We start from the raw sequence: 57,671 nt of genomic DNA, 5'->3' as shown, positions 1-57,671 counted from the left end.
TTCCATTAATGAATGGTGGTGGTTTATTTGAAACAGGTGCCGGAGGTTCTGCTCCAAAACACATTGAGCAGTTCCTTGAAGAAGGATACTTAAGATGGGATTCTCTAGGTGAATTCTTAGCACTACAAGCTTCTTTAGAGCATTTAGCACAAACTCAGGGGAATACAAAATCTCAGGTGTTGGCAGATGCACTGGATGAAGCTAACGCTAAATTCTTAGCTACAGATAAGTCTCCTGCAAGAAAAGTAGGTCAGATTGACAACAGAGGTTCTCACTTCTATTTAGCAATGTATTGGGCTGAAGCTTTAGCTAACCAAACTGTTGATGCTGAATTGGCGGCAAAGTTTGCTCCAATTGCTGATGCAATGAAAGAAAATGAAGAAGTAATTAATGCTGAATTAATCGGTGCTCAAGGTAAGCCTCAAAACATTGACGGTTATTACAAAACGGATACGTATAAAACTTACGCAGCCATGAGACCTAGCACTGTTTTAAATGAAATTATTGACGCAATCTAATTTTTAAAGATTCAGTTAATTATACAAAAACCTCGCAAATTGCGAGGTTTTTGATTTCAGCAGCATACCATTCCCTTTTTGTGATTTTTCCTATATTTACTAAAATCAAACTTAATTATTATGAAAAGCTCACTCCTTCTTTTATTAACTGCCCTATTCATTGTATCCTGTAAACAAAATACAAACAGGGACCATGGAATAACAGAAACCACCCCAGAAAAAGAAAATACTGCCAATTTTGATTGGTTAACCGGAAAGTGGAAAAGATCAAACGAAAAAGCCGGAAAAGAAACTTTTGAAAACTGGAACAAAATAAGTCCGACAGAATATTCGGGAATTGGATTTACCCTACAAAAAGGAGACACCATCAGCAAGGAAAACATGAAGCTTGTTAATACCAGTGGACAATGGAGTCTATTGGTTAAAACCCCGAAAGAAAAACAGTTCATTAAATTCAAAGTAACTGAATTAAAAAATAATGAATTTGTATGTGTCAATGATTCTTTGGATTTTCCAAAACGAATTCAATATTCATCAGAAGGTAAAAAATTAAAAGCTATGATTTCTAATGAAAAAATGAAGATTCCTTTTGAATTCGAAAAAGCTGAATAATATTAATAAAAGCTCCTTTTAAGGGGCTTTTTTGTTGAATAAAACTTCAGCTAACAGGTTATTTAAATACAACTCATCAATACACAGATCACATTATCAATACTCTATATAAATATTGAAAATAAAACAATATTCATTTCAATTTTCCTGTTTTTTCAATATGTTTGTAAAAAACATACTGTCTTAATGAAAAAAATCTACATCCTTGTCCTTTCTCTATCAACCATCGCTTTTGCCAATGCTCAGGAAAATGAAAATCATATTGATGAAGTGAATATCCATGCAAGATCAAAAGTTATTAAAGAGCGGGAAGAGTTTAAAAAACACGCACAATCCACAGAAATTGTTTCCGAATATGAAATCAACCGTAATAATCCTTCCTTTATAGAACAAAGCCTTAATACCATGGCTGGTGTTCAGGTAGAAAAAAGAACACAGCTGGGCGGTCAGAGAATTATTGTACGAGGCTATGGCAATGATCAAAAATTCAATAACTGGGGTATCAAAATGTACCTCAATAATATTCCGCTTACCGGTGCCGATGGTGTTACCGTTCTGGATGATGTCAATTTCGGACTAGTGAACCGTATAGAAGTGATAAAAGGCCCAGCAGCAACCTTATATGGCGGAGGTTCCGGAGGGGCAGTAAGATTGTATATACAGCCGGAAAGCAAAAAAGGGAATTCTGTTTCGGAACAGTTTATGACCGGTTCTTTCGGATTATTTCAAAGTTCCACTTCTGCTACAAGCGTGGGAGATAATCATTCCATTACAGCCAATTATGGACATATAGGAAGTGATGGCTATCGTCCTCATGGGAAAAGTATTAAAAATTTTTATAATATTAATGGTGAGTTCAAGCTTAATGCCAATCAGAAAATAACGATGTTGGCTTCTCATAGCAATTCACTGGAGCAGGTTTCCGGCCAGATTTCCTACGACGACTATTATAATGGAATTGATAACGGAAATTTTGCCTACATCAGACGTGGTGCAAAAACAAAATTCGTTACTTCAAGGGTGGGAATCGGTCATATATGGAAGATTACACCCAATTTCAAGAATAATACAACCGTTTTCTATACCGGTACAACAGGTGAAAGAATTGCTGCCGGAGCGAATGAGACGTCCTCATTTTCTAATTATGGATTAAGATCCGTATTTGAATTGAATAAAGATTGGGAACATTTTAAAAGCCAGACAGAATTTGGTATTGAAGTTCAGCAATCTCAGTCTACTATTACCAATTATCGTTATAAAAGTGTGAAAATTACAGAAGAGCCTGTATTGAGGCCTCTTTACGATGGTTCATACTTTAACAATACAAACAATCAGTCCAACTATTTTGCCGTTGAAAAAATCACTTATAAGCCTTGGGATTTAATGTTTCTTGCAGGAGTCAGTATCAACCAGCTCAGTTATAAAAGGAAGGATCTCTTAGCATTTCCGGGCTTGTTTGTTGTTAATGGTAAAGATCTTTACAATAAAGATTTGTCGTTTGATAAAAAATTCAATGCAGTGGCAAGTCCTCATTTTGCTTTACAGAAAACATGGAACAACCAGATTTTCAATCTTAGTTATAGCGAAGGCTACAACGCTCTTACTTCTGTTACAGCTTTTATCACCGGTCTGAATGTGACGAACGATAATCTTGTTGCAGAAAAAGCCAGAATGTGGGATTTCAGTATCCAGGGATTGATAGATGATACTTCCATAGATTATCAATTCTCATTATTCAGCATCAATATTAAAGATAAGCTTACTCAGCTAGGCGGAAGAATGTCTAATGCAGAACAAACTCCTTATACCTACTGGGCGAATACCGGGGAGCAAAAAAACAAAGGACTGGAAATGAGTGTAGGCTATTCTTACAAACCGGAAAATTTATTTATTTCAAGAATTCAACCATTTGTAAGTTATACTTATAATGACTTTAAATACTCTACTTATTTTAAAGAAAATGGGGATAAATCCAATGTAGTGGGGATTCCTAAAACCAAAGTATCGGTAGGACTGGATTTTGATACTAAAATCGGGTTGTACTGGCAGAATACCTATAATTATATGGGAAGTGTTTATACTGATTTCGCCAATACTAATAAGGTGAAAAGTTTTGGGCTTTTAAATTCCAAAATTGGGTATAAACACAGCTTCAACCATTGGGATCTGGATGTATTTGTGGCAGGGAATAATCTTACCAGCCAGATCAATTATACTTTCCTTTTTTACGGAAACAGTGTTAATGATTCTGATAAGGATAACCAATATAATAATGCAGCTGTTTATACTGATGTGAATCCGGGAGCCAATAAAGCTTATTTCTTTACAGGATTTAATCTGAAGTATAATTTTTAGTGATTCTATAGGTTCAGAGTAACTTTTCAGCCTTTATGCAACCTATCTTTAGGTTCTGTAGAAATAGGTTTTGGCTAAAGCCAAATGAATAGGAATTTATAATGAGAGCGGACTAAAGTCCGCTCCTATTGAATTTTTTAAACACCTGCTGTCAGATTGTTAATCTACTGTCTCAATTCATAAAACTCTCCGGGAACCATTCGAATCCGGAAGCTTTTTTCTTAGTAAAACCCAATCCGGGCCATGGCAAATGAGAAGCAAATGCTCTTATTCCTGTATCTGCCAACTGCCTAAGAAATTTCTTTCTTGAAGCGGTTGCAATATCCAGATCTGTATCTCCTGAAAAGCCCCAATCAGGATGGGGGAAAAGAATTATATCTGAGTGAATAAGATCAGCCACATACATCAGTTTTTCATTCCCTGATGATATTGTAGTAACAGTTAAACCGGGCGTATGTCCGGGAGCTATTTGAAAATTGAAATGATTATACAACGTCTTGTTTAAATCATAAAATTTCAACTTTGGCTGAATCACTTTCAATATATTCTGAAGAGCCGGAATGATCTGGTTTAGCATTTCCGGATGTTCTTTCAAAGCACTGTTATTAAAATCTTTAATGGAGGCATTCATCCAAAAATCGTGTTCTATTTTTGAAATAAAAATGGCAGCATTGGGGAAAACAAGCTTATTCTGTTTATCTACTACTCCACCCATATGATCGGGATGAGCATGAGAAAGGAAAATATCAGTAATATCGTTAGCTGAGAATCCTGCTTTCTGAAGACTTTTTAATAAAAACCCAGTTCTTTCATCAGCAAATATTCCCATCCCTGTATCCATCAGGATCAGTTTTTCTTTTGTTTTAACAAGCAGGATATTAACTGCCATATCAATATAGTTATCAGCCCTGAAGTTGTCTTTAAGGATTGTTTTCAATTCAGAAATATTTCCTCTTGGCGAAAATGAATTCAGGTTTTCTTCATGGATGTATCCGTCTGTCAGGATAAACAGCTCTAATTCTCCAAGTTTAATCTTTTTGAAACCGGAAAGATCATCTCCTGCTTTTTCCGGGATGATCTTTGTCCCTGCCCATACACTTGAAAAAGGAACAAGACTTAATGTTCCTGCCAGCAATCCGCTTTTCAATAATTCTCTTCTATTCATAATTTATGATGGTGTTTCTGCATGTATTATAACTAAAATAACATCTCCTGAGATGGAAATGTTTTAGACTCATAATTGCAATATATTTTATAGAAAAAACTGAGCTTCTGAAATTCAGAAACCCAGTTTAAGATAGTGTTTAGTTGTTAACAAGCTTCATTGAGCCTTCATTATATCTTTCTCCTACATTCGGATATTTTTTCAGAATAGCATCAATGGTATCCAGATCTGATTGAGACAACTCAATATTGGCTGCAGCCACATTTTCTTCCAGATATTTAATACGTTTGGTTCCCGGAATTGGGATGATATCGTCACCTTGGTTCAAAACCCATGCTAAGGCCAATTGAGTTCCTTTTACTCCTTTGGAAGCAGCAAACTCATTGATTTCATTGGCTAATTTCGTATTATTTTCAAGGTATTCCTGCTGATAACGCGGCAATGATTTTCTGAAATCGTCATCCCCCAGATTCTGAACCTCATTAATGTTAGCAAAAAGACCTCTTGCCAGAGGTGAATAAGGAACTAAAGAAATCCCTAATTCTCTGATCGTAGGCAGGATCTCATTTTCAACATCTTTGGTCAGGATAGAGTATTCTGACTGTAAAGCAGCTATCGGATGGATTTTATTCGCTTTTCTGATAGATTCTGCCGAAGCTTCAGACAATCCGATATATTTTACTTTACCGGCTTTAACCAACTCTGCCATAGCCCCCACGGTTTCTTCTACAGGAACGTTGGGGTCTACCCTGTGTGCATAATACAAATCTATGGTATCAATTTTTAACCTTTGAAGACTTAAATCTACAGCCTTTCTGATCCATTCTGGAGAACCATCGAAATAAGTTCCGGGAGCCCCACTATGACTTGCTTTTCCACCTTCAAATCTGAAACCGAACTTAGTGGCAATGAAAATTTTATCCCTGTTGGGTACTAAAACTTTAGAGATTAGTTTCTCATTTGCTCCGTCAGCATACATATCTGCTGTATCCCAGAAGTTAACGCCTAAATCTAATGCTTTGTGCAAAGTATTGATGCTTTCCTGCTCATCTGACGGCCCATAAGCAAAACTCATTCCCATGCAGCCTAATCCAATAGCAGAAAGCTGTTCACCGGTGTTTCCTAATTTTTTAAATTTCATGATGGTATTTATTTTAATTTTCTACAGGACAAAATTAGAGAATGAAACAGCCACCGTTGATATAGAATTCAAACTAAGAATTATAAAAATCAAACAAGGCTCAATCTTAAGGCATTGGGGGTTATTCCAGTCTGTTTTTTAAAATAGTTGGTAAAATAAGCAGGTTCTTCAAAACCCAATCCATAGGCAATTTCAGAAACATTCCAATCTGTATGGGTCAGCAAAGCATTCGCTTCCTGTATCACTCTTGCTGTAATCTGCTGGCTCGTAGTTTTACCTGTAATCTCTTTTACGGAACGGTTTAAAGAATTAACATGAATGGAAAGACTCTGTGCATAGTCATTAGGAGTTTTTAGCTTCAAAAAAGCTTCAGGGCTATCGATCGGAAATTGTCTTTCCAGCAGCTCCATAAATAAGGATGCTATTTTTTGGGATGCATTCTGATAAGGTTCAAAGGTTTCTGCCGGATGCATTCTCATAGTTTCATGGATCATCAGATGGAGATAAGCTCTCAGTATATCATATTTGTGAACATAATCTGATTCAATTTCATTCATCATTTTGATATACAAATCAGAAAGTACCTCCTGTTGCTTCTCTTCCACAAAGAAAACCGGGGTTCCGCCAATTTTAAACAATGGTGAATCCTGAAGATTCCCCAAACGGCTTCCATTCTGTAAAAATGATTCTGTAAAGAGACAAAACCAGCCTTTTTGATCATCATCTTCCGTTTCCCAGGAATACGGAACAATAGGATTGGAAAACAGCAATGCAGGCCGATCTACATAAATCCATTTATCAGCATAATGAAGCTTGCCTTTTCCTATAATCAGAGAAATTTTGTAATAATCTCTCCTGCTGTAAGGGGTTAAGGGAGAGCAGTATTCCCGTGAAAACACATTGAAATGTCCCAGATTATTAGGTCCAAGACATTGAGGTCCCAGATTGGGAGCATTTCGTTCATAAAAGCATTTTATTGATTCATTGGATTCCATAGATCAAAGTTATAAAATTCAAACAGATTAATGGATATAATTTGGATGGTAATTAATAAGCTGGAGGTGGGAAGTACTTTTCTCCCGCTGATGCTATTGAAGTTTTATATAACCTTGTTCGATTCTTAGCAGAATGGTAAATGAATGTAGAGTCTTTTGAGTAGGCTAAAGCTCACTCCTATTGATGTTGATATGCCTGTGAATGGATAGATGTTTAATAACTATATTATTCATAATAAAAAATGGCCAGCAATAATGCCAGCCATTTCAATAGTGAATATGTATAATAGTTGATAATGGTTAATCCCAGTCATCATTTCCATGGTGTCCATGGCGGTGTTTATTTTGTTTTTTGTAATATTTTGATCTCTCTTTATAGTATTTTTCCTGCTCTTTACGGTATTTTTTATAATCATTTTTTCTTCCGTAAATAATGACAGGATTTTGCCCTCTGTAATATCTCTTTTTAAAAACAATATATTTTTCTCTTCCAAGAATTCTTTCCAGTTCTGAATAACGGTCTCCATTCCATCTTCCCGGCTCTACCACATATACTCTATTCCATGAATCGTAATCACGATATCTGTCATTCAATGCATATACCTGATTGGCCTGTGTAGTAGAAAGCAATAGATCTGCAACTACCGACTGCCAGTTAATGTCCGAAATACTTCTTCTGTAATCATTATAATAATCTGATTGGGCATAGCTTAGACTAAATGTCCCAACCAACAATGCTGTTAACAATAACTTTTTCATTTCACTCCTCTTTTAAATTAAACATCAAGACATAGTCAATTAAAGTGCCAATTATTAACTCTAATTCCCAATGTTTGTTAACATAAATCATAAATAACTGATTATCTTTTAAATAATTTCATGATTTTAATAAATTTCGTGATTTCATATTCTTGAAACATTAGGTTTTTATAGTTGTATATAGTATTAAACAGAGATACTATTTAGCACTCCGGAATTTGGGTTTGAAGTTTGTGGTCGTGATATTATTTCAGCTTCAAACCATGAATAAGATGGGAGATTTAGGTTTTGGCTAAAGCCATTGGAATTGGGTTATTTTATGTAATGAGAGGGATAAGCGCGGCCCTATTGACATGGAAATTACGGGGATACCTGACGTTTATAAAAAGGCTGGGCTAAAGCCCACCCCTATTGATATTGATTTCCGTGTGGAAATACATATGGGGATTTGTTGGTTAACGGCAAGATCTTTTATCTTTTATCTAATCTTCTTATAAAATTCGTTAAGATTCTCAGAAACTATTTTTTTTTGTTAATTAATTTTGTAATTTTAAGGAAGAGAATGCTTTCGGGAGTTCTCAGTATTATTATTTTATCAACCAAATCTCAATAATTATGGAAAATATAAAATTTAGGGTATCTCCATATCAGGATGAACTGCAGTTGTTTATTGATGAGGAAAAAGCAGGCTATATGTCTATAGAGGTTGACGGAAGACTTCTTATTGTATATTATACCAAGCTTGATGAGGAACGTGAAGGTAAAGGCTATGCTAAACTATTGCTGGATGAATTGGTTCGCTATGCAGAAGAAAAAGACTTGCTTGTAGACCCGGAATGTGATTTTGTACGTCAACAGTTTGAAAATCATCCCAGAAGATATAAAGATATCTGGCATGCTTAATCATTCTTCCCACCAGTTTGTAAACTGCTGATCATTACGGTTCAGATCTACCACCTCTCCGATCATCGGAGTAAGGATATTCAATCCATTTTCTTCCCCTAAACTTGTTATTTTTTGTAAAGGTTCATTCCAGGGGTGAAGGGCCAGCGCAAACTTTGCAGCATGCACCGGGATAATATGTCTTGCATCTATATCTATCGCTGCCTGAATAACATCTTCAGGTAAGGTATGGATATATCGCCATGCATCACCGTATTGACCATTCTCAAGAACGGCATAATCAAAAGGTCCATATTTTTCTCCTATCATTTTAAAATGGGAATCATACCCACTATCACCGCCAAGGAATATTTTTTTGGTAGGAGTTTCTAATACATATGAAGTCCAAAGAGTATCGTTCTGCTTTATTCTTCTGCCCGAAAAATGCCTTGCCGGTGTAAAAGCCAGTTTTATGTTGTTTTTTAATTCAACTTCACTTCCCCATTCTTCTTCAATAAGCTGTGATTCTGCATATCCCCATCGCTCCAGATGTGCTCCTGCCCCTAATGGAACTACAGCCGTCCCGGTACGGTCCTTAATTGATTTAACTGTAGGGTAATCCAGATGATCAAAATGATCGTGGGTAATCACAAGGTAATCCAAATCCGGAATATCTTCGGGTTTGAAAATATCAGAACCTTTGAAGGCTTTGTTAAAATATTTGAAAGGTGAGCCATATAAGCTTAGTACAGGATCAATCAAAAATGAAACACCATCGGTCTGTATATAATAAGATGAGTGTCCCAACCAGACGAAAACATCCATATTTTTATCCAGGTTCTTCAGATTTGTATGCATGGAACGAATTTCTTTTAAAGGTTTCAGCAAAGGATGCTTTTTTCCTAAAAGGAAATCATAGGTTACTGCAGTCATTTTGTACCCTTCAGCAATGGAAGGTGTATGGCTGATATTCTGAAATTGTTTATTTCTGTAGAATTTGGACTGCCTGATCCGGTCTAAGCGTTTTCCTTTCGGCACAGCTCCAAATGCGGCTCCATTAATTACTATAAAATAGGTTGCAGTCAAAAGAATCACAACCGCAAGAATCCAATATATCATTTGTAAAAAATAAACATCAAAGGTACCTACTTTTGTTCTTACATGAAAACAAGATGCATTTGAGTGCAATTTTTTAACTAAATTTATCATGTATTTCAGAAAATTTATTATTCATTTAAGTGATGGTTAATTTTAAACTTTCTATTTTAGCGGCTTAAAAAAACTCAAAGATCTATTGAAAAATTACTCGGTAATATTTATTTTGGCCATGCTTTCCTCATGTGCATCTATTAAAAGGCACAACGAACAGCGGGCTTCATGTATTCCCCCGGAGCAGCTGAAGGAAGATGTAGACTTTGCCTACTCAAAACTTCAGCAGATGCACCCACAATTGTATTGGTATATTCCCAAGCAGGAATTGGACCATAAGATTGACAGTCTTAAGCAAACCCTTAATGAACCCCTCACTCCCCTTCAGTTTTATTTTAAACTTCAGCCTGTGATTGCAGGAATCCGGGAGGGACATCTTTCATTAAGAATCCCAAGAAAAAAATTCACTAAAAAGGAAATCAAAAAGCTGGACCAAAAAAAAGGATTATTCAGCAGATTCGGGTATTATATTTCCGGTGATCAGATGTATATTACAGAAAACAGAGATACTATTGACAATATTCAGCCGGGAACTGAAATTCTTTCTATCAACAATATTCCGGTTTCAGACTATATCAAAAAATACAGAAGCCTGATTAGCAGTGATGGATATAACACTACTTTTCAACCTTATTTTTTAAAAGATTTATTCTTCGGTTATTATACAGCAGAAAATGGACTTTCAGATAAAGCAACCATTGAAACCCTTTATAAAGGTGAAAAACATACTTATACTTTAAGCAGAGAATCAAAATCAGATCATGATCTCGAAAAGGATAAGGAAATGAATAAACGTACCCAGGACAAAAAGCTGAACGATTATGTAGCAGCCAGCAATTCTTATAACCGCAGTTTTAAATTTCTTGATAAAGACAGCAGCATTGCTTATATAAAAGTAAAAAGCTTTTCCCGTGAATATTCGGAGGAATTTTACAAAAAGACATTTTCCAAGATTAAAAATGCAAAGTCAGATTACCTCATCATAGATGTACGCAATAACTATGGCGGTTCACTTTATGAGATTAATAATCTGTATTCTTATCTTACAGACAAGCCTTTCACTCTGATAAAGCCTTCACAGGTCACTTCAAGAGACATTCCGCTAAGAACCAATTATTTCAGAAAAAGTACTCCGTTAGAGTATGCAATTAAGAGTATTTCTTATCCGAGTTACTTTTTCGCCCAGGCTTTCAGTACTTATAAAAAAGATGGAAAGATTTTCTATAAAATGAAAGCAGACAAACCTACAAAGCCTAATAAGGGAGCTTTTCATGGTAAAGTCTTCGTTCTGATTAACGGAGGAAGCTTCTCTGCCTCTTCTATTATTACAGCAAAGCTTAAGAATGATAAAAGAGCAACTCTTGTAGGTGAAGAAACCGGTGGTGCCAATGACGGAACTGTAGCCGGCTTTTATTCTTATCAGAAACTCCCGAATTCTGAAATCAGACTTCCTATCGGATTGCTTCTGGTACAGCCGAATATTGATTTTTCAGATACAAAAAAAGGAGTTATTCCAGATGTGGAGATCAAAGAAAGTATGCAGGATATTATTGATAAAAAGGATCCGCAGCTGGATTGGATAAGAAGCGAAATCGGAAAAGAAAAGACGGGTAAAGACTAACTATTAATTTGAAAGGAGGCTGGGAAACAGAAGCAGGAAGATTCAATATTTGTTTCAAAATATAATAGATACATATAAAAAACTGTTTCGGCGGGCTTTCAGCCCGCCGAAACAGTTTTACTTTTTGAATTCCTGTAAAAGAGACTCAATGTGATTTATATATCTTCCGTAATATCGGTGAAACCAAAATTTCCCGCATAGAAAGAGTAAGAACATTCCAATGATCAGCGAACCGATAAGGATAACGGCGATCTTAACTTCTCCCATAGGTTGTGGCCAGGGGATGAATTCCAGTACAATCAGAATTTCACAGACTATAAAAGGAGCAAAACTTATGTAATAAGACAGATAATACTGCTTATTCAGATTCAACTGCGTTACAAGTTCTCTCAGGGAGTCACTGGTCTTCAGTTCTGTATTGCTGATATCATGGTATAATTTAAAAAACTTACTGTAAAAGAAAACAGTCACCAGAAGCATTGAGGCAATCAAAACTGTAATATACAATTGGAGTTTAAAGGGTTTACAGACTGAGCAAACCATGAATGCAAAAATGAAAATTCCTACGATCCACCAGAATTCCATGCGCATATTTTTGCGTACTTTTTCGATAGGAAGATTTATTTTATTGCGTTGTTCTATATTAATTTCCGGAGTTTCGTTTTCAATATCTTCATTCCAGGTATTTTTCAATTCATCTATATTCATCGGATTCAGGTTTAAAGTTGGTTAGTGGTATGTTGGTTCAAGATATCTTTTAATTTATTTTTAGCCCGGTTCATTTTCACTCTTACATTGCCTTCAGATATTCCCATCTGCTCGGCAATCTGTTTTCCTGAAAAATCTTCCAGATAATAGAAAATAAAGGCCTTGTCAATAGGATTGAGCAGATGAATGGCTTTATACATTTCTGCCATCCGTTCTTCTTTGCCATCATCATACTCTTCCTGAGCAATGGCATGGATAGAGAAATCTTCATTTCCTATGAAGCTTCTTCTTTTTTGATTTTTGAGGAAGATGATGGCTGTATTTAAAGCAATTCTATACAACCAGGTTGAAAATTCGCTTTCCCCCCTGAAGTTTGGATATGCCTTCCATAGCTGAAAGGTAATTTCCTGAAAAAGATCATCACAGTCATCTTTTTCAGACATATACATTTTGGAAATCTTAAAAATGATTCCCTTATGCTTTTCAATCTTATGGATAAACTCTTGCTCTACTGAGGTCATAGCTTGTTACTCTATAGAGTTAGTTACTATTAAAAAAAATTGTTACAGAAAATTAATTAAAAAAAATAAAAAACCCGACAGAAAATACTGCCAGGCCCCTCATCGTGTGTTTTTTGATTTCTACTATTTTTAGGATAGTACTTTATTCGAAATAATTGTAGGTGTTTCTAATTCTAATGAATGATTTGCACAGTTAGTAGAGAAAAAACGAAAATGTTACATAAAATAATACCCTGATATTTTTTCATATCAAGGTATTTATATCAATATTTAGTTACGTTTTATTTGAAATCTAAAAAGTCGTCTTTTTCAAGATAGTGATTCAGGGCAGTGATAAGCTGAAAAGAAGTAATATCAGCATACTGCCGGAAAGCAAGATCCACTACATCCTGAATATTTTCATCAGAACACATATAGCTAAGTTTATTATGGTATACAAAATCAGGTAAGATTTCGTTATCATTCTCTCCGATATCTAAGGGATCACCGATGAAAACTTTCATTTCCGGTTCAAATTCATCTTTTGATGAATAGACTGCGTAATTGTATTCCGGATCATAAGATTCTTTTCTGTCTTGTTTATTCTTCACAAGTTCCAGAAATTCTTCTATACAATACATCTGATTTTTAATCTCATTCATCTGATATTCTTTTAACCGCTCAATTTTTTAAAGGTAGAAATTTTATGGAATAAAAACAGGTTCTAGTTCAGTTTATTTAAAGCTCTTTGTAATGATACGATATCAAGGATATTAAGTTTTGCACCTGCTAGGATGATGATCAGCAGAACAAGTGTCAGAAATAAAATAATAAAGATATAAACCGATACATACCATATAACAGTATTCAGTATATTACCTTGGATCCCGAATTTATTCATAAAATACTTCTGAGACCTTTCAAACCATGTTTTCTTTTTCTCTGTTCGTGGTTTTACGTCCACTCCATTAAGTTCATCTACCAAATACACCACATCATCAATATATCTTCCATACATATAATAGATCCAATATTTAATGATAAAGCATACTAAGAGTAAAGTAATGAGGAAGCTTATTCCGAAAATAGCCAGATTATATTCCATATCAAAATGGAAATTGATCTTAATTAGAGATAAAAGAAAGGCAAGCGGGATATAAGAAATATAATATGAAATGTAGATTTCCTTCGATATTAAAAGCTGGGCTTTAAGATTAAACAGGTCATAATTGGTATTAATGCTGTTCTTTTGAAGAAGTTTATACAGTGTAAGAAAACGGGAATAAAAATAGCTCATAAAAGCAATCGTCAGGATGGTGACAAATGTTGATATGATTCTTACATTGGGATCTGTGGAAGCAAATGGAAAACTGGTTAAAAGCAATGGTAACGTAACAACCATCAGCCAAAATTCAGTTTTCATATTGATTTTCAGCATCTGGAGCGGAGAATGAATCTCGCGTTGCTTTTCCAGGGAAATTTCAGGGGGTTCCTGTCCTGTATCTTTATTCCAAAGTTCTCTAAAATTTTCTAAGTCCATTCATTTATGTTTTAATTTGAACCTGTTCTCTGCCTGGCAATGATCTCCTTTAATTTTTCTTTTGCTCTTTTAAGCTTCACCCTTGCATTCACTTCTGTAATCCCTAATTGATAAGCAATTTCCCTACCGGGGTAATCTTCCAGAAAGAAAAATATCAGTGCTTTATCAATAGGACTCAGCTTATGGATTGCTTCATACATCAATTTCATATTCTGATCATCGGTATCATTATAAGGCTCCTGTTGGGCACTCAGACCGCCAATATCCTGATTGTGTATAAAACTACGTTTTTTTTCACTCCGCAGAAAAACTATTGCTGTGTTAAGCGCAGTTCTGTATAGCCATGTTGAGAAATCACTCCGCCGCTGAAAATCACCATATGATTTCCACGCCTGATAAATGATCTCCTGATAGAGGTCATTCTGATCGTCCTTGTTATCCATATACATTTTAGAGATCTTGAAAATAACACCTTTGTGCTTTTCAATTTTCTCTAAAAATTCTTGTTCCGATGAAGACATGATTTACACACTAATCCTAGAGGCAATATTTTATAAAAACATCACCCAATTACAACACAAACATTAAAAACTCAGCCATTAAGTTAAAAAATCCTTAATAAATTTCATTATTTATTAAGGATTTTTATTTTATGTTAAATACAATTGGGATTAAAACTAGAAAATATAGTCTGTACTTAAAAAGTTGGAATCATGTTCCCTTACAATCGTATTCAGTAATGTTTTATTGGAATCTGTAAGCTTTGCAGCCACCAGCGAACGTATCGAAAATGAACGCAGGGCATCAAAAACGGAAAGCGTACCTTCTGCACTGTCTTTTCTTCCGGTAAAAGGAAATACATCCGGACCACGCTGTGCCTGACAATTGATATTGACACGGCTTACAAGATTTACAAAAGGATCAATCAGCTTTGCAACTTCCTGTGGGTCTTCACTGAAAATACTAACCTGCATTCCATGAGAAGCATTCACCTGATAGTCTATCGGCTCTTCAATATCTTCAAACGGAACAACAGGAATTACCGGACCGAACTGTTCTTCATGATAAAGCTTCATCTCACTGTTTACAGGATAAACGACTGCCGGAAAGACGAAAGACTCTTCTGTATAGCCACCACCTTTATTTAAAACGGCTGCACCTTTCAATACAGCATCTTCAATACATTCCTTCAGATAAGGTGGCTTATTAACTTCCGGAAGAGGAGTTACTTTCACCTCTTTTTCCCATGGTAAACCGGCTTTCAAGGCTGAAACGGCTTCACTTAGCTTCATGATAAATTCTGCTGCAATTTCTTTCTGAACAAAAATCAGTTTTAAGGCTGTACAGCGTTGTCCGTTAAATGAAAGTGCTCCCAGAATACATTCACTTACTGCTACATCAAGGTTGGCATTTTTGGTAACAATCGCTGCATTTTTAGCATCAAGACTCAGAATGGCTCTTAAACGATTCACCTTCGGATGTAATTTCTTCAATCCATTGGCAACTTTACTTGAACCGATAAAAGCAAGTACATTTACTTTACCACTTTCCATGATTGGAGTTATGATTTCAGAACCTTTTCCATATAAAGTATTCACTGTTCCTTTCGGGAAAGCTTCTTTAAAGGCATTCAATAAAGGATAATGAGCCAGTACTCCATGTTTAGGTAGCTTGAATAAGATTGTATTTCCCATAATCAATGCAGGAATCAGTGTAGTAAAGATCTCGTTCAAAGGATAATTGAATGGCCCCATACTTAAAACTACTCCCAATGGTGCTCTTCTGATCTGCGCAATTGTACCTTCTGCTTCCTGAAAGCGGGAAGACTCTCTATCCAGGTCTTTTAAAGCATCAATAGTCTGATTAATATAATCTACCGTACGGTCAAATTCTTTGGTAGAATCGGCCAGTGTTTTCCCGATTTCCCACATTAACAGCTTAATGATCAAATCACGCTGCTGGATCATGAGATAGACAAATTTCTGCATACACTTGATACGTCCTTCCACGGACATTGTAGGCCACTCTCCCAGCCCGTTATCATATGCCTTTACACAGGTATCCAGCACTTCCATGGCTTCTTCAGGACCAATATTCGGGATGCTTCCCAAAAGTTTTCTCTCTAATCCGTTTTCAGTAGGAATACAAACCGGGGAATAAATATTCTGGGTTTCACCTTTCCATTCTACCAGTTCACCATTCAGAAGATAGACTTTCTGATGGATCTCGGGGACTTTATATTCTTCGGGGATTTCGTTTTCGTTTTTAAAAATATCTTGAAATGACACATTGTTTGCTGAACTCATATTGTTAGTATTTGATAATTTGAATCTGAATTTTGTAGAATAAAGGTAGACGTAAAAATTGATTTTCAGAATAACGAATCAATAGATTTGCTCTATTTAAGAGCTATTTGAATGAAAATTAACTCAGCCAACTGAAAAAAACAATATTTTTGTTAAAAATAAATTTTCAATGTTTTCAAAAATAGTTTTCAGTACGTTATTCTTTTTCTCAGCAATGGGTTTTGCCCAAAAATCTAAACCTATTAATACCGTTTTGTTAAAAGGGACCCCAGTACGTACTTATTCCAAATTACCGGATGTAAACAAACCGGCTCCGAAATTTACCCTTACGGATGTGAATATGAATGATCAAAGTTTAGATGCTTACAAAGGCAGATATGTCATCCTGAATATCTTTCCTAGTGTAGATACGGGAGTTTGCTCAGCATCTGTTCATCATTTCAATGAAGAGGCAGGGAACCTTCCCAATACAGTAGTGCTTTGTATTTCTAAAGATTTACCTTTTGCTCAGAAAAGATTCTGTGGTGCTGAAGGAATCAACAATGTGGTGATGCTTTCTGATTTCCGTTCTGATTTCGGATGGAATTATGGGGTAGAAATGGTAGAATCATCTATGAAAGGACTTCTCAGCAGAGCTGTTGTTGTGATTGATCCTTCGGGAACCATTATTTATGAAGAACAGGTACCGGATATTTCTCAGGAACCTAATTATGCTGCGGCTATTCAGGCTGTGAAAAACTAATCTGGTTTATAAAATCATAAAAAACCTCTGGAAAATTTCCAGAGGTTTTTTTTATATTAATCGTCTCCAATACCATTGAATTCCTTGGTAGAATAATGCAAAAACAACAAAATCAGTAAATCATCTGTTGTATCACTTGCATCAATATGAAAAACAGGCTCTTTCCATCTTTTGTGCTCTTTTCTAACTTCTATCAATAATCTGCCTTTTTCAAATAATTGACCTATTCTTCCTAATTTAAAATTATATATCCTTACCTCTTGACCGGATTTTATAATCCTATCTTTAGCAAGGTCTGTAAAATAGACTACACTTTGACCGTTAAAAAGTTCCACATCATTTTTTAAGAAACCCACATTCTTGATGTCATATTTTATGTTGTTCAGAATAATGTACTGTCTTAAAGAAAATACTCTTCTTACGTCTACTATTCTTCCAACCTCAGCGTCCTTTTCATCAGACATAATAAATTGTTGTTCTTGGTATTTAGCTTTATATTTTTTCAACGCTTCTTTTTTGTGGTAAGCAATATTACACCATTTTTGCCTTTTTCACCATACTTTTCTATGGCTTCCTTTCCTGAAAGTGTATAGATAGTATCTACAATATCTGGTTTTATTACACGCAATTCTTCTATGGAAGCCTTTTTACCATTCAGTAAAATCAAAGGCTCTTTGTCCGATATTACAGCAGGAGCACCAATCCTTAGAGGCTGGTTTCTGTTAAACCTATCAGTAGATAAAATACTCATTTTCACCCCCGGTACTTTCTCAGTAATCTTTGTTTTTCCTAGTTTTGTTTCCTGTGCATTTGCAGTAACTGTAAAACTACTAATAAACAATGCCCCAAGAGCCAGTTTACTCACTAAAGAAAAATTAAGGTTTACTCCTAGCTGGTCTTCCCGGAATCTACCACATATATTTTCATTTGAATCGAAACTATCAGATAGTTCTTCATCTGAAAAACCTGTAAAATCGTGAACAGTTTTAGAACAGACAGAACAGAATTTTCCTTTTTCATCAGAAGTCATGTTATCCCAGTTTTCATGACAGGGTTTTGGGATGGTAATTTTCATAATATTCTTTTACCTATAAAGATGCTCTTTGAATAGGAAAGGTTGGAAACGCTAAGGCGCTATTTTTTTCCTTTCAACACCTTTTTAAGGCGCTAGGATTTTATCTGCGATAAAATTGTATAATGCTTTAGATTACCTACCAATGCATGAATGATTCTATTACTGAAAATCTGAGATTTTCTTGCATTCTAAAAAACACATAAAGATTAAAAAATGATCTGCCCTGCTGCAATTTCTCATAAAAAGAAATACTTTTTTCGGGTAATATTTTGCATATTTGTAGAAAATACGGGTCATGCAAAAAGAAAAACTACGTAACGTAAGAAAAAGAAAAGGCTACACACAACAGCAAGTTGCTGATTTTATTGCTACAGATGTTTCTAACTACAGCAGAAAAGAAAGCGGAGATGTAGCGATAAGAAAAGAAGAATGGGAAAAAATTGCCCGTTTTTTGGATGTTCCTGTAGAGGAAATCTTTGAAGAAGAGGAAGCTAAACAGGTTAATCACTTTGATAACATTACTGGTAGTAGTGGTTTTGGAAATAATATAAATGGTAATCTTTATTGCAATGTCCCTGAATTCCTTCTGGAAAGTCAGAGAGAACTGATAGAACTTCTGAAAAAGGAAAATCAAAGATTACAGGAAGAAATAATAGCTCTTAAGAAGAAATAATACGTTTCACAGGATTTTTATATTAAATTATCAAGGATATCCACATGATGAAAGCTGGTTAAGAAGAAACATCAAAAATGTTTAAAAAGTATAGAACTTAATTTTCTTAATAATTCAAAATAAAAAAGAAGATGTATCACAACTAAATGATGTGGGTCGAGAATCGTTTAAACGAAAAACCTTCTCGTATAGGGATACAGGAAAATTTCATAAAAAAGGCCGTTTCCACGAGTTGTGAGACGGCCTCCTATTTTTTAAGACATCATCATTAAGAACCATTTGTAAGATGAAAATATCGAGGATCAGGATATTGAAATTCATAATCCAGCTCTGAAATTAATTTTGAGGGTGATATTGTTCTGCCTTGGGTGGTACGTTCACCTGAATACGGCAGGTCTTTCTGGGCGTTGATAATCTCTTCTTTATTAGGATGCATAGGTGCCACCACATTATAAACTTTGGACCTGACCTGATTCTTCAACATTTTCTCAACGACTGAACAAATATCAGCATAATGAATATGGTTAACCAGCAGATCCAGATTGGATATATTATAATTCTTTAGCAGTCTCTGATCTCCCATTAATCCTGCCAATCTCAAAACATTGACTTCAGGAAATCTGTTTTTTATAATACTCTCGCTTGGAACATCACCTGCAAGACGCTCATCTTCTGTAAATTCTTTTTCAGTATCAGGATATACTCCTGTAGAACTCATCAAATAGACCTGACCTTTATAATCTCCAAGAAATGCGAGTAAATTCTCAGCTCTCTTATGCAAAGGAACTTCAGCTCCTCTCACTCCCGAAAACGGAACTGTGATAATCACAGCATTCAAGTGTGATGCTATTTCCCATTCGCGTATTGTTTCAGATATATCATTGTCTGGAAAACTGACCTGTGTCATGTGATATCCTTTAGCGGATAAATCTTTTATTTTAGACTCTGATGTCGTGGTTGCAAAAATCTCATATTGACCAGATAACTTCTCTGCAATATGACCGCCTAACCAGCCACAACCTATAATTCCTATTTTTTTCATTTTTTAATTTATTAATCTGTCCGTTAAAAACAAATATCTGTCTACGAATCCATCAACGTTTCACCATCTTTCAGAATAAGATAATTCTGTCCTATTTCTTTAGAAGTTTTTTGCAAATCTTCCTGATCAAATAATTGAGGAATATAAAATTTCTCATGGGTAAATAATCCATAATGTATAGGAACCAGCTTTTTAGCATGTAAAAGATGGGCCGCAACAAAAGCTTCCTTCAAATTAAGAGAAGCCGGAACCGGGCTGTATTCCAATCCTATCATTTCAAAATTGACAACAACACCATTGGCAGGCAAAAATGCATAGTCTATATTTTCATTCTCCTTTCCCAACTTCCAGAACTGATTATGCCAGATAGTATCTCCACCATGAAAAATCTTCGAGTGCAGATCTTCCACAATCCATGAAGTCTGGATTTCTCCTACTCCATCCATTGCAAATACAGGTTTAAAGATAATATTGTTTTCGGTAAAAACTTCATTAAGATTCAGCACAACCATTTCAACATCACCCATAATCTTTCTGACAACTGATTCTAGCCCTGAATACACAATCAATTTCCCTTCTTTTTTTAAGCATTTTTTAATAACACTTTTATCAAAGTGATCCAGATGCATATGGGTAAATAAGATATAATCTGCCTCTACCTTATCTGTAAACTTAATCACTTCATCTACAGCTTCCCCTAAAACAGGTTTGTAATAAGAAAAATCTTCTGCTGCATCTATTAAGATGGTTTTACCATTTGAAATAAGCTTTATTCCTGCCCAGTTTAATTTCTGTATTTCCATATTCTTTTTTCAACAAAGGAAAAGACTTATAGAAGGTCAAACAATAAACAAAAGTTAATTAATTGAAGCTGGGAGATGGAGGAATGGAGGATGGAAGTTAATTATCGTCCTGTAATTTCTGATAGTTTTTTGAATCGAGGAACAGCGTATATCTTTGTTTTTATTCATTAAAAGACAAAATCAAAGGAAGTAAAGATGCCAGCCAAGCCAGTGCTGAAATTGATGGTTGAGGCACGCTTCATCAAATCGATTAAAAATCGATGAGCTCTTTACTCACTTAAAATAATGTGTATTTAAAATTGAAACTTTGCGTTTATAAAAAATAGGATAATAGCTCTTATTAAAAGTATGAGATCATTTATTATCACCTTGATCACTTCCAGCTCCCATCTTCAAGCTTCCAGTCTTTAACTAATCCTCTTTCTGATCCGGCTCAGAGAAATCGGGGTAATACCAATATAAGAAGCCAGATATTTTAAAGGAATATTCTGAATATAATGGGGTTTATTTTCCAGCAGGTATTCATAAAGATCCTGTGGAGTATTTTTTAGTAACAGCATCTCGCGCTTCATAGCTGCGTTCAGTTTCCTGCTTAGGTAATAATTCTGTACAAAACGGCATTCAGGATTCACAGCGAACATTTCCTTTACCTCCTCTAATGTAATCTCCCAGACAAGGCCACTGCTGATGGACTCATAAATACCTTCTGAACCTTTATTTCCTACTGTAAAAATATCGCCGGGAAAATAGAATTCTGCACAGACTTCAGTATCTATATCTGATGTACTGTTGATATAGTATTTACGGACAAGCCCATCTTCTACAAGATAGGCTTTATTGTCCGAGAATATATTTTTCTTTGAAAACTCAACCTCAGCAAATTTTTCCCAAACAGGATCATCATCCTCTACGTTGAGATGTGAAAACAGTTTTTTGTTGATATTTGTCAAGGCTTAGCAGTTTATAAAATTTTTGTTTTTACCTGAAATGAAGTTTCAAAATTATCCATTTAATACATCTCTCAGATAAAAATTTAAAAAACTTAAAATAATCAAATCGTGATTGAAATCCTCATCAATCTCCAGTACATACTTCAATTTAAGAAGGGTTTGCTTATAACTTAAAGCTAAGACTAATTTATCTTGGCTGTCATACAACAATAACTCTTTGTGAAGCCAACTTTTAAATTGGTAGGTATAAATTTCTGTACTATTCCCATAATAAAAGAGTCGGTTTTTGGAAGAGTCGATTATTAAAACCACCTTTCCGGATTCATCCAAAACCCTAATATCCTTCCATAAAAATCCTGTACCTTCAATTTTGTAGATTTCGCTCCCTATTTTTATTCGCTCATTGAGGCCATTAATGACTCCAAATAAAAGTTCACCGACATGCTCTTCTCTCTCATTGAGTACTTGAATTGAAAAATTCCCTTCTTTTGTTGTAAAGAGTTTCATGCCTGTAAACTAAGAATTACAGTAAATTTTCGTCTACAAGATTCGGAAGGGTTACCTTTAAATTAGGTTCAGCTTCCATCGCTCTTTTAATAGCAAAAATAGCCCCCTCATTTCTTGCCCAGCTTCTTCTTGAGATCCCATTGTTTACGTCCCAGAAAAGCATAGACTTTAATCTTCTGTCAGCATCATCACTCCCATCCAGCAGCATTCCGAAACCTCCGTTGATTACTTCTCCCCAGCCTACTCCGCCACCATTGTGAATAGAAACCCAGGTTGCCCCACGGAAACTGTCACCAATCACATTGTGAATCGCCATATCTGCAGTAAATCTTGATCCGTCATAAATATTGGAAGTCTCTCTGTAAGGAGAATCTGTTCCTGAAACATCATGATGGTCTCTACCCAATACTACAGGTCCGATCTCACCGTTTTTAATAGCTTTGTTAAAGGCTTCAGCAATCTTCATCCTTCCTTCTGCATCTGCGTACAGGATTCTCGCCTGTGAGCCTACCACCAGTTTATTTTCCTGAGCTCCTTTAATCCACTGGATATTATCCTTCATCTGCTGTTGGATTTCTTCAGGAGAATTCTTAATCATTTCTTCCAATACAGCACATGCAATTTCATCGGTTTTCTGTAAATCTTCCGGTTTTCCACTTGCACATACCCAACGAAACGGTCCAAAACCATAATCAAAACACATAGGACCCATAATATCCTGAACATAACTTGGATATTTGAATTCTCTGCCTAAGGTTGGATTATCTGCCATTACATCAGCTCCGGCTCTGGATGCTTCCAATAAGAAAGCATTTCCATAATCAAAGAAATAAGTTCCTTTTTCTGTATGTTTATTGATGGCCGCAGCGTGTCTTCTTAATGTCTCCTGAACTTTTTCTTTGAATAATTCAGGATCTTCAGCCATCATGGCATTAGATTCTTCAAAGCTTTGTCCTACCGGATAATATCCACCTGCCCAAGGGTTATGAAGGGATGTCTGATCTGAACCAATATCAATTCTTAAATCTGCCTTGTCAAATTTTTCCCAAACATCTACAATATTTCCAAGATAAGCTAAAGAAACAGTTTCTTTATTTTGTTGTGCCTCTCTTACTCTTTCCACCAATCCATCCAGGTCTTCATAAATTTCATTCACCCACTTCTGATCATGACGGATTTTGGTAATCTTTGGATTTACTTCTGCACATACGGTAACACAACCCGCAATATTTCCTGCTTTTGGCTGAGCTCCACTCATTCCTCCCAATCCTGAAGTAACAAACAGACCCCCTTTTGGATCTTTATTGATCTTTCTGAAAGCATTTAAAGCTGTAATAGTTGTTCCGTGAACGATTCCCTGAGGACCGATATACATATAACTTCCCGCTGTCATTTGCCCATACTGTGTCACACCAAGAGCATTGAATTTCTCCCAATCATCCGGTTTGGAATAATTTGGAATCATCATCCCGTTCGTTACCACGACTCTTGGTGCATCTTTGTGAGATGGGAACAGTCCCATTGGATGTCCTGAATACATGACCAAAGTCTGCTCATTAGTCATTTCAGACAGATATTTCATTGTCAGCAGATACTGTGCCCAGTTGGAGAAAACAGCTCCGTTTCCACCATAAGTAATCAGTTCATGAGGATGCTGAGCAACGGCATAATCCAAATTGTTCTGGATCATCAGCATAATGGCTTTTGCCTGCTCAGATTTTCCCGGATAATCTTCAATAGATCTGGCTTTCATCTCATAATCCGGACGGAAACGGTACATATAAATTCTTCCATAGTCCTCCAGTTCCTGCTTAAATTCAGGAATTAATTCTGCATGGAACTTCGGATCGAAATAACGCAAAGCATTTTTCAATGCCAGTTTTTTTTCTTCTTCTCCTAGAATTTCTTTACGCTTGGGAGCATGGTTGATATTGGTTTCGTATGTTTTTTGTTGTGGCAGCTGATTCGGAATCCCCTGCTGTATCTGTTCTTGAAATGTCATATTGCTATTTAAAGTTCTATGTTTAAACAATGTTTTAAGTTTTAAAGATATTCAAATTATGAAATATAGGCAACAAAAGACAGGAAAAGGAAAGCCTAAAACTATGATTAGGCAAAAAAGCTGATTATCAATCCTATGAAAATATATTCAACACCATATTTTAAATACTATATTTGAAAAGAAGCACTCACATTCCCCTCCTCCGGAGGGGCGGCTTTCAAAATTCTCTGAATTTTGAAAGCCGGGGTGGTTAAAAAACACACAAATGAAAGAAATACTAACCTCTATCAATGGAATTCCCATTCGTAAGAACTTTGTACAAAACCTACCTTACAATCCTTATTTAAAAAAATTACTAAAAGAAAAACGTAAAGCCCGAATACTAGGAGAAGTGATCTTCTGGAAAAAAGTTCGGGCAAAAAATTTTTATGAAATTGATTTCGACAGACAAAGGATTATCGGGAACTATATTGTTGATTTCTATGTGAAATCCTTAGGATTAATTATTGAGATTGATAGTTCAAGTCATGATGAAAAACAAGTCTATGATGGTATTAGACAGGAATATATGGAATCTTTAGGGCTACTGGTTTTTAGGATCACTGATTTTGACGTAAGGAATAATCTTGTGTTGATCATGAAAGAGTTAGAGTCTTTTATTATTACGCATTATGGAACCACCCCGTCTTCAAAAATTTAATAATTTTTGAATCCACCCCTCCGGAGGAGAGGAATTTCTTCTTACAAGATTAAGTTGTCCTTTCAAAAACAAAAAACCTCACTGAAAATCAGCAAGGTTATTATTATAAGTAAATTTTCTAAGTTAAAACATCATCATTTTCCTCTTCATGATCGTCCTCATTATCACTGAGGCTCCAATAGTTATTTTCTTCATCTTCCTCTCCTATTTCTTCCATTTTATCATCGTCTTCGGCACCTGGAATATCAAGGCCTTTATCTATCTTGTCATCATCTATATCTTCATCAAATATAGGATTTCCGTCTCCATCCAGCGAAACATGTTTTTCTCTTTTGAATATATCTTCGTTGGGATCATAATCCATACGTTCCAACCTTTTGTTCTGTTCATTAATATTGTTTTCCGGTGCCATAATATTTAGATTTTTAAGGTTTATATATTCAGAACAAAAATAATTCCAAGTTATGATAAATGATGGGAATATACTTCAGGATTGGCACAATTCGGCATCTTCTCACCTTTTGAAAAGGCAATAAGATTTCCGGCAGCTAGTCGGGCCATTCCGTTTCTTGCTTCAATGGTTGCTGAGCCGATATGAGGTAACACACAAACATTGGACAATTCTAAGATAGGATTGTCTGCAGACATAGGTTCCGGGTTGGTTACATCAAGACCGGCTCCCCAGATTTTCCCTTCAGTTAATGCTTTATATAAATCCTGTTCCTGATGAAACCCACCTCTCGCTGTATTGATAAAAATAGCGTTGGATTTCATTTTTCCAAATACCCCATTATTGAAAAGTTCTTTATGTTCAGCAGTAAAATTAGCATGAATACTTAATACATCAGAATCTGTAACCAGTTCATCAAATGAGACATACTTCGCATCCAACTCTCTTTCAGCTTCTTCATTATGACGACGATTGTGATAAATGATCTTCATATCAAAAGCTTTTTTACATTTTTCAGCCATATGGAATCCTATTCTCCCCAATCCGAAAACACCTAATGTTTTACCATAGAGCTCCTGTCCTAAGGCATTAAGAGGATCAAAAGCACCCCAATTCCCTTCTTTAACTTTTTGAAAATTATAACTTGCTCTTCTTGCTACCGATTGCATTAATAAAAAAGCAACATCAGAAGTTGCTCTGCTTAATACATCCGGAGTATTCCCAATCGGAATATTCCTGAGACTGGCTTCCTTTATATCAACATGATCAAACCCTACGGAATATAAAGCAATGGCTTTGATATCAGGACAGGCATCAAAAAAGGCTTTATCATATTTAAAATCACCACCAATATTAAGAATTGCATCCGTATTCCGGCAATACTGTACCCATTCGTCATAAGTAAGATTTTCATTTTCAGGAAATATGATCTCCAGTCCTGCTTCCTGCAACATATTGATTCCAATTTCAGGAATTCTTTTATTGATAAAAACTTTCATTATTATTTTATTGGATTTAAATAAAAAACCTCACTCGCAAAAAGTAAGGTTATTGAACTTTAATATTAAAAATTATTTCTTTTCATCAGAATGGTTCTTTTCCCAAGCCTCAGAAGTTATTTCCTGAATTTCTTCCCAAACTTCTTTAGCCGATTTCTGGGCTTGTGTCATAAATCCTTGTTTTGTGGCCTCCTGATTCTTGCTTTTCATATCGTGAATGTAATCTTTCGCCTGCTGGGAATAGCTTTCTACACTATATCCGGAATTGTTGTGCAGGTTCTTCTGAACATTACTAAAATCATGTGACGCCTTGAATCTGTTCGTATCCATAATCATAAGATTTTAAGTGGTTGAGTTTTTAAAGAAGTCCAATTTCCATTCCGAACTGAACCAAAATTTTATAAAAAACACACAAAAAACTTTAAATTATGCCAACGATAAAGCTTCAAAATGGTACTACATGTAAATTCATATAAGAATTTAATTTATAGCCATGAATGCACGAATTTTTCAGGAATGCATTTGGATTAAACATTTTTTATTTTTGCATTCGTTGTAAAATCAAAGAACTGGTGTTTGAGACTAGCACGCCTACCAGTTCCGTTGTTCAGCGATTATTTAAATTTAGAATTTAATTTTATTGATTCGTGTTGCCCAGCATCGGAACAAATTTATAAGCTCCAAACTCTTCTTTTTCAAATTCCGTAGGGCCTACTTTGGTGAATCTGTATAAAACCTGTTCATCCGTTGGACCTAATGGAATGACCATTTTGCCACCTACCTTTAATTGTTTTAACAATTCTGTAGGTAAAGTTCCGGCTCCACAGGTAACAATAATTTTATCAAAAGGAGCAAAAGTTGGCAGCCCGGCAAAACCATCTCCAAAACTTTGAAACTTTGGATAAAGGTGAAGCTCTCTCAATTTATTTTTAGAAAAATCAAATAGATCTTTTTGTCTTTCTACAGTGTATACATGAGCTTTCATTGCCAGTAAAACAGCTGTCTGATATCCACATCCTGTCCCGATTTCCAATACTTTCTCTCCTGCTCTCACCTGTAGCAGTTCAGACTGCTCTGCAACCGTTGAAGGATGCGAAATGGTTTGATGGGCCAGAATAGGGAAAGCCCTGTCTTCATAAGCAAAGTCTTCAAAAATACTTTCAATGAAAAGATGTCTCGGAACGTCATTCATTGCTGAAAGTACATTCTCATCCGAAATCCCGATTCTGTATCTGAGATATTCTACTAAATTCTTTCTTTTTCCTTTATGTACAAACAAATCCTGCATCTGACAAAAGTAAGAAATTAGATTTTAGATTTCAGGAGTCTGCAAAAAAGTTTTATCCACAAAAAAACAATTTCTGCCTTCCTGAATATAACTTCTTTCTTATCTTTACAAAAATTTAATAGAGCTATGTTAAAAGCAGGTTTGGTAGGTGCCGGACATCTGGGAAAGATCCATTTAAAACTTCTTAATCAGTCAGACAGATACGAATTCGTTGGTTTCCACGATAAAGATGTTGAAAACGGAAAAAAATTAGAAGCCGAATTAGGATATAAATATTTTGAAAACTTTGATGAATTGCTTGAGCAGATTGATATGCTGGATATTGTTACTCCAACAGTCTATCATTATGATTACGCTTTAAAAGCTATAGAAAAAGGGCTTCATTTCTTTATTGAAAAACCGGTTACCCAAACGCTGGAGCAGGCAGAAGAAATTCTTCGTTTATGCCAGGAAAATGGCATTAAAGCACAGGTAGGACATGTTGAAAGATACAACCCAGCGTTCATTGCCACCAAAGAATACATCAACAACCCGATGTTCATTGAGATTCACCGATTAGCTGAATTCAATCCTCGTGGTACGGATGTTTCTGTAGTACTGGATCTTATGATTCATGATCTGGATATTCTGTTAAGCATGGCTAAGTCTAAAGTAAAAAACATCCACGCAAGTGGTGTCTGTGTAGTGAGTAAAACTCCGGATATTGCCAATGCAAGAATAGAATTTGAAAATGGATGTGTTGCCAACCTTACGACTTCGAGAATTTCTATGAAAGCCATGAGGAAAAGCAGATTCTTCCAGAAAGACGCATATATTTCTGTAGATTTTCTTGAGAAAAAAGCAGAAGTGATCAGAATGAAAGATGCTCCTGAACAGCCTACCCCATTTGATATGATCATTGAAAATGCAGAAGGAGAAAAAAATCAGATCCTGTTTGAATACCCTAACATTCAGCCTAACAATGCAATTCTTGATGAATTAAACTCTTTTGCTGATGCCATTACCGGTGATAAAAATGTAGAGGTTTCTCTTGAAGATGGAACTGAGGCACTGAAGGTAGCTTTGGAAATCATGAGCCTAATCAGCCAAAAATAAAAATATGCTGTGTTATCAGCAACAATAGTGATCATGCTATCTTAATAATCCCTTACCCTGATTATTAAGGTAGCATTTTTAATATAGTACAGCTGTAATTCTTAAATAAAATTCTCATTAAAAATTACAGATTTACCAATAAAAAGACTCCTTCAAAGCAAAAAAACAATATATTTGAAAAACAATTCAATAAAGTATTGAAATATTTTGATTTATATATAAGGATCTATGGCAAAGCAAATGAAGTAAGTAACTGCTTATTTTATAATGCCATTCATGATTGCTTCTAATATTATTCCTCCATTATTTTAAAACCATCAAAACAACTATGAAAAGAGCCATTCTATTATCCGCTTTATTATTGTCTCAATTTGGGACATCTCAATTGTTAAAGACTTCAGGACAAAAAATCATTAATGATAAAGGTGAAAATATCCAATTGAAAGGCCTCGGCTTAGGCGGATGGATGCTACAGGAAGGTTATATGCTGAAAACAGCTGATTTTGCTGGTCCTCAATATAAGATTAAGGAAAAAATAGCCGAATTGATTGGTGAGGATGGAATGCATGAATTTTATAAAGCTTATCTGAAGAATGGTATTACCAGACAGGACATTGATTTTTTAGCAAAAGCGGGCTTCAATTCTATTAGGCTTCCTATGCATTACAACCTGTATACTCTTCCTATAGAAAAGGAATCGGTAAAAGGCAAGGACACATGGCTGGAAGAAGGTTTTAAGATGACCGATGATTTGCTTAAATGGTGTAAAGACAACAAAATCTATCTGATCCTTGATCTTCATGCTGCTCCCGGCGGACAGGGAAATGATGCCAACATCTCAGATAATGATAAGACTAAGCCATCACTTTGGGAAAGTGAAGAAAATCAAAGAAAAACCATTGCTCTCTGGAAAAAACTGGCAGATCGCTATAAGAATGAACCCTGGATTGGTGGATATGATATTATCAATGAGCCTAATATCAATTTCACCGGAAAAAACCCCAATGGTATTGATGAAATGTCGAATGCCCCTCTTTGGAAATTACAAAAAGAGATCACCAGCGCCATCCGGGAAGTGGATCAGAAGCATATTATCTTTATTGAAGGAAATGGATGGGGTAATAATTACAATGGCTTACTGCCAATCTGGGATCAGAACATGGCTTTCAGTTTCCATAAATACTGGAATGATAACGATGATAAAACCATACAGTTTGCCTTGGATTTAAGAGAGAAACATAATATCCCGATCTGGCTTGGAGAAACCGGTGAAAATTCTAATGTATGGTTTACAGAACTGATTCAGTTATTGGATAAGCATAATATCGGATATGCTTTCTGGCCTATGAAAAAAATTGACAACATTGCCGGAATTACCAATGTAAAAACAACTCCTGAGTATGAAAAGCTTTTGAACTACTGGAAGAACGGCGGCGAAAAACCTTCCAAAGAATATGCAAAGAAAGCTTTGATGCATATTGCAGACAACTACAAATTCAGCAATACTGAAGTAAAAAATGATGTTATTGATGCCATGTTCAGACAGGTGACCGATGATTCTACAAAACCGTTTAAAAACCATCTAGTTCCTGGAAGAGTATTTGCTTCAGAGTATGATTTGGGGAGGTTGGGTTCTGCTTATCTGGATAAAGATTTTATTAACCTCTGGGTAAGCGATCCTGCTAAAAGATCCGAATGGAATTCCGGCCAGCAAATGAGAAATGATGGTGTAGACATCTACTCCTGCACTGATACAATCACCAATCAATATTATGTAGGAAAAACAGAAGCTGGAGAATGGCTGCAATATACTGTAAGCTCAAAAGCAGATAAAAACTATACGTTCGAGATCAGATATTCAAGTATAAATCCTTCAAAAATAAGATTTGAGAATAATTCAGGAAAATTATTATCCACCATCTCATTACCGGCTACGGGAAAAAATGAAGACTGGAATACTGTTTCTGCAAAAAATATCAAGCTTCAGAAAGGGGAAAACAAAATCAGGGTCATCTTTGAAAATGATGGTGTGAGCCTGAATTATTTTGAAATAAAGTAAAATGAAGGTTGGGAAGCAGGAAGATGGAAGCTTGGAGTTAATTATCTCACTAATACCTTTCAACGGCCCGTTTAAAAATCTTTTTTTCTTCTGAGTCTATCGATAATTATCTTAAATTGCATATCCCTTTTAGCCTTTAAAAGGGATTTCTTTTTATCCTTAATCCCTATGAAAAAAATAACATTCTTTCTCCTTTTAACTTCCGCATTTGTTTCTGCACAAAAATCTACATTAGAACAAAAAATAAACTCAATTACAAAGGGCAAGCAAGCTACAGTAGGAGTTTCAGTTTTAGGATTTGAAAATAATTTTAAATACAGCCAAAACGGAGACAAAAGACTTGCTATGATGAGTGTTTTCAAGTTCCATATTGCCTGTGCAGCGTTAGATCTCGTGGACCAGGGGAAACTTTCATTGGATCAAAAGATTTTCATTAAAAAATCTGACCTCTATGAAAATACATGGTCTCCCTATCGTGTAAAGCATCCTGAAGGAAATAGGGAAGCTACTTTAAACGAAATCATTGACTATACAGTGGCTTTGAGTGATAATAATCTCTGTGATCTGTTGATTGGCCTTACAGGTGGTACACAAGCTATTCAGAAATTCATGAATTCTAAGGGTATCAAAGATTTTCAGATTAAATACAGTGAACATGGTATGGCTCTTAACGGCTGGGATTCTCTCTATGAAAATTACACTACCACTAGTTCTACTGTAAATCTTTTGAAAAAATTCTATGATGGAAAACTGCTTTCCAAAAAATCTACGGATTATCTGATGCAGATTATGCTGGGAACCAAAACCGGAGCCAATAAAATTGTTGAACAGCTGCCAAAAGGAACACCAGCAGCTCATAAAACAGGATCTTCCGGCAGAAAGGATGATACACTTACTATTGCAGAAAACGATATGGGAATCATCACTCTTCCTAGCGGTAAACACTATGCAATTGCCATCTATGTAAGCAATTCCAAAGAATCTGAAACCGAAAACTGCAAAATAATCTCAGACATTTCAAAAGTGGTCTGGGATAATTTTAATAAATAAAATATTAAGCTTAATTTTAGGGCAGAGAATCACATCGATTCCTGAATTCATTACTATGAAAAAAATACTATTAGCAGCGTCTTTATTTTGCTTCACTTTCTTCTTGTCACAGAAGAATCAAAACTATTTAAAGATCCGCTATGGAAGTGTATGCTGTGGTCCGGCTTCAGAGAAACCTGTCATCAGCTACCTTAAAGAGTTTAAAAGAAAAAACCAGATAAGAAGCCTGGAAATCCTTATAGAAAAGGGCGTAGGCAGAGAAGGTGAATATCAGTTATATGTAGGAACCGATTTTCTTACCGTTAATCAGAGAAAACGCCTTGTACGGGGGCTTACTGCTGCTGTTTCTAATCAAAACAACAATAAAAAACAGGCAAACACCGGAAATGTTGGTTTTGATTCCACTGATATCGCTCATCAGGAGGATCTTATGAATGCAAGAAATTTAACTATCTATAAAAAATAAAGGAAAAATGATCAAAAACATTGTAGTTATCGGAGCAGGAACCATGGGAAATGGTATTGCACACACTTTCGCACAAAGTGGATTTAAAGTAAATCTTGTGGATGTATCCCAGGATGCTTTAGACAGAGGATTGAAAACCATTACTACGAACCTTGACAGAATCATTGCAAAGGGGAACCTTACGGAAGAGCAAAAAGCTGAAACTTTAGGTAATATTACGACTTTCACAGCACTTAATGATGCTGTAGGAGCGGCTGATCTTATCGTAGAAGCGGCTACTGAAAATCTTGATCTTAAATTAAAGATCTTCGGCCAGATGGATGAATTGGCACCTACAGACTGTATCCTTGCAACCAATACGTCTTCTATTTCTATTACAAAAATTGCTGCGGCTACAAAAAGAGCAGATAAAGTGATCGGAATGCACTTCATGAATCCGGTACCAATTATGAAGCTGGTAGAAATCATCAAAGGATATTCTACATCTAAAGAAACGTTCTCTGCTATTTACGAAATGAGTAAAACACTAGGAAAGATTCCTGTAGAAGTAAACGACTATCCTGGTTTTGTGGCTAACAGAATCTTAATGCCAATGATCAACGAATCTATCGAAACTCTTTACAATGGTGTTGCCGGTGTAGAGGAAATAGACACAGTAATGAAGCTGGGCATGGCTCACCCGATGGGACCGCTTCAACTGGCAGACTTCATTGGTCTTGATGTATGTCTTGCTATCCTGAATGTAATGTATGATGGATTCAAGAATCCAAAATATGCTCCGAATCCATTGCTTGTAAACATGGTCACAGCTGGAAAACTGGGTGTAAAATCAGGAGAAGGCTTCTATGATTATTCTGAAAGTAAAAAAGCTGAAAAAGTTTCAAAAATGTTTTTGAACTCATTTTAAGTCAATAATTTTATTTATCTTTGAGAAAGTTAAAACATTAAAAAAATGAAATTACCAAAGTTTTTATTAGCAGATAATTCGGAATTTCCAGAAGATCTATTCGTAGTCCACACAGAATATCCAAGATTTATCCTAAACGTTGAGGAAGAGGAAGTTGAGTGGTTAGACGATCTTGAAGGAGACGACGAAGAGACTATGGCAGACGAAGCTACGAAAGTGGTAGAAGCAGCATTCAAATGGTGCGATGAAGAGTTGGCTAAGTACGACGAAGAAGAGGAAGATTAATTACATCCAAATCATAAAAAAGGAACTCAAATTGAGTTCCTTTTTCTTTTTATTCTGATTTATTGAATTTCAATAATAAAAGATTGTCTTTATAAAGCTCCAGAGTGGTTCCGGAAATTACATATTTGTTAGCTTTCCCCATCATATCCATGAAGTTCTGCTCTACTCCAATATTGTTACACATCATTTTTGTAGATCCCATTTGCCCTGCTGAGAAACCTCCTGTAGAAGGATCTATGGTAGCGGTTCCGAAATAGTTGTTACAACCTGCATTTCCATTAATTTTTTCACCTTCAATGTTCAATGTCGGGACTTTGCCTTTTACATTATCTGCCAACGTCCATTTTGTACTGGCAAGAGCTGGCTGGGCTTTTCCTACTTTAGAAGCAGATGGACTTGTCATGGATCCACACGAAGCCAATACTGCTACTGTACATATACTTAAAAAAAGATTTTTCATTTTTTACTTTTTGAATTAACCCAAATTTACGGATTTTATATTATTTAAACGGGCTGCGATAAATTTTATTATTCTTTAACAGTTGATATTTTTACTTTATTTTAAATGTAAATTACTGATCTTACCGACTCTTCTTTAGATATTAATTTCACAAATATCACAACCTATCAGTGCGAGCTAAGCAATATCAACATTGAAATACTGTCTTACAGGTTGGAAACGCTAAGACGCAATGTTTTTGAGAATCTGCTGTTTTTTAGGGCGCAAGGATTTTATCTCCGATAAAATTGTATGCTTCTTCTAATGTCATGAATGCGCGAATAATCTATCAGCAGATAAAGCCTATGTGTCCTTAGTTTGTAAAAAGAAATTAAGTTTACAAACTAAAGGACACATAGAATATTATTTCATAGTCTACCTAGAAATAATTTAAAAACAAAAAACGGACTTTAAAAAGCCCGTTTCATAATATTTCTGTAATCTTTAAATTAAGATCTTAATTCTGCGTTGAATTCTTTCTGGAAAGCTTTAATTAAAGAATCCATTACTTCTGTAATTTCTTTTTCTTCCAGTGTTTTTTCTTCATTTAACAGCTCGAAGCTCATGGCATAAGACTTTTTACCTTCCGGAAGATTCTTACCTTCATACACATCAAATAAATTAATATTCTTGATGAATGGAGATTTATTTTTCTTCGCTATCTGGTAAAGCTCCTGATAGTTAACAGTCTTATCAATCAATAAAGCTAAGTCTCTTCTGATCTTGTTGAATTTCGGAATGTCTTTAAACTTCAATTCGTTTTTAGAACGTAATTCCTGAGCCAATTCAAGCTCTATTTCAGCATAGAAGCAATCCTGATCGATATCAAAATCCTTCAATAACGCCGGAGCTACTTTACCGATTCTTACTAAAATTTTACCATCTGCTTCATAAGCTAATGCATCAGAGAATCTTTCGTCAGATAAAGCTACTTCTTTATAACTTACGGCTAATCTTTCCAATAAAACTTTTACATAAGCCTTAAGGTTGTAGAAGCTTACTGCAGATTTAGGCTGCAGCCAGTTTTCAGCTACATCTCTTCCGGAAACAATAATCGCTAATTGTTTTCTTTCTTCGTACTTCTCTCTTTTGTGGTAGATCTTTCCTAATTCAAAGAATTTGATATCCTCATTCTTTCTGTTGATGTTGTAAACAGTATTCTGAAGAAGCCCTTCTAATAGAGATTTTCTCATGAAGGCAAGATCACCGCTTAAAGGATTCAATAGTTTTACGGCATCAGTTTCGTCTTTTACAGAAGTCAATGAATTGTTCATTACTTCATTGAAACCAAGGCTTTGTAAAGTTTTTGCCCAACTGTTTTCCAGTTCATCCTGATCATTTGCACTTAACTTCACTGGGGTAAATGAAATCTTTTGTGGAGCATCGATCTTATTGTATCCGTAGATTCTTAAAATCTCTTCAATAACGTCGATTTCTCTTGTTACATCTGCTCTGTAAGCAGGAACAGAGATTTCAAAACCGTTAGGAATTTCGTTTAAAACCTGAATTTCCAATGCTTTAAGGATTTCTTTTACTTTTTCTCTGTGAATTTTTGTTCCTAAAATCTGTTCAATTTTAGAGAATCTCAGGATCACATAGTTATCTTCTATTTTCTTAGGATATTCTTCTAAAAGCTCACCCACCAGTTTTCCTTCTGCAATTTCCTGAATCAGTTTAATGGCGTGAGTAATTGCTGTTCTTGTAAGGTTCGGGTCTACTCCTCTTTCGAATCTGAAAGAAGCGTCTGTATTTAAACTGTGAAGTTTCGCACCTTTTCTTACGGCAATCGGATTGAAATAAGCGCTTTCAAGGAATATTGTTTTTGTAGTTTCAGATACTCCTGAATTTTCACCACCAAAAACTCCGGCAATACACATTGGGCTATCCTGACCATCTTTAATCATGATCTCAGTACCGTTCAGTGTTCTTTCTACTCCATCCAGTGTAGTGAATTTTGTCCCTGGCTTTACCACACCCACTTTCACTTTTTTGTCTGCTATTTTATCAGCATCAAATGCGTGAAGCGGCTGCCCGTATCCGTGAAGAATATAATTTGTAACATCTACAACATTATTAATCGGGCTTAAGCCGATTGCTTTCAATCTGTCTTTTAACCAACTTGGAGATTCTGTAACTTTTACATTCTCAATTACAGCGCCAATATATCTTGGACAAAGCTCTGCATCTTCAATTTCCAGTTTGAAATCGTGAGTTCCTTCATTATTTAAAACTTCGGAAGCCAATTTATTAAATTGCGACTTTTGCTGATTGGTAGAAAGAAATGCATGCAGATCTCTTGCCACACCATAGTGAGACATTGCATCTGTTCTGTTTGGTGTCAAACCAATTTCAAGAACCTCATCATTGGTCAATTCAAAATAGTCTGCAAAGTTTTTTCCTACTTCATACTTGGTTTCATCTAAAACCATGATTCCCCCGTGATCTTCGCTTAAACCAAGCTCATCTTCAGCACAGATCATTCCCTGAGAAACTTCGCCTCTGATTTTTGCTTCTTTAATTTCAAAAAAGTTTCCGGTCTTATCATAGATTTTGGTTCCGACAACGGCTACAGGAACAGTTTGTCCTGCCTCTACATTAGGAGCTCCGCAAACGATATTCAATATTTTTCCGTTTCCTACGTCTACTGTTGTCTTCTTCAGTTTGTCGGCATTAGGATGTTTCTCGCAAGTTAAAACTTTACCTACAACAATTCCTTCCAGGCTGCCTTTCACACTTTCAAATTTATCTATCCCTTCAACCTCAAGACCTATATCTGTAAGGAACTCACCGATTCTTTCAGTTTTTAATTCCGTTTTTACAAAGTCCTTCAGCCAGTTGTTTGATATTTTCATTTGCTTATCTATCTACTTGTTTAATTCGTCAAACGAAACATCAGGTTCCATCTGCACTATTTTTGAAACTTTTTTTGAAATTCCGCTCAATTATCGAGTCGGTTTTTCGCGGTACAAATGTCGTGTTTTTTTGAGAAATACAGAAATTTAGAACCAACTTTAAGAGAAATAATTTTAATAGATTTCTTCCGGGAAGGCTGAGCAGATCACTCTGTGCTGTACTTTCAATCTAATTTTTGGTAAGCCATTAAAAATTGGCTAGAATGGCTTTACCAATTTCTTTACACTATCTGAAAATAAAACCAATCCACCTGCCATCATAATAATATCTTTCAAAACAAGACGTCCTGCTCCTGAAAGATATGGAAATCCATATTGAATCGTCGGGCCATCTCCACCAAGATCAGGGACATACACTTCTGGAGTGGTCAAGAGAAAAGATAAGGTAACCAGAGACATAAAAAAGGTCAAAGCCGCTCCTACAGCACCTATTTTAGGAAACCAAATTCCCAGAAACACTACAATTCCTATGATCACAATCATCGTTCCCAGCCCATAGGAAAAGGTATAGGTCCCATTCTGTGTGTGCCAGTTGATATTCTTCTGTACAACTTTTCCTTCCGGATTCTTATATATCGTGTATTCAGAAACAAGCTTTTGATCCTTATTCAGGACTTTGTTTCCTGCATTTTTATAGAAAAAACTCATCAGCGGACTATTGGCAACAAAGGGAACAATTCCATCAGCTTCATATTGAAATGCTTTAAGCCCGCCAATCCAGACCATGACAATACATATTGATATTCTCAGAAAATTGAAGAAATAATCATCTAACTTTAATAAACGGCTGTATAAGCTACTGTTTTGCATAAGATTTACTTTTTTAACAAAGATATTCACATGCTTACAGCCCAAACATAGACATTTCAGGACATTATATGGACATTTTTGCCACCACAGAAATGCCTACTTTTTCCCGATATTGTTTGGGAGAACAGCCCACAGCTTTTTTGAAATACCTGCTGAAGTAGAATTCATCATCAAATCCCAGCTCTGAAGCAATCTCTTTTATGGAACGGTATGTCAAATGAAGAAGCTTTTTGGATTCCAGAATAATTCTCTCATTAATCAGCTGAGTAGGTGTTTTGGAAAACTCTTTTTTGACCACTTTACTTAAGGTATTGTTGGTAATATTGAGTTGATCGCTATAAAATGAAAGCTCTTTTTCATTTTTAAAATTCCCTTCCAGTAGTTTCTGAAATTCTACAGCGTATTTGTTGGGTAGTTTCTCCTTGATTACTGAACTGTTTTCAATTCCGCTTTTTTGCTTACTGCAAATGGCAAAAATCAGCTGGATATATGTTTTAATAATAGATTGTGAAAACTGATGATTTTCTGTTTCTTCCTTTTTTATATGATTAAAAAGCTCAAGAATGTATTCATAGTTTTCTTTTGAGAGTTCTATGCCGGGATTCAGATAAATATTATTGAAAAGTAGTCCGTTGCAGGCTACTTCTTCTTTATGATACTCTATGCAATAAAAATCTCCATGAAATAGAAGAACATCAATATTCTCATCCGTCTCTGAAACCAGTTTCAACTTTTGATAGGGTGAAAGAAATAAGATATTATATTCTTTGTAAAGATAATTGATATCATTTACAGAAAAAACACCGGAACCCTTCCATAAAACAACACTGTAGTTTTCAGTGGTAAAATGGGAAGGAAAATCTGAAATTCGGTAAGACTGTATTTTAATTTCCATGATGAGCGTTGTTCTGCATTACAAAGAACGTTATAATTTTACTTATATATATTCTTTTAGCGCGGCGTACGCAAGGATTTTATAATTACACCGTATTATTTTTTAAGATCGCAATGGCACTTCACTCAGCTAAGGCTAATCTACTGATTCTAAACATTCATTTAACCTATCATGCATCATCTCTGCTGAATGAAATGCTCTTGCGAACAAAAATATACAGCCTTATTATAATCCTTTTTTGCGAACTTAGCCTTTAAACAATCTATATTACTTGATTTTTAACGCAAGGAACGCAATGGTTTTATAATGATAATGTATAATTTAAGGGCGCAAAGGCGTTTCACTTAGCTAGCAGCATCCTGAATCCGTCTTTGATGTAGCTTAACTTTTCTTAAAATCTTCATATTTCTTAACGGTTCAATATTTTGACTATAACAAACAAAAAAAGCTGGATTACTCCAGCTTTTTGTATTTGTTATTTTAATCTTACAATCCTATTACCGGCATTGATAACATTAAGATATTTTCGTTTTCTTCAAGACCATCAAGTGGTTCAATGATTCCTGGTCTGTTAGGCTGAGACATTTTCATTGTAATATCGTCAGAACCTAATATCGTCAACATTTCCGTTAAGAACTTAGAGCTGAATCCGATATTGATATCTTCTCCATTATAATCACAAGGAATCTGCATGTCTGCTTTATTTGCATATTCAGTATCTTCTGCATGAAGGTGAAGAATATTTCCTGAAAGTTTGAATCTTACCTGGTTGGTAGATTTATTAGACATGATAGACGCTCTCTTGATTGCTCCCAATAAAAGGTTTCTGTTAATTGTCAGCACATTCGGGTTTTCTTTAGGGATTACCGCTGTATAGTTTGGATATTTACCATCGATCAGTCTACAGATCCAGATATGTTTATCAAAGGTAAATTTAGCCATGTTCTCATTGAAGTCGATTTTTACGTCTTCATTAGAACTTGCCAGAATATTTTTGAAAATATTCAATGGTTTTTTAGGCATGATAAACTCCATTGGCTCAGCATTCATCAGGTCTGACCTTTTGTAAACAACAAGTCTGTGAGAGTCTGTAGAAACGAAATTGGTTTCGTTTTCTGTAAACTGGAATAATACTCCTGTCATTACCGGACGAAGTGAATCGTTACTGGTGGCAAATAATGTATTGGTTAAAGCTTCGGACAAAACTCCAGCCGGCATTACAACACTTTGAGAAGCGTCGAATTCTGGCAATTCGGGATAGTCATCGGCATTATCTAATGCTACTGCGAAATTATCTTTTTCATCTAAAATCTCAAGCTGGCTTCCAGTTCCTTCCGCATTGTCCTTTACAACAAATGTTAAAGGCTGTTCTCCATATGTCTTGATAAAATCCTGAAAAATTTTAGCAGGAACAGCAAATTTACCTGAATCATCAGACTTTACTTCCAGAGAAGTTACAAGAGTTGTCTCGCCGTCAGATGCTGTAATGGTAACATTATTTCCGTCTAATTCAAAAAGATAGTTTTCTAAAATCGGTCTCGATTGAGAGCTTGATATTACGCCACTTACAGTTTGCAACGCCTTCTGCAGTTCACCACTTGAAATAATAAATTTCATAGATTTATAAAATAAGTTTCTACAAATATAATAAATACATACAACAAAGAAAAGAATATTCCCGACGAGTTTTTAACAAAGATCGTCAATGGGGTTTCAGATCCGATATTACGTTCTGGTTTCCATAGCGGTATATTTTGTATCAAAATATTGACTGCTGAATATATTGTAATCTTAGTTTTCCAAATATAACAGATTAACTGCAACAATCAAAATACAAAAGCTATATTTGTTCAAAAAAGTAAAGGAACATGCAAAAACCTACTCTTCATAAAAGTTTTCTGAATGCTTTCCGGGGTGTTTTTATGATGATCAAAACGGAAAGAAATTTTCAGATTGAGCTTGTGGCTTTTTTCATTAACCTGTTCCTTATTTTCTATTTAAGACTTACTTCAACCGACGCAGCCCTTATTCTCATAGCTTCTGTAGCCGTTTTAAGTGCTGAAATTTTCAATACAGCCATAGAAAAGATATGTGATATCATTCAACCGGATTTTGATAAAAGAATTGGCTTTATTAAGGATATTGCAGCCGGAGCGGTTATTCTAGTAGCCATTGCTTCTGCTATTATTGGGGTTCTTGTATATTGGAAGTATATTGTTTGACCACCCCGCCAAATCTTTAATTTGACACCCCTCCGGAGGAGGGGAATATTACGTCTTCAATTCAAAAGTTTATCAAGACAGGAGGCTTAGTTTTTCTGAGTTTTATTTCACGGCAATCAAAATATCTACTTCTGCATCGGATGGATTTTGTGCTTTTTCCCCATATATTTCAAAATCAGCGGTAAAGGCTCTGCCCAGATCCATATCCCAGATTTTAAACCATTCATTAATCACCAACCCTTCTGCCAGATTTCCTTTTGGGGAAAATTTCACATAATCTCCGCCATCAAAAGACTTTCCGACCATTCCCTCCGGAATATGATCAAGATTTTCTACTTTGCATCCTAACAGCGTAGTATAAGGTTTTGTATGGTCTTTTTCATACTCTGTATAGATTGAATAAACAGTAGTATCCATTTTGTGTGGGATATTCTCCAGTACATTTTCTTTCATAAATTTCTCCCATAATACCGGAATATCTTTGGCTGCCTGTTCATTCTCATTGGTTGTTCTTACTGCAATTCCGATTATCTTAAAAGGTTCCACTTTTACGTTGTTCATTGTTTGATTTTTTGTTGTAAGTCAAAGATAGAGGGAAGTTGTGACAACTGTTTGTCAGGAGAGAATTTTAGAATGAATAATGCCGAGAATAGGGAATGAAATGATATTTTATGTTTTGGCTCAAGCCAATGGATAGGTCTTTAAAATATAAAACGGGCTAAAGCCCGTTTATTGATGTTGATATTCGACTATTTATTACCTTTTTCTGTTGCTAACCAAACAGTAATCTCTGCATCTTATCTTTCGGATGATACAGCAACATACAAAAGGTATTACAGATATTTTTCAATGATTGGAATTGCTATTTCGGCCATCATTCCATAGCCTTTCTCATTGGGGTGAACCCCATCTGCGGAAAGCAGAACTTCTTTATCCTCAAACAAAGCTGAATGAAAATCAATATAGGTCAAGGAATATTCTTTTGCAATATCCTTAAGGATCCCGTTGTAAGTGATCACTTCCTCGTTTGATCTGAGTTTCCCTGAACTAACCACTACTCCATCTATATTTTTAGATATAGGAAGAATGCTTACCAGATAAATGTCATTAGAAAACTCCTGGGCATGCTGAACCGCTGTGATGATATTATATTTAAATTTTTCAGGATTCACGATCTGCATTCCTTCTTTTATAGCAAGATCATTCGCCCCATAACTGATGAAAACCAGATTTCCATCGGTAGAATTTCTTGCCCTTAATTCTACAGGCATTCGCTTCAATAACCCTTCTGTGGTTTCGCCACCGATTCCTAAATTGAATAAAATCAGTTCATCCCCATTTCCTTCATGGAATTTTTGAAGGGCATATCTTTTTAAAATATCTACCCAGCCTCCAAAAACACCATCATATTCTCCGTACGTTATACTGTCTCCGAAGAACAACCCATATACTATTTTCTTCATTCAATTAATTCTTTTGTTTTTTGATTGTTACTTTTACAGTAAAGCTTTTCAATTATTCTTCAAAGTAAGATAAAAATCTGCGAAATCCACTTAATCTGTGAGATTTTTTAAATGTAAAATTGTAGTAAGAAAATTTTGAATCATAAGGATCTTTAAGGAATTAAGAAAAGGGACTTAAATATATTTTTAACGCAAAGGTTTTATTCTTATAGTGTATATTTTAGGAAGCAAAGATGCAATCAACAAGTTGATTCGATGAAGCGAGGTGGCAAGCTTTGAAAATAATACGTGTCATTAATATCTAAAATTCCCACTCATTGCTTATTGCTTATGCTTATTGCTTATTGCTTATTGCTTATTGCTTATTAATCTAACGTCAAAGTGATATTTGTATGTGATTCGATAATTTCTATCAGAATACCAAACAATGTCTGCCCTTTTCCTTCCAGTAAATCATTTAATTTTTGTTGGGCTAATTCAATATTAAAAGGTTTTCCATGTCGGATCTTGTTTTTGTAGAACTCCTGAGTGGCTTTAAGCCCTAAATCTTCTTTTGATTTTTGTGATTCTTTCCAGATAATTTCAATTTCTTCTTTATTTTCAAAGATTCCGAAACCACCATAGAGAATATCATCAAAACCATCTAAGGTTCCGACTTTCCAATCTGTGTCTTTCATTAAAACATTGGAAACTTCTTCATAAAATCCTTCTAAAGATGAAAAATGATCACCATGGATGACAATCATTTTCCCTGTATTGTTATTCGAGGTATTCAATTTCATTTTTAATGATATATGATGATTCCTAAAATGTGATAGCCTTTTCTATTACAATAGATTTCACTTAAAAAAGATGGATCAGGTAAGCCAATAAAATCAAAGTGTATTTGTAGGTAACAACTCCTAAAAATAAACAAATTAAACTTTTAACGTAATTTAAAAAGACTTTTTCTCCAAAAAACTGCCCTATTGCACATACAAAGTAAATCTGAAGCAAAAACACCCCAATTTGGGTGATCATCAACAAGCCAGTAAGCTTTGTGAGCAATAGAAAGAATAGAAGTGAAATAAAAAACACACCAAAAATATAGGATAGTAATACGAAGATTTCAAATAAGTTATATCCCTTTTTGTAAAAGAATATTTTTGTCCACAAAGCCATAAAAAATCCAATAATCAAAGCAGAATATGCAAGATGAGAATCTATCCAGCTATTGATAGCTTCGGTATTTATATTATTTTCCCATTGTTTCGTTTCCTCAAATCCTTTTATATTAAATATGAGAACGTCAATATGCAATAAATGAATAATGAAAGTATAAAGAACTGCTGCGAAAACTAAAAACACGATTGGTTTTACATATTTTTCACGGTTTTCTCTAAGATATTCTCTTACGGCTTTTCCCGGGCGTATCAAAACTTCTTTAAAAGTAAAAGGAAAGCCTTTATCAAAATGTAAAAGGTGCTGTATCTCGTGCGAGATGTAATGGGCGTCTATTCTTTTGATTTCTTTTTGGGGCTCAGAAGAATGTTCTTCGTTCATCGGTTATCGTTTTGTTTTTTCTAATTGTAATGGTACAAAAATATAAACTTATTGATTAAATAGTAAAAAAAAACCTCATAGATATTGAAATTCTATGAGGTTGATTTTTTACTTGAAGTATTCTACACCGTTTTTGAATATATTGTGATAATTCGCGGTTGGTATATTTCTCATGAGACCTTCCGTAAATCTTTCCGGGTGTCCCATTCTTCCGTAGATCTTTCCACATGGGCTGGTAACGCCTTCAATTCCAAATAATGAATTGTTAGGGTTAAATGGCATTCCGTGGGCAATGTTTCCATCGAAATCGATGTACTGTGTTGCAATCTGTCCGTTTTCATATAACTTCTTGATCTCTTCTTCTGAGGCTATGAAGCGTCCTTCACCGTGAGAAATAGGAATGGTGAAAGTCTGCCCTTTCATTCCTTTTAACCATGGGCTTTCATCGTTCACTACTTTTACCGTTACCATCTGAGAGATGTGTCTTCTGATAGCGTTATGAGCCAATGTTGGAGAGTTTTCATCTAAATCTTTAATTCTTCCGTAAGGTAATAATCCGGATTTAACCAAAGCCTGGAACCCGTTACAGATTCCAATAATCATCCCGTCTCTGTCTAGTAATTCGTGAACTGCATTTCTCATCTTCTCGTTCTTTAAAACGTTGACAATGAACTTAGCAGAACCATCCGGCTCATCACCTGCAGAGAAACCTCCTGAGAAGGCTAAGATTTGAGAAGTTTTTATTTCTTCTACCCATGCATCAATACTTTCATCCAATAATTGGTGGCTGATATTGATCAAAGGTAAGCTGCTTACTACAGCCCCTTCTTTCTGGAATGCGTTTAAGGTATCATACTCACAGTTTGTTCCCGGGAACACCGGAGCAAATACTTTAGGCTGTGCAATTCCGTGTTTTTTGATAATAATATTTCTTGGGTTGATTGAGTTTGATTTTTCATCAATTTCAACCGTAATCTTTTCTTTTTCTGTTGTTGGGAAAAGGTTTTCGAATGTACCTGTGTAAGCAGACACAAGATTCAAGATGCTGAACTCAAGACCATTGATCTTTAAAATACCAGAATCTTTTACTTCTCCTATTATCTGAAGAGATGCATTGTTTAGTTCTTCTTTAGCTTCGATGATTAAGCTACCGATGTTTTTAGCTAATAAAGTATTTTCATCAGCGTTGATTTCAGCTCCCAATCTGTTTCCGAAACTCATTTTTGCCAATGCTACTGCAATACCACCATCTTTTACTGTTTTTACAGAAACAATTTTTCCTGACTTGATGTTTTCAAAAATGAATTCATAAACATCTTTTAAAGCATCATAGTTTGGAAGACCGTTTTCCTGAGCGATATGGTTGAAGAAATATACTTTGTTTCCTGCTGTTTTAAATTCAGGGGAAATGATATTTTGCTTTTCTCCGTTAGCGCATGCAAAAGAAATTAATGTTGGCGGAACATTCAGATCCTGATAGGTTCCACTCATAGAATCTTTACCACCGATTGCTGCCAATCCAAGGTTGATCTGTGCATCATAAGCACCAAGAAGTGAAGCTAAAGGTTTACCCCATTTTTCAGGAGCCTGACCTAGTTTTTCGAAATATTCCTGGAAGCTTAATCTGATGTTTTTATAATCACCTCCCATTGCAACAATCTTCGCCACACTTTCTACAACAGCGTAAGATGACCCCAATAATGAGTTCTGTTTTGAGATTTCAGCATCGAATCCCCAGCTTGCCAGGGACACAGTTTTGATATCTTTAGCTCCTAAGATCGGTAATGTCTGCACACTTCCTTCCATTAGGGTCTGCTGGTATTTTCCACCTAAAGGCATTGCAACGGTTGTTCCTCCTACTGAAGAGTCGAACATTTCCAATAATCCTTTTTGGGAAGCTACGTTTTTATCTTTTAAAATATTCACGAAGTTTTCTTCGTTGAATACCTTAGTTTCTGTCTTTACTTCTTCAAGATGGTTGATTTTCACCTCCTGAGATTTTGAACATCCGTTGGTATCAAGGAATGCTCTTGAAAGGTCTACAATTTTATCTCCTTTCCAGAACATCTGCATTCTTCCTGAATCTGTTACTTTTGCTACTTCTACAGCAACAATGTTTTCAGCTTCACAGAATTTGATGAACTTTTCTTTGTCTTTTGGATCTACTACGACCGCCATTCTTTCCTGAGACTCAGAGATGGCTAATTCTGTCCCGTTTAACCCTTCATATTTTAATGGTAATACATCAAGGTTTACTTCTAAAGAGTCTGCAATTTCACCAATAGCTACAGAAACACCTCCTGCACCAAAATCGTTTGATTTCTTGATTAATCTTGTCAGTTCAGGATTTCTGAATAACCTCTGGATCTTACGTTCTTCTACCGCATTTCCTTTCTGAACTTCGGAACTCATAGTATGAATAGAAGTCTCATCCTGTTCTTTTGAACTTCCGCTTGCTCCGCCTACTCCATCACGGCCTGTAGCCCCTCCTAAAATAATGATAGAGTCACCATTCGCAGGCTTCTCACGTCTTACCCAGTCTACAGGAACGGCTCCGGTAACAAAACCTACTTCCATTCTTTTGGCTTTATAGCCTTCATCATAAATTTCAGACACCATCGTAGTTGCAAGACCAATCTGGTTTCCGTAAGATGAATATCCGTTGGCAGCCTGTTTTGTAATGGTTTTCTGAGGCAATTTTCCTGGTAATGTTTTGTCTACCGATTCTAAAACATCTGCAGCTCCCGTTAATCTCATTGCCTGGAATACGAAAGATCTTCCTGATAAAGGGTCTCTGATCGCTCCTCCTAAACAGGTAGATGCTCCTCCGAAAGGCTCAATTTCTGTTGGGTGGTTGTGTGTTTCGTTTTTGAATAGTAAATACCAAGGTTCTTTTTTACCATCGTATTCAGCTTCAATCTGAATGGTACAGGCATTGATCTCATCAGAGATAACAAGGTTGTCAAGGTTGCCTGTTTTATGGAAAAATTTACCACAAACTGTTGCTAAATCCATTAAGGAAATAGGCTTCAGCTCACGGCCTAAGAATTTTCTTTTTTCGATATAGTCATTGAAAATGGTTTCCAATGTATGTTTGAATTTCCCTTCAAACTGAATGTCTGACAATTCTGTTTCGAAAGTCGTGTGACGACAGTGATCGCTCCAGTAGGTGTCTAATACTTTGAGTTCTGTTTCTGTAGGGTTTCTTTCTTCTGTTTTAAAATATTCCTGAATAAACTTCAGGTCATCTAATCCTAATGCAAAACCGTGATTGTTATAGAAGTTTTCAAGTTCAGCATCGTTAAAATTGATGAAATTTTCGTGGATTAATACTTTTGAAGGTGTTTCATCAGCAGGAATATCCAACACAGAAAGGTCTTTTTCCTGAGATTCTACTTTATTGATCAAAAGGTCTTTGATTTTCACCAAATCAGCTTCTGAAACTCCTACGAATTCGATCAGCTTTCCACTTCTTACTTTTGATTTTTCATTTTCTGTCAGTAAAGCAATACACTGCTGTGCAGAATCTGCTCTCTGATCATACTGACCAGGCAGGAACTCCATTCCGAAGTGGATGCTTTTTGCAGGGTTTTCTGTATGTAAAATATCAGTAACAGGGTCTACAAAAGTATTGTTTACTACTTTTTCAAATTCCCCGTCATTCAGGTTGAAAATATCATACACATTGTATACTTTCACACTTTGAATTGCCGGAACAACTGCTTTTACTTCATCAAAAATTTTTGGACTTTCAACATCGAAAATTCCTCTTTTTTCTACGAAAATTCTTTTGTTATTAGACATTAGATGTCAGATTTTAATATTAGATTTATTTTTCTTTTACTTTTCTGGGTTTCGGAGAATCCATATCAGATTGTGGCTTATTATCCTTTCTGTATTAATCCTACTTTAAGCGTTATCATCCGCTCTATATTATTGAGTACAAATTTACTCTTTTTACTTTCTTTTTCCTCAATCTTTTTCTTATAATACCAATGTCAGATTATGATCTTTGGTACCATCGTTATTGGATGCATTTTTAGAGGCTCCTATCCATTCTTCTTTATTCAATACCAATTTAAAAGAATAGGTTTTTCCTTTTTCAAAATGGGATACAGGAACCTCCAATTCATAAAGGTTTTTATCCTTTTTTATCATCTGATATTCTTTATTTTCAGGATCCCAATTATTGAAACTTCCTGTTACAGCAACAGTATTGATAAGGTTTCCGTTCAGGTTTTTCGGGTGTGTGTAAGAAAAAACGATTTTATCTCCCTTTACGGAATATCCATATACCTGTTTTTTTTCTGAGGTTGAAATAAGATCGGCTACTAAACTATCCGTTCCATTATAAAGTGCAGTAAATGTTTCAGGTCCATTGATGTTCACTATTATACAGATTCCGATATTCAGTTCAGGAAATACCGTAAACAAGGTATTTATTCCATAGGATCCACCATGTTTGAATCCTCTTTTACCATGTTCAGTAATCCAATATTTATCCCAAAAATATCCATACCAGCCTTCTTTGCTGTTGTTAATGTTCCTTTGGGACTCCTGTACTATTTTATCTTGTGGATTCAGTTCTTTTTTTAAAAACTTCACCATATCTCCCATTGTAGATTCGGTTTTCGATCCACCTGAGCCCCATAAAAGGCTTTGTGAAACGGGCATCAGACGATAATTTTCATGATATCCATTGGCCTGAGCTTCATCTTTACCAAGTTCCAGTTTGGTATGGTTCATTCCAGCTTTTGAAAATATATTTTCTTTCAAAAGCGTTTCATAGCTTTTTCCGTAAATATTTTCAAGCATGAGACCAGTCAACTCAAGGCTTAAATTGCTGTATTTATATTCTTTACCTGGCTCCATATTTAATGTAACAGTGGCCAGATCTTTTTTAAAGTCTTCTTTTGTATAGCCTTTATTGAGCTTCTCGTAAAGAAAAGCGGTCTCATCGTTCATGTTTTTCCTTAATTCATCATCAATAGGAAGATTTCTTGGAAGCGCTGTTTCGTAAGAAATTAAGTTGCGAACTTTTATAGGAACTCCATTATATTCTAAGTTAGGATAAGATCCTTTGAGGTATTTACGTACATCATCATCAAGGCTTATTTTCCCTTCCAGCACTGCCTGAGCCAATAACTGACCTGTAAAAAGCTTGGTAACGGAAGCGATGGAGAAATATGTATCATCATCTGCTTTATTTCCTTTTCCTTTGTCTATTTCGCCAAAGTGCTTGGTGTAGACTTTTCCGTCTTTAATAATTCCAACGGAAACGGAATATGCTTTAGATTCTACTGCAACTTTCTGAGCTGCTGCATCTATCATGGAATAAACTGTTTTATCTGTTTGTGCATAGTTCTTCACAAATGCCAAAGCAACAATACATAAGAATATATTTTTTCTCATTAAGTTTAATTCTGGTTATTTTTGAATTTATTTGGGTTATCAGGATGTTCTTTTTGAAATTTTGTTGCTTCTTCTATTTCTTTTCTCAGCCATTCTTCAAAAGGAACTCCTTTCTCATTATAGGCTGTTATGGCATAAAATGTTTTCCCATCTTCTGAAACCAGAAATTTAAAACGATAAAGCATCCCCAAGTCGTACTTTGTGTAATCATAAGTATTGATCTGATAATAGGGAAAGTTTTCTTTGGGTCTTTCTACGATTTCAAAAAACAGTTTTTTTTCTTTTTCAGGGATTTTATTATACTGGTTTACATAATAAAGATCTGATAGCAGCTTATTCTGCTTTTCAAAAAACTGAAGAATATTTTTTTCTTTTTCATTGTATTGGAAAGGATACGGATAGTATTTTCCAACAATCTTCACATCATTCTGAGAATATTTTGTAAGAGGTTGAACGGTTTCTCCTTTGGTATTCATCATTCCCCATTTTTCACCCGGCACTTTTACATAGCCATCATCGTCGTTCCTTTTACATCCGTCACAAAATGAGGCGTATCCATAATTGAAAGAGGCAACAAAGTCATGTTTAGGCTCAATAACCGTTTTTCCGTTTCTATCTGCAAAACCTATCTTTCCATTTTTAACGAAACGTCTTAGCCCTTCTACAAAATAATCGGGTCCGTTGTCATATAGAAGTGGAGTGTACAGAAAGTTTCCTTTTCTGTCATAGACATATCCCCAGGTATTTTTCTGAGATTTCTCACCTTTTTTCTCGCCATCAAAAAGAATGGTTTCTCCTTCTACCAGATCACCGTCTTTAAGGTCTGAATACATTTTAAACTGTGCAGGAATAATAACTTCCCCTTTTTGATTTTTTACCCCTACTAAATTGTCTTTGGCTTTAAAATATTTTAAAACTTCTTTCTCCTGAGAAAAAGCAAGTACGGGAATCATTGTAATGAATAAAAGGATTCTGTTCATGGTTGGGTTTAAAATAAAAAATGCAGCCCAAAAGGCTGCACATTGTTTTATACTTTAAGATCAGCTTCTAATCCTATAAGGTCTTTATTTTGGTCTATAATCGGCTGCACTTCGTTCTTGACAAATTCTTCTGTCTGAATCGGCGCGAACCCAATAAAGTTCTTAGGATCTAAAACTTCTTTTAATTTTGATTTATCTAATTTTAAAGAATCATCGTTTAAGATTCTTTCGATCAGATCGTTTTCTTTTCCTTCTTCCTTCACTTTCTTGGAAGCTTCCATAGAGTGAACTCTGATTACTTCATGAATTTCCTGACGGTCACCACCCGCTTTCACTTCTTCCATGATGATGTATTCTGTGGCCATGAAAGGAAGTTCTTCTTCGATGTGTTTGTTGATTCTGTTCGGATATACTACGATTCCGTTCATGATGTTGTTCCAGATCAATAGGATTGCATCCACCGCTAAGAACGCCTGAGGAATTGTTAATCTCTTGTTTGCAGAGTCATCTAATGTTCTTTCAAACCATTGTGTAGAAGCTACCATTGCAGAACTTGTCGTTAGAGACATTACGTATTTTGCCAATGCCCCGATTCTTTCACTTCTCATTGGGTTACGCTTATAAGCCATTGCTGATGAACCGATCTGGTTTTTCTCGAATGGTTCTTCAATTTCCTTAAGGTTTTGAAGTAAACGTAAATCGTTGGTGAATTTATGTGCAGATTGAGCGATATTTCCTAATAAAGCTACTACTTTAGCGTCAATCTTTCTATCATAAGTCTGTCCTGAAACTCCGAATACTTTTTCGAATCCGAATCTTTTTGAAAGTTCTTTATCTAAATGTTTTACTTTTGAATAATCTCCGTTGAACAGTTCAAGGAAACTTGCAGCCGTTCCTGTAGTTCCTTTCACTCCTCTGAAACGAAGTGTTTCAAGGAAGAAGTCTAATTCTTCGATATCAAGAACCAAACTCTGTAACCAAAGGGTTGCTCTTTTCCCAACTGTTGTTAACTGAGCCGGTTGGAAGTGTGTGAATCCTAATGTTGGAAGGTCTTTGTACTGAATCGCAAAGTCTGCTAAGTTTTTCATTACATTAACCAACTTTTTCTTCAGGATTAAAAGTCCGTCACGGATCTGAATTAAGTCTGTATTGTCTCCTACAAAAGCTGAAGTAGCTCCCAAGTGAATAATTCCTTTTGCTGAAGGCGCTACATCCCCATACGTGTGAACGTGAGCCATTACATCATGACGGAATTTCTTTTCGTATTCTGCTGCTTTATCGAAATCGATATTTTCAGCATTAGCTTTTAATTCAGCGATCTGCTCGTCTGTAATTTCAAGGCCTAAGTCTTTTTCGATCTCTGCTAAAGCGATCCAAAGCTTTCTCCAGGTACGGAATTTGTTATTGTGTGAGAAATTAAACAACATTTCTTCACTGGAATAGCGCTCTTCCAATGGATTTTTGTAGGAATTCATTCGTTCTTTTACTTTTTTAGATGTACAAAAATACGATTTTTCAGTGAGAGATGAAAATGTTGGTTTTATGATTTTTGTGGTGGTTGGGTAAAGCAAAATTTTGGATGGATTTTATCAGTTTAAGGTCAAACACCTTATATATCAAGCTATTTTATTTTCGGAATTTATTTTCAAAATTTTCCCATAAGTTGTAATTTTATTTAAACTTTTTTATAAATTCGTAACAAGCGGACCTCGAAAAGCTTACAGAGTAGAGTAACCAAAACCAAATTAAACGTATGAAAAATCTCAAAAAACTAACAAAATCGGATTTAAAAACGATCTCAGGAGGATGGGTTCCACAACCTGGACAAAGCTGTCCGAGCGGAACATGTCAATATCGCGAAAATGGTGCCTGTAGGACATATGATCCTGAAAAGTGTATTTAAATATAAGCCTGACTGAAGTCAGGTTTTATTTTTAGTAAAAGTTCATACACTGATCCAGACTCTAAAAATAGAAGAAACCAAACTCACTTTTACATTTCCAAAATAATAAGGCCATTACAAATACAATAATTTCTATATTATTTGGAGGCACGAGCTAGAAGCTCACGCCAGCGGGGGGTATAAGTAAAAAACCTTTGCTCTTGCAAAGGTTCTTTTATTTTGATTGCTCAAAGTCAGGAGACTTTGCGCAGCTGGGTTGCTATTTATTTAAATTATATTTTTTAATAATATACTTTCCTGCATAGTCATCAAATGTTATTAAATATCCATCTAAAAACATTTTGTATAGAATTGTTTTCTTTTCTTCTATTGAAATATTTTTTGGATAAAAATAAAACACATCTTCTCCTATAATAAAATATTTTTTGATTATTTCTTTATTAGATAATTCTACAATTTTAGAACTCTCGCTAAAAATTCCATACTCGTAATGATTAGCTACTGAATTCTTTATTTTAAGCTTTTGTTTTAAGGCGATCTTTAAAAAATCATAGAAGTCTTTATAATCATTATTATAATATTTTATATATATGTCACTTAAAAATTTAACGTTGGTTTCAAAAATATTATTATCCATTGTTTTCAAGTAAAGATTATACTGTACATATGGTGACGGTATATTCGAATTAACATTCGAAAGATTTTTAATAAAATCATCCGATAACTCTACTTTTTTATTACATGAAATTATAATAAAAAAGAGACCAACAAAAAGAAATTTAATTATTTTTTTCATAAAAAATTATTGAGGAAGTATATAATTAGGAGGATTAGGATTAACTTTTTGTCCTCCATAAGTTGTTCTAGTAGGTAGTTCCTCTATTTTTCTTGCCTCATTTTCAGCCTTAACAGCTCTTTGTTCGACAGGATCTTCCGCAGTTCCAGATTTTGGATCATTGTTTCGAGGGTTATCTTTCATATTTTTTTGATCATAATCAAACTGATGTCTCATTTCATGAGTTACTGTAGATAAATTTGAATCGGGTATGCCTTCATGTTTTTCAAACTGTTTGCTATTTTCTTTGCTAAAATCATAAAGAGTCTGAGTTCCAACACCATGCCCTAATACAGCTCCATTTCTATCTTGAAAAACTTTACTACCACTATTTCCACTTTCTATCCAATGGGTTTTGTCACTATTTTCTAAAGTGTGTAACATGCCTTTCAATTCTTTATTTCCAGAATTTTCAATTTGTCGATAAGCAACTGCTAATTTAAATAAAGATGGACTACCTGTATGTGTTCGTCCATCATATTTAGCACCTAACTTTCCATTTTCCAAACGTCGGAAACTCCCACTAGAATATTTCCATTGTTCCGTAACATTTCCCTTAGAATCACGAATAAGATAAATTATATCTTTCCCTTGTCTTCCATCGGGATCAATGAAACGAATAGGATTATTAAATGTATAGTTGTAAGGACTGTGTCTTCTCATCTTCTCCGCAAGCGGATCTACGACTCCCCATCTTCCCAAATCTGGCATATATATCCTTGCTCCATAATCATACATACCGGTCTCTTGCAACTCTTTGCCGTTGTACTTATATCTATTAAAGCCACCAAGATTAGTGGCTTTAATAATTAAACTCATTGTTATTTTTCAGGAATATTTTGCCTTTCTACTTTTTGTACTTTACCATTTTTTATAAATATATTGACAAAATATGGTTCTCCAATATTAGGAAAATAATTTTCCCCTCTAAAATATTTAGTCTCATTACAAATATTCAAGTTTTCAATTTTGAAATATTTTAAATAGATATTTTTTTCAATAAGTAAAGGAGTGTTACTAACTTTTTTTAAATAATATTTATTTTTTTCAAAAGTAGGCATACCATAAGCGATTCCTACTATAGAATCATTATTTCTGACTGTACTATAAAGGCATAATACATCATCTTCACTTTTAATTTTCGAAGAATTTTCTATCATTTTTTCAGCCTCGTCGGTTACAATGTTACTAATATTATTATCTGTCGATTTACAGGAGGATACTATTAGTAAAAAAATTATAATGATCTTATTTTTTAATATCAAATTTGTAGGAATCATAAATTATTGTTTCGTTTGAATTTGGTACAACTATTTTAAAATTATCAGGTGTTCTATTTTCGTAAAAATCGTTTTCAAAAAGTATTTTATTTCCTCTGTCTCCTTCTTTTGGTAAACCATAACCATTGAACCCTGATGGAACAAGTGTGCCTCCAGGATGTAAATGAGTAAACTCTGTCATCTTCATATTTTTATTATTTAAAATTTGCCAGGCTAAATAACCTCCAACACCCTCTTGAGATTTTTTATATTCTGTGGAAATTGCAAAAACTTCTTTTCCTCCGTCTTTTACATTTTTATATCCTGCCAAACTAAACTCATTTCTTACGTTATCTTTAATGAAATTAAAAAAAGCTTTTCATTGACTTCCTATCTGTAGAGATATATACAGAAGAATCCGTAATCCTTGATTTATCTCCTTCGCGAATTGTTGACCTTCCATCTAATCTGTTGCCTATAACATCCTTATTGATTGTAATAGATTTACTTTTATTTATGTTACCTTTTTCGTCAGTAGCATATATAGTATCTGTACTATTTTTTTCGCTTCCATCTTCTTTGTCTACTCTTTCAATTTTCCCACCTTGTAGAAGTTTATAATCAGTTAATGGAGCTCTTCCATCAGGGTCAATAAATCTTATTGGATTATTAAACGCGTAGTTATAAGGACTATGTCTCGTCATTTTCTCCGCCAGCGGATCCACCACCTTCCTAAGTCAGGCATATAGAATCTTGCTCCATAATCATACATACCCGTCTCCTGCAATTCCTTTCCGTTGTACTTGTAGTTCTTATAAGTACCCTGTCCAAAGAATGTATTTCCGGTATTGAGGTGATTCATCCCAAATGGATAGTAATCATTGGCATCTGTAATTTTAAGAAATGATTTTTATTCATAATTATAAACGTTTTTGATTTCATAATCAGATAAAACCCACTGCTATTGCGGTGGGCTTTATCTATCTGATCACGGATAAAATCCGGGAGATCGGGTTTACATTACCATTACCAACTCCAAGTTAAGTATGGGGCTCGTCTGATACTTCAATTATTTTAGAGAAAACCCATTTTTTACTTTTATTATTGTATTTAAGAAGCACCTTCCTTTCATCTTCAAAAATATAAAAAGGAAAAGAACCTTCAGAATACATTTTATAATTAGTTGACATTATTTTTAGTGTTACAACTAAAGAGTTTTCATAAATATTATCAATTATCATATCGAATAAAAATGTATTATCATTTTGAGATTTAAGAAAATTTTTAAAATCATCTTCATTTTTCAAAGGTATTATTTCAAAAGAATATTTTTCCTCAAAAAAATTTGTCTTTAAAAAAGAGATATTCTTAGGTATGATAAAAGTTAATTTCTTATTATTAATAGTAGAATAATCTCCTTTGTTAATAGAATAACTTTTATTAATTAAAGAATACAAATTTAATTCTTGCGCATTAATGAAAGAAAATAAAAATAAAAATAGTAATAAAATAAGTTTTTTCATATTATTGAGGTCTAGGTCTTGAAAGATTAATCATTGCAGCTCCTACTTTTATTACTTCAACATTATTTTTAAAAGTACCATAATTCATACTATGAACGGAACCAGAATTATTATAATAAGTTATTATTTTGTTATAATTAGCTGGGTTTAATGGAACAAAATTCCCAATAGTACTTTGAGCGCTTGTAACTTCTGCACTTGTAATTTTACTTGTATTAGTTGCAACATCATACCCCAAAACTGCATTTGGTTGAGTGAAAAGTGCTCCAGATTTATCGGCTCCAGATGGATTAAATCCACCAACAATAGCATTTCCACTTGTATCAAATTTCAATACTGCACCATGAGTATGAATATTGTGTGTTATATCATATCCTTTACCTGTAAGTTCATTTTCAGCCAAACCTGTTTTTACACTTCCCTTACTCGTACTAGCAACAGTAGCTAAACCTTCTAAACCATTTTTACCTCCCACTGCGATCGCTTGCTCATTCATTCCGCTAGCTTCCATATTAGAATAAGCTGCATCCATACTGGAAATTAAATTATCTGAAGGAAGATCAATTAGACCATCTGAATAGGCATTAGAATTTAGAGTTACTTTTCCGTCTTTAATTGAAGATGTAATTCTACTTTCTTCAGTAGAATTTAATGCAACTCTTACTTTTCCATTATTAACACCGTCAGTTCCCAAATAATTTCCACTTAAACCAAAATAATCTGTTAAAGGTGCCCTTCCATCTGGGTCAATGAACCTAATAGGATTATTAAACGCATAATTATAAGGACTATGACGAGTCATTTTCTCCGCCAGAGGATCTACTACACCCCATCTTCCCAGATCCGGCATATACATCCTGGCACCATAATCATACATTCCCGTCTCCTGCAATTCCTTTCCGTTGTACTTGTAATTATAGCTTGGATTACCTCCTAATATATTATACCCTTCATGTTTCAACCCAAAAGGATAATAATTATTCTCCTCAAGAACTTCTATTCCCGTACCATTTTTGAAATAACTCAATCGTACATTTCCTAAATGGTCTGCGTAATTGTAAATATACTTATTATTTTCAAAATTAAAATACCCTTCTGAAGTAGGAACAAATTTCAAATTCGATTCTGTATATTGGAAACCATCCAGATAATCTGTAGCTAAACCAGCCGTTCCTGATTTTTTAACCTTTGTTCCATCCGCCCTATAAACATAATTAATAGCCTTGGAGTCCTGGGTAACCTGCTGGGGCAGATTCAGATAATTATACTTTATGGAAGATATTTTTTTATCCGGATGACTTGTCATATTCCCATTATCATCATAGGAGATGGTATTGCCTCCTCCTACATATCCTAAATTATTTTGAGCATTATCCTTTACATTCAAAAGCCTGTTTCCTGAGTAGATATATGTAAGATCATCAATCTGCATCGCGACTCCAGTAGTGGAGTTCTTAGTATTACGGTATAACTGAGTGATATTTCCGTTCAGGTCATAAATAATATACTCGCTGTAAAAACTGTTTTGAGGTGCTGTTGCCCAGGGTTCGGAATAATGCCCAAACTTCAGTTTATTATCTGCATAGTAATCATAGGTATATCTTTTCAATACATTATTGTTGGAGGTATTCCAGTCTATTTCTGCGATATTACCGTTGTATCTTGCAGTGGCATAGAGTGGATTAACTGGATTAGTGTATTTTATTTCATACCCAAACAGTTTCCCATTCAGGTTAGCAGGATCATTAATTTTAGTCATCCAGCCTCTGATATTGTATTTATAATCAATCTGCTGGAGTGAAGTTCCTACAGAAACTCCACCCACTTTTTTAGATTCCAGCTGGGAAAGTTCATTGTATGTATTCTGGGTGAGGATTTCCACAGGATTGGAATTCACCTGATGTTTGTGTACGAGCAGCCTGTTCTGGTGATCATACTCAAAGTTTTCTGTGATCACTGTTTCTGTATCGGTTGCTAATCTTTTATGTCTGGTAACAACATTTTGAGCTACT

General features: G+C 35.0%; 58 protein-coding genes and 1 pseudogene (1 of these 59 running past the window's edge). 16 read left to right on the top strand and 43 right to left on the bottom strand.

Features of this window, described 5'->3' with window-relative positions:
• From DRF65_RS18160 to DRF65_RS18150, 3 genes are all read left to right on the top strand, one after another.
• Positions 1–518, top strand: partial view of an NADP-dependent isocitrate dehydrogenase gene (locus DRF65_RS18160; RefSeq protein WP_115972162.1) — the final stretch only. It extends 1,699 nt beyond the left edge of the window; the window shows 518 of its 2,217 coding nt (coding positions 1,700–2,217); its start codon lies beyond the left edge, outside the window; it ends in the stop codon at positions 516–518.
• 120 nt (positions 519–638) lie between these two features.
• Entirely contained in the window at positions 639–1,130 is a 492-nt protein-coding gene (locus DRF65_RS18155; protein WP_228438779.1) for a DUF6265 family protein, read from the top strand.
• A gap of 186 nt (positions 1,131–1,316) precedes the next feature.
• A complete protein-coding gene (locus DRF65_RS18150) occupies positions 1,317–3,485 on the top strand; it encodes a TonB-dependent receptor (protein ID WP_115972161.1) in 2,169 nt (722 codons plus the stop codon).
• A 172-nt stretch (positions 3,486–3,657) separates the two neighbouring features.
• On the opposite strand, the gene DRF65_RS18145 is transcribed toward DRF65_RS18150, so the two are convergent.
• From DRF65_RS18145 to DRF65_RS18130, 4 genes are all read right to left on the bottom strand, one after another.
• On the bottom strand, positions 3,658–4,650 hold the full coding sequence (locus tag DRF65_RS18145) for an MBL fold metallo-hydrolase (RefSeq protein ID WP_115972160.1): 993 nt from the start codon (positions 4,648–4,650) through the stop codon (positions 3,658–3,660).
• A 139-nt stretch (positions 4,651–4,789) separates the two neighbouring features.
• A complete protein-coding gene (locus DRF65_RS18140) occupies positions 4,790–5,791 on the bottom strand; it encodes an aldo/keto reductase (RefSeq protein WP_115972159.1) in 1,002 nt (333 codons plus the stop codon).
• 89 nt (positions 5,792–5,880) lie between these two features.
• Entirely contained in the window at positions 5,881–6,786 is a 906-nt protein-coding gene (locus DRF65_RS18135) for a helix-turn-helix domain-containing protein (protein ID WP_115972158.1), read from the bottom strand.
• 300 nt (positions 6,787–7,086) lie between these two features.
• Positions 7,087–7,545 carry a hypothetical protein gene (locus DRF65_RS18130; protein WP_115972157.1) on the bottom strand — a complete coding sequence of 153 codons (459 nt, stop codon included), beginning with the start codon at positions 7,543–7,545 and terminating at the stop codon, positions 7,087–7,089.
• Between the two features lie 615 nt (positions 7,546–8,160).
• Between DRF65_RS18130 and DRF65_RS18125 the strand changes: the two genes are divergently transcribed.
• Entirely contained in the window at positions 8,161–8,448 is a 288-nt protein-coding gene (locus DRF65_RS18125) for a GNAT family N-acetyltransferase (protein WP_115972156.1), read from the top strand.
• Here DRF65_RS18125 and DRF65_RS18120 read toward each other — a convergent pair whose 3' ends face one another.
• Complete coding sequence (locus tag DRF65_RS18120) at positions 8,449–9,546, bottom strand: MBL fold metallo-hydrolase (protein WP_115972222.1); 1,098 nt, start codon at positions 9,544–9,546, stop codon at positions 8,449–8,451.
• Positions 9,547–9,721: 175 nt separating this feature from the next.
• Between DRF65_RS18120 and DRF65_RS18115 the strand changes: the two genes are divergently transcribed.
• Entirely contained in the window at positions 9,722–11,257 is a 1,536-nt protein-coding gene (locus DRF65_RS18115) for a S41 family peptidase (protein ID WP_115972155.1), read from the top strand.
• 117 nt (positions 11,258–11,374) lie between these two features.
• Here DRF65_RS18115 and DRF65_RS18110 read toward each other — a convergent pair whose 3' ends face one another.
• The 6 genes from DRF65_RS18110 to DRF65_RS18085 all read right to left on the bottom strand — a co-directional run bounded on the left by DRF65_RS18110 (position 11,375) and on the right by DRF65_RS18085 (position 16,311).
• Entirely contained in the window at positions 11,375–11,965 is a 591-nt protein-coding gene (locus DRF65_RS18110; RefSeq protein ID WP_115972154.1) for a hypothetical protein, read from the bottom strand.
• Between the two features lie 11 nt (positions 11,966–11,976).
• Positions 11,977–12,486, bottom strand: a complete 510-nt coding sequence (locus DRF65_RS18105; RefSeq protein ID WP_115972153.1) for an RNA polymerase sigma factor — start codon at positions 12,484–12,486, stop codon at positions 11,977–11,979.
• Positions 12,487–12,767: 281 nt separating this feature from the next.
• The gene (locus DRF65_RS18100; RefSeq protein WP_115972152.1) at positions 12,768–13,127 is read right to left on the bottom strand and encodes a DUF7716 domain-containing protein; all 360 of its coding nucleotides are present in this window, start codon (positions 13,125–13,127) and stop codon (positions 12,768–12,770) included.
• Positions 13,128–13,189: 62 nt separating this feature from the next.
• A complete protein-coding gene (locus tag DRF65_RS18095) occupies positions 13,190–14,005 on the bottom strand; it encodes a hypothetical protein (RefSeq protein ID WP_115972151.1) in 816 nt (271 codons plus the stop codon).
• A gap of 11 nt (positions 14,006–14,016) precedes the next feature.
• Positions 14,017–14,526 (bottom strand): RNA polymerase sigma factor, encoded by a 510-nt coding sequence (locus DRF65_RS18090; RefSeq protein WP_115972150.1) that lies wholly within the window; start codon positions 14,524–14,526, stop codon positions 14,017–14,019.
• A 156-nt stretch (positions 14,527–14,682) separates the two neighbouring features.
• Positions 14,683–16,311 carry an NADP-dependent glyceraldehyde-3-phosphate dehydrogenase gene (locus DRF65_RS18085; protein ID WP_115972149.1) on the bottom strand — a complete coding sequence of 543 codons (1,629 nt, stop codon included), beginning with the start codon at positions 16,309–16,311 and terminating at the stop codon, positions 14,683–14,685.
• A 241-nt stretch (positions 16,312–16,552) separates the two neighbouring features.
• On the opposite strand from DRF65_RS18085, the gene tpx reads away from it, so the two are divergent.
• Positions 16,553–17,053, top strand: a complete 501-nt coding sequence (gene tpx / locus DRF65_RS18080; protein WP_394337821.1) for a thiol peroxidase — start codon at positions 16,553–16,555, stop codon at positions 17,051–17,053.
• A gap of 56 nt (positions 17,054–17,109) precedes the next feature.
• Here the strand turns inward: tpx and DRF65_RS18075 are convergent, their stop codons facing one another.
• A complete protein-coding gene (locus DRF65_RS18075) occupies positions 17,110–17,559 on the bottom strand; it encodes a hypothetical protein (RefSeq protein ID WP_115972147.1) in 450 nt (149 codons plus the stop codon).
• On the bottom strand, positions 17,556–18,128 hold the full coding sequence (locus DRF65_RS18070) for a hypothetical protein (RefSeq protein WP_115972146.1): 573 nt from the start codon (positions 18,126–18,128) through the stop codon (positions 17,556–17,558). The genes DRF65_RS18075 and DRF65_RS18070 overlap by 4 nt, the downstream gene beginning before the upstream one ends.
• Positions 18,129–18,423: 295 nt before the next feature.
• On the opposite strand from DRF65_RS18070, the gene DRF65_RS18065 reads away from it, so the two are divergent.
• Positions 18,424–18,801: a helix-turn-helix domain-containing protein gene (locus DRF65_RS18065; protein WP_115972145.1), complete on the top strand. Its 378-nt coding sequence runs from the start codon at positions 18,424–18,426 to the stop codon at positions 18,799–18,801.
• Positions 18,802–19,069: 268 nt separating this feature from the next.
• Here DRF65_RS18065 and DRF65_RS18060 read toward each other — a convergent pair whose 3' ends face one another.
• The 5 genes from DRF65_RS18060 to DRF65_RS18040 form a co-directional block, all read right to left on the bottom strand.
• Positions 19,070–19,843 carry a Rossmann-fold NAD(P)-binding domain-containing protein gene (locus DRF65_RS18060; RefSeq protein WP_115972144.1) on the bottom strand — a complete coding sequence of 258 codons (774 nt, stop codon included), beginning with the start codon at positions 19,841–19,843 and terminating at the stop codon, positions 19,070–19,072.
• Between the two features lie 41 nt (positions 19,844–19,884).
• Positions 19,885–20,646 (bottom strand): MBL fold metallo-hydrolase, encoded by a 762-nt coding sequence (locus DRF65_RS18055; RefSeq protein WP_115972143.1) that lies wholly within the window; start codon positions 20,644–20,646, stop codon positions 19,885–19,887.
• A 407-nt stretch (positions 20,647–21,053) separates the two neighbouring features.
• Positions 21,054–21,596 (bottom strand): Crp/Fnr family transcriptional regulator, encoded by a 543-nt coding sequence (locus DRF65_RS18050; RefSeq protein WP_115972142.1) that lies wholly within the window; start codon positions 21,594–21,596, stop codon positions 21,054–21,056.
• Between the two features lie 51 nt (positions 21,597–21,647).
• Complete coding sequence (locus DRF65_RS18045) at positions 21,648–22,103, bottom strand: hypothetical protein (protein WP_115972141.1); 456 nt, start codon at positions 22,101–22,103, stop codon at positions 21,648–21,650.
• A 16-nt stretch (positions 22,104–22,119) separates the two neighbouring features.
• Entirely contained in the window at positions 22,120–24,105 is a 1,986-nt protein-coding gene (locus tag DRF65_RS18040; protein WP_115972140.1) for a urocanate hydratase, read from the bottom strand.
• Between the two features lie 265 nt (positions 24,106–24,370).
• Between DRF65_RS18040 and DRF65_RS18035 the strand changes: the two genes are divergently transcribed.
• Positions 24,371–24,805 (top strand): endonuclease domain-containing protein, encoded by a 435-nt coding sequence (locus tag DRF65_RS18035; protein WP_115972139.1) that lies wholly within the window; start codon positions 24,371–24,373, stop codon positions 24,803–24,805.
• A 118-nt stretch (positions 24,806–24,923) separates the two neighbouring features.
• On the opposite strand, the gene DRF65_RS18030 is transcribed toward DRF65_RS18035, so the two are convergent.
• From DRF65_RS18030 to DRF65_RS18015, 4 genes are all read right to left on the bottom strand, one after another.
• Positions 24,924–25,217, bottom strand: a complete 294-nt coding sequence (locus DRF65_RS18030; RefSeq protein ID WP_115972138.1) for a hypothetical protein — start codon at positions 25,215–25,217, stop codon at positions 24,924–24,926.
• 50 nt (positions 25,218–25,267) lie between these two features.
• Positions 25,268–26,254 carry a 2-hydroxyacid dehydrogenase gene (locus DRF65_RS18025; RefSeq protein ID WP_115972137.1) on the bottom strand — a complete coding sequence of 329 codons (987 nt, stop codon included), beginning with the start codon at positions 26,252–26,254 and terminating at the stop codon, positions 25,268–25,270.
• 72 nt (positions 26,255–26,326) lie between these two features.
• Entirely contained in the window at positions 26,327–26,584 is a 258-nt protein-coding gene (locus DRF65_RS18020) for a prevent-host-death protein (RefSeq protein ID WP_115972221.1), read from the bottom strand.
• Positions 26,585–26,891: 307 nt separating this feature from the next.
• Complete coding sequence (locus DRF65_RS18015; protein WP_115972136.1) at positions 26,892–27,542, bottom strand: protein-L-isoaspartate(D-aspartate) O-methyltransferase; 651 nt, start codon at positions 27,540–27,542, stop codon at positions 26,892–26,894.
• A 126-nt stretch (positions 27,543–27,668) separates the two neighbouring features.
• On the opposite strand from DRF65_RS18015, the gene DRF65_RS18010 reads away from it, so the two are divergent.
• The 6 genes from DRF65_RS18010 (at position 27,669) to DRF65_RS17985 (ending at position 33,404) form a co-directional block, all read left to right on the top strand.
• Positions 27,669–28,637 (top strand): Gfo/Idh/MocA family protein, encoded by a 969-nt coding sequence (locus tag DRF65_RS18010; RefSeq protein WP_115972135.1) that lies wholly within the window; start codon positions 27,669–27,671, stop codon positions 28,635–28,637.
• 328 nt (positions 28,638–28,965) lie between these two features.
• Positions 28,966–30,696, top strand: coding sequence for a cellulase family glycosylhydrolase (locus DRF65_RS18005; protein ID WP_115972134.1), 1,731 nt, complete (start codon positions 28,966–28,968; stop codon positions 30,694–30,696).
• Positions 30,697–30,864: 168 nt separating this feature from the next.
• Positions 30,865–31,746 (top strand): CGA/CIA family class A beta-lactamase, encoded by an 882-nt coding sequence (gene bla-A, locus DRF65_RS18000; RefSeq protein ID WP_115972133.1) that lies wholly within the window; start codon positions 30,865–30,867, stop codon positions 31,744–31,746.
• Between the two features lie 55 nt (positions 31,747–31,801).
• On the top strand, positions 31,802–32,212 hold the full coding sequence (locus tag DRF65_RS17995; RefSeq protein WP_115972132.1) for a hypothetical protein: 411 nt from the start codon (positions 31,802–31,804) through the stop codon (positions 32,210–32,212).
• A 10-nt stretch (positions 32,213–32,222) separates the two neighbouring features.
• Positions 32,223–33,119 carry a 3-hydroxybutyryl-CoA dehydrogenase gene (locus DRF65_RS17990; protein WP_185148473.1) on the top strand — a complete coding sequence of 299 codons (897 nt, stop codon included), beginning with the start codon at positions 32,223–32,225 and terminating at the stop codon, positions 33,117–33,119.
• 45 nt (positions 33,120–33,164) lie between these two features.
• Positions 33,165–33,404 (top strand): hypothetical protein, encoded by a 240-nt coding sequence (locus tag DRF65_RS17985; RefSeq protein WP_002977986.1) that lies wholly within the window; start codon positions 33,165–33,167, stop codon positions 33,402–33,404.
• A gap of 49 nt (positions 33,405–33,453) precedes the next feature.
• On the opposite strand, the gene DRF65_RS17980 is transcribed toward DRF65_RS17985, so the two are convergent.
• The 5 genes from DRF65_RS17980 to dnaN form a co-directional block, all read right to left on the bottom strand.
• Complete coding sequence (locus DRF65_RS17980) at positions 33,454–33,864, bottom strand: META domain-containing protein (RefSeq protein WP_115972130.1); 411 nt, start codon at positions 33,862–33,864, stop codon at positions 33,454–33,456.
• 488 nt (positions 33,865–34,352) lie between these two features.
• Complete coding sequence (gene pheT, locus DRF65_RS17975) at positions 34,353–36,755, bottom strand: phenylalanine--tRNA ligase subunit beta (protein WP_115972129.1); 2,403 nt, start codon at positions 36,753–36,755, stop codon at positions 34,353–34,355.
• A gap of 258 nt (positions 36,756–37,013) precedes the next feature.
• Positions 37,014–37,625 (bottom strand): DUF417 family protein, encoded by a 612-nt coding sequence (locus DRF65_RS17970; RefSeq protein WP_115972128.1) that lies wholly within the window; start codon positions 37,623–37,625, stop codon positions 37,014–37,016.
• Positions 37,626–37,689: 64 nt separating this feature from the next.
• Positions 37,690–38,520 (bottom strand): AraC family transcriptional regulator, encoded by an 831-nt coding sequence (locus DRF65_RS17965; protein WP_115972127.1) that lies wholly within the window; start codon positions 38,518–38,520, stop codon positions 37,690–37,692.
• 486 nt (positions 38,521–39,006) lie between these two features.
• Positions 39,007–40,137 (bottom strand): DNA polymerase III subunit beta, encoded by a 1,131-nt coding sequence (dnaN, locus tag DRF65_RS17960; RefSeq protein ID WP_115972126.1) that lies wholly within the window; start codon positions 40,135–40,137, stop codon positions 39,007–39,009.
• A gap of 251 nt (positions 40,138–40,388) precedes the next feature.
• On the opposite strand from dnaN, the gene DRF65_RS17955 reads away from it, so the two are divergent.
• Positions 40,389–40,742, top strand: coding sequence for a diacylglycerol kinase family protein (locus DRF65_RS17955; protein WP_115972125.1), 354 nt, complete (start codon positions 40,389–40,391; stop codon positions 40,740–40,742).
• Positions 40,743–40,844: 102 nt separating this feature from the next.
• Here the strand turns inward: DRF65_RS17955 and DRF65_RS17950 are convergent, their stop codons facing one another.
• From DRF65_RS17950 to purB, 8 genes are all read right to left on the bottom strand, one after another.
• Positions 40,845–41,303 (bottom strand): GyrI-like domain-containing protein, encoded by a 459-nt coding sequence (locus DRF65_RS17950; protein WP_115972124.1) that lies wholly within the window; start codon positions 41,301–41,303, stop codon positions 40,845–40,847.
• Between the two features lie 272 nt (positions 41,304–41,575).
• Positions 41,576–42,205, bottom strand: a complete 630-nt coding sequence (locus DRF65_RS17945) for an SGNH/GDSL hydrolase family protein (RefSeq protein ID WP_115972123.1) — start codon at positions 42,203–42,205, stop codon at positions 41,576–41,578.
• A gap of 365 nt (positions 42,206–42,570) precedes the next feature.
• A complete protein-coding gene (locus DRF65_RS17940) occupies positions 42,571–42,987 on the bottom strand; it encodes a ribonuclease inhibitor (protein WP_115972122.1) in 417 nt (138 codons plus the stop codon).
• A gap of 61 nt (positions 42,988–43,048) precedes the next feature.
• Entirely contained in the window at positions 43,049–43,747 is a 699-nt protein-coding gene (locus DRF65_RS17935; RefSeq protein WP_115972121.1) for a DUF3667 domain-containing protein, read from the bottom strand.
• Between the two features lie 108 nt (positions 43,748–43,855).
• On the bottom strand, positions 43,856–47,551 hold the full coding sequence (locus DRF65_RS17930) for a phosphoribosylformylglycinamidine synthase (RefSeq protein ID WP_115972120.1): 3,696 nt from the start codon (positions 47,549–47,551) through the stop codon (positions 43,856–43,858).
• 180 nt (positions 47,552–47,731) lie between these two features.
• Positions 47,732–49,159 (bottom strand): serine hydrolase, encoded by a 1,428-nt coding sequence (locus DRF65_RS17920; protein WP_115972118.1) that lies wholly within the window; start codon positions 49,157–49,159, stop codon positions 47,732–47,734.
• Positions 49,160–49,164: 5 nt separating this feature from the next.
• The gene (locus DRF65_RS17915; RefSeq protein WP_115972117.1) at positions 49,165–50,139 is read right to left on the bottom strand and encodes a WG repeat-containing protein; all 975 of its coding nucleotides are present in this window, start codon (positions 50,137–50,139) and stop codon (positions 49,165–49,167) included.
• A gap of 47 nt (positions 50,140–50,186) precedes the next feature.
• Positions 50,187–51,614: an adenylosuccinate lyase gene (gene purB, locus DRF65_RS17910; RefSeq protein WP_047096071.1), complete on the bottom strand. Its 1,428-nt coding sequence runs from the start codon at positions 51,612–51,614 to the stop codon at positions 50,187–50,189.
• A 278-nt stretch (positions 51,615–51,892) separates the two neighbouring features.
• Between purB and DRF65_RS28295 the strand changes: the two genes are divergently transcribed.
• Positions 51,893–52,042 carry a bacteriocin-like protein gene (locus DRF65_RS28295; RefSeq protein ID WP_123947379.1) on the top strand — a complete coding sequence of 50 codons (150 nt, stop codon included), beginning with the start codon at positions 51,893–51,895 and terminating at the stop codon, positions 52,040–52,042.
• Between the two features lie 259 nt (positions 52,043–52,301).
• On the opposite strand, the gene DRF65_RS17905 is transcribed toward DRF65_RS28295, so the two are convergent.
• The 8 genes and pseudogenes from DRF65_RS17905 to DRF65_RS17875 form a co-directional block, all read right to left on the bottom strand.
• On the bottom strand, positions 52,302–52,838 hold the full coding sequence (locus tag DRF65_RS17905; protein ID WP_115972116.1) for a hypothetical protein: 537 nt from the start codon (positions 52,836–52,838) through the stop codon (positions 52,302–52,304).
• 632 nt (positions 52,839–53,470) lie between these two features.
• Positions 53,471–53,654, bottom strand: a pseudogene (locus tag DRF65_RS17900) (RHS repeat-associated core domain-containing protein); the annotation flags it as partial.
• Between the two features lie 44 nt (positions 53,655–53,698).
• Positions 53,699–54,037, bottom strand: a complete 339-nt coding sequence (locus DRF65_RS17895) for a hypothetical protein (RefSeq protein WP_165852264.1) — start codon at positions 54,035–54,037, stop codon at positions 53,699–53,701.
• Positions 54,038–54,125: 88 nt separating this feature from the next.
• Positions 54,126–54,467: a hypothetical protein gene (locus DRF65_RS17890; RefSeq protein WP_165852263.1), complete on the bottom strand. Its 342-nt coding sequence runs from the start codon at positions 54,465–54,467 to the stop codon at positions 54,126–54,128.
• Between the two features lie 34 nt (positions 54,468–54,501).
• Entirely contained in the window at positions 54,502–54,840 is a 339-nt protein-coding gene (locus tag DRF65_RS29175; RefSeq protein ID WP_165852262.1) for a hypothetical protein, read from the bottom strand.
• Positions 54,837–54,998, bottom strand: coding sequence for an RHS repeat-associated core domain-containing protein (locus DRF65_RS29170; RefSeq protein ID WP_317126198.1), 162 nt, complete (start codon positions 54,996–54,998; stop codon positions 54,837–54,839). Before DRF65_RS29170 ends, DRF65_RS29175 begins: the two co-directional genes overlap by 4 nt.
• 178 nt (positions 54,999–55,176) lie before the next feature.
• Positions 55,177–55,659, bottom strand: a complete 483-nt coding sequence (locus DRF65_RS17880; protein WP_115972113.1) for a hypothetical protein — start codon at positions 55,657–55,659, stop codon at positions 55,177–55,179.
• 1 nt (position 55,660) lies between these two features.
• Positions 55,661–57,671 (bottom strand): RHS repeat domain-containing protein (locus DRF65_RS17875; RefSeq protein ID WP_133297836.1); only part of this gene is annotated, 2,011 nt, incomplete at its 5' end.

This window comes from Chryseobacterium pennae (assembly GCF_003385515.1).
Taxonomy (GTDB): domain Bacteria; phylum Bacteroidota; class Bacteroidia; order Flavobacteriales; family Weeksellaceae; genus Chryseobacterium; species Chryseobacterium pennae.
Note: the sequence above shows the minus strand (reverse complement) of the source record. Positions and strands in the feature narration are given on the sequence as shown.

What these genes read in the sequence shown, in the direction of transcription:
- DRF65_RS18155 (WP_228438779.1), top strand. Translation starts at nt 639, where the DNA reads ATGAAAAGCTCACTCCTTCTTTTATTAACTGCCCTATTCATTGTATCC.
- DRF65_RS18150 (WP_115972161.1), top strand. Translation starts at nt 1,317, where the DNA reads ATGAAAAAAATCTACATCCTTGTCCTTTCTCTATCAACCATCGCTTTT.
- DRF65_RS18145 (WP_115972160.1), bottom strand. Translation starts at nt 4,650, where the DNA reads ATGAATAGAAGAGAATTATTGAAAAGCGGATTGCTGGCAGGAACATTA.
- DRF65_RS18140 (WP_115972159.1), bottom strand. Translation starts at nt 5,791, where the DNA reads ATGAAATTTAAAAAATTAGGAAACACCGGTGAACAGCTTTCTGCTATT.
- DRF65_RS18135 (WP_115972158.1), bottom strand. Translation starts at nt 6,786, where the DNA reads ATGGAATCCAATGAATCAATAAAATGCTTTTATGAACGAAATGCTCCC.
- DRF65_RS18130 (WP_115972157.1), bottom strand. Translation starts at nt 7,545, where the DNA reads ATGAAAAAGTTATTGTTAACAGCATTGTTGGTTGGGACATTTAGTCTA.
- DRF65_RS18125 (WP_115972156.1), top strand. Translation starts at nt 8,161, where the DNA reads ATGGAAAATATAAAATTTAGGGTATCTCCATATCAGGATGAACTGCAG.
- DRF65_RS18120 (WP_115972222.1), bottom strand. Translation starts at nt 9,546, where the DNA reads ATGATATATTGGATTCTTGCGGTTGTGATTCTTTTGACTGCAACCTAT.
- DRF65_RS18110 (WP_115972154.1), bottom strand. Translation starts at nt 11,965, where the DNA reads ATGAATATAGATGAATTGAAAAATACCTGGAATGAAGATATTGAAAAC.
- DRF65_RS18105 (WP_115972153.1), bottom strand. Translation starts at nt 12,486, where the DNA reads ATGACCTCAGTAGAGCAAGAGTTTATCCATAAGATTGAAAAGCATAAG.
- DRF65_RS18100 (WP_115972152.1), bottom strand. Translation starts at nt 13,127, where the DNA reads ATGAATGAGATTAAAAATCAGATGTATTGTATAGAAGAATTTCTGGAA.
- DRF65_RS18095 (WP_115972151.1), bottom strand. Translation starts at nt 14,005, where the DNA reads ATGGACTTAGAAAATTTTAGAGAACTTTGGAATAAAGATACAGGACAG.
- DRF65_RS18090 (WP_115972150.1), bottom strand. Translation starts at nt 14,526, where the DNA reads ATGTCTTCATCGGAACAAGAATTTTTAGAGAAAATTGAAAAGCACAAA.
- DRF65_RS18085 (WP_115972149.1), bottom strand. Translation starts at nt 16,311, where the DNA reads ATGAGTTCAGCAAACAATGTGTCATTTCAAGATATTTTTAAAAACGAA.
- DRF65_RS18070 (WP_115972146.1), bottom strand. Translation starts at nt 18,128, where the DNA reads ATGAAAATTACCATCCCAAAACCCTGTCATGAAAACTGGGATAACATG.
- DRF65_RS18065 (WP_115972145.1), top strand. Translation starts at nt 18,424, where the DNA reads ATGCAAAAAGAAAAACTACGTAACGTAAGAAAAAGAAAAGGCTACACA.
- DRF65_RS18060 (WP_115972144.1), bottom strand. Translation starts at nt 19,843, where the DNA reads ATGAAAAAAATAGGAATTATAGGTTGTGGCTGGTTAGGCGGTCATATT.
- DRF65_RS18055 (WP_115972143.1), bottom strand. Translation starts at nt 20,646, where the DNA reads ATGGAAATACAGAAATTAAACTGGGCAGGAATAAAGCTTATTTCAAAT.
- DRF65_RS18045 (WP_115972141.1), bottom strand. Translation starts at nt 22,103, where the DNA reads ATGAAACTCTTTACAACAAAAGAAGGGAATTTTTCAATTCAAGTACTC.
- DRF65_RS18040 (WP_115972140.1), bottom strand. Translation starts at nt 24,105, where the DNA reads ATGACATTTCAAGAACAGATACAGCAGGGGATTCCGAATCAGCTGCCA.
- DRF65_RS18035 (WP_115972139.1), top strand. Translation starts at nt 24,371, where the DNA reads ATGAAAGAAATACTAACCTCTATCAATGGAATTCCCATTCGTAAGAAC.
- DRF65_RS18030 (WP_115972138.1), bottom strand. Translation starts at nt 25,217, where the DNA reads ATGGCACCGGAAAACAATATTAATGAACAGAACAAAAGGTTGGAACGT.
- DRF65_RS18025 (WP_115972137.1), bottom strand. Translation starts at nt 26,254, where the DNA reads ATGAAAGTTTTTATCAATAAAAGAATTCCTGAAATTGGAATCAATATG.
- DRF65_RS18020 (WP_115972221.1), bottom strand. Translation starts at nt 26,584, where the DNA reads ATGGATACGAACAGATTCAAGGCGTCACATGATTTTAGTAATGTTCAG.
- DRF65_RS18015 (WP_115972136.1), bottom strand. Translation starts at nt 27,542, where the DNA reads ATGCAGGATTTGTTTGTACATAAAGGAAAAAGAAAGAATTTAGTAGAA.
- DRF65_RS18010 (WP_115972135.1), top strand. Translation starts at nt 27,669, where the DNA reads ATGTTAAAAGCAGGTTTGGTAGGTGCCGGACATCTGGGAAAGATCCAT.
- DRF65_RS18005 (WP_115972134.1), top strand. Translation starts at nt 28,966, where the DNA reads ATGAAAAGAGCCATTCTATTATCCGCTTTATTATTGTCTCAATTTGGG.
- bla-A (WP_115972133.1), top strand. Translation starts at nt 30,865, where the DNA reads ATGAAAAAAATAACATTCTTTCTCCTTTTAACTTCCGCATTTGTTTCT.
- DRF65_RS17995 (WP_115972132.1), top strand. Translation starts at nt 31,802, where the DNA reads ATGAAAAAAATACTATTAGCAGCGTCTTTATTTTGCTTCACTTTCTTC.
- DRF65_RS17985 (WP_002977986.1), top strand. Translation starts at nt 33,165, where the DNA reads ATGAAATTACCAAAGTTTTTATTAGCAGATAATTCGGAATTTCCAGAA.
- DRF65_RS17980 (WP_115972130.1), bottom strand. Translation starts at nt 33,864, where the DNA reads ATGAAAAATCTTTTTTTAAGTATATGTACAGTAGCAGTATTGGCTTCG.
- pheT (WP_115972129.1), bottom strand. Translation starts at nt 36,755, where the DNA reads ATGAAAATATCAAACAACTGGCTGAAGGACTTTGTAAAAACGGAATTA.
- DRF65_RS17970 (WP_115972128.1), bottom strand. Translation starts at nt 37,625, where the DNA reads ATGCAAAACAGTAGCTTATACAGCCGTTTATTAAAGTTAGATGATTAT.
- DRF65_RS17965 (WP_115972127.1), bottom strand. Translation starts at nt 38,520, where the DNA reads ATGGAAATTAAAATACAGTCTTACCGAATTTCAGATTTTCCTTCCCAT.
- dnaN (WP_115972126.1), bottom strand. Translation starts at nt 40,137, where the DNA reads ATGAAATTTATTATTTCAAGTGGTGAACTGCAGAAGGCGTTGCAAACT.
- DRF65_RS17955 (WP_115972125.1), top strand. Translation starts at nt 40,389, where the DNA reads ATGCAAAAACCTACTCTTCATAAAAGTTTTCTGAATGCTTTCCGGGGT.
- DRF65_RS17950 (WP_115972124.1), bottom strand. Translation starts at nt 41,303, where the DNA reads ATGAACAACGTAAAAGTGGAACCTTTTAAGATAATCGGAATTGCAGTA.
- DRF65_RS17945 (WP_115972123.1), bottom strand. Translation starts at nt 42,205, where the DNA reads ATGAAGAAAATAGTATATGGGTTGTTCTTCGGAGACAGTATAACGTAC.
- DRF65_RS17940 (WP_115972122.1), bottom strand. Translation starts at nt 42,987, where the DNA reads ATGAAATTGAATACCTCGAATAACAATACAGGGAAAATGATTGTCATC.
- DRF65_RS17935 (WP_115972121.1), bottom strand. Translation starts at nt 43,747, where the DNA reads ATGAACGAAGAACATTCTTCTGAGCCCCAAAAAGAAATCAAAAGAATA.
- DRF65_RS17930 (WP_115972120.1), bottom strand. Translation starts at nt 47,551, where the DNA reads ATGTCTAATAACAAAAGAATTTTCGTAGAAAAAAGAGGAATTTTCGAT.
- DRF65_RS17920 (WP_115972118.1), bottom strand. Translation starts at nt 49,159, where the DNA reads ATGAGAAAAAATATATTCTTATGTATTGTTGCTTTGGCATTTGTGAAG.
- DRF65_RS17915 (WP_115972117.1), bottom strand. Translation starts at nt 50,139, where the DNA reads ATGAACAGAATCCTTTTATTCATTACAATGATTCCCGTACTTGCTTTT.
- purB (WP_047096071.1), bottom strand. Translation starts at nt 51,614, where the DNA reads ATGAATTCCTACAAAAATCCATTGGAAGAGCGCTATTCCAGTGAAGAA.
- DRF65_RS28295 (WP_123947379.1), top strand. Translation starts at nt 51,893, where the DNA reads ATGAAAAATCTCAAAAAACTAACAAAATCGGATTTAAAAACGATCTCA.
- DRF65_RS17905 (WP_115972116.1), bottom strand. Translation starts at nt 52,838, where the DNA reads ATGAAAAAAATAATTAAATTTCTTTTTGTTGGTCTCTTTTTTATTATA.
- DRF65_RS17895 (WP_165852264.1), bottom strand. Translation starts at nt 54,037, where the DNA reads ATGATAGAAAATTCTTCGAAAATTAAAAGTGAAGATGATGTATTATGC.
- DRF65_RS29175 (WP_165852262.1), bottom strand. Translation starts at nt 54,840, where the DNA reads ATGACGAGACATAGTCCTTATAACTACGCGTTTAATAATCCAATAAGA.
- DRF65_RS29170 (WP_317126198.1), bottom strand. Translation starts at nt 54,998, where the DNA reads ATGAATCACCTCAATACCGGAAATACATTCTTTGGACAGGGTACTTAT.
- DRF65_RS17880 (WP_115972113.1), bottom strand. Translation starts at nt 55,659, where the DNA reads ATGAAAAAACTTATTTTATTACTATTTTTATTTTTATTTTCTTTCATT.